45 protein-coding genes and 3 pseudogenes (1 of these 48 running past the window's edge) are annotated in these 57,671 nt (G+C 46.1%); 28 read left to right on the top strand and 20 right to left on the bottom strand.

Features of this window, described 5'->3' with window-relative positions:
• Nucleotides 1-722, bottom strand: the 5' portion of a protein-coding gene (locus BIT28_RS17400) for a helix-turn-helix domain-containing protein (protein ID WP_075766030.1). 112 nt of this gene lie to the left of the window's left edge; the window shows 722 of its 834 coding nt (coding positions 1-722); its start codon is at nucleotides 720-722; its stop codon lies beyond the left edge, outside the window.
• 179 nt (nucleotides 723-901) lie between these two features.
• Between BIT28_RS17400 and BIT28_RS17395 the strand changes: the two genes are divergently transcribed.
• The 5 genes and pseudogenes from BIT28_RS17395 to BIT28_RS17375 all read left to right on the top strand — a co-directional run bounded on the left by BIT28_RS17395 (nucleotide 902) and on the right by BIT28_RS17375 (nucleotide 3,492).
• A complete protein-coding gene (locus BIT28_RS17395; RefSeq protein ID WP_083651921.1) occupies nucleotides 902-1,351 on the top strand; it encodes a GNAT family N-acetyltransferase in 450 nt (149 codons plus the stop codon).
• Between the two features lie 11 nt (nucleotides 1,352-1,362).
• Nucleotides 1,363-1,890, top strand: a complete 528-nt coding sequence (locus BIT28_RS17390; protein WP_075766028.1) for a P-loop nucleotide/nucleoside kinase family protein — start codon at nucleotides 1,363-1,365, stop codon at nucleotides 1,888-1,890.
• Between the two features lie 62 nt (nucleotides 1,891-1,952).
• Entirely contained in the window at nucleotides 1,953-2,552 is a 600-nt protein-coding gene (locus BIT28_RS17385) for a rhomboid family intramembrane serine protease (protein ID WP_075766026.1), read from the top strand.
• Between the two features lie 152 nt (nucleotides 2,553-2,704).
• The gene (locus BIT28_RS17380) at nucleotides 2,705-3,046 is read left to right on the top strand and encodes a MerR family transcriptional regulator (protein ID WP_075766024.1); all 342 of its coding nucleotides are present in this window, start codon (nucleotides 2,705-2,707) and stop codon (nucleotides 3,044-3,046) included.
• A gap of 58 nt (nucleotides 3,047-3,104) precedes the next feature.
• Nucleotides 3,105-3,492 (top strand): annotated as a pseudogene (locus BIT28_RS17375) (carboxymuconolactone decarboxylase family protein).
• A 74-nt stretch (nucleotides 3,493-3,566) separates the two neighbouring features.
• Here BIT28_RS17375 and BIT28_RS17370 read toward each other — a convergent pair.
• Nucleotides 3,567-4,469 (bottom strand): DMT family transporter, encoded by a 903-nt coding sequence (locus BIT28_RS17370; protein WP_075766022.1) that lies wholly within the window; start codon nucleotides 4,467-4,469, stop codon nucleotides 3,567-3,569.
• A 186-nt stretch (nucleotides 4,470-4,655) separates the two neighbouring features.
• Between BIT28_RS17370 and BIT28_RS17365 the strand changes: the two genes are divergently transcribed.
• Nucleotides 4,656-5,549: an AraC family transcriptional regulator gene (locus tag BIT28_RS17365; protein WP_075766020.1), complete on the top strand. Its 894-nt coding sequence runs from the start codon at nucleotides 4,656-4,658 to the stop codon at nucleotides 5,547-5,549.
• Nucleotides 5,550-5,589: 40 nt separating this feature from the next.
• On the opposite strand, the gene soxR is transcribed toward BIT28_RS17365, so the two are convergent.
• Entirely contained in the window at nucleotides 5,590-6,024 is a 435-nt protein-coding gene (gene soxR / locus BIT28_RS17360) for a redox-sensitive transcriptional activator SoxR (RefSeq protein WP_075766018.1), read from the bottom strand.
• Nucleotides 6,025-6,111: 87 nt separating this feature from the next.
• Between soxR and BIT28_RS17355 the strand changes: the two genes are divergently transcribed.
• Nucleotides 6,112-7,311 (top strand): MFS transporter, encoded by a 1,200-nt coding sequence (locus tag BIT28_RS17355; RefSeq protein WP_075766016.1) that lies wholly within the window; start codon nucleotides 6,112-6,114, stop codon nucleotides 7,309-7,311.
• A 54-nt stretch (nucleotides 7,312-7,365) separates the two neighbouring features.
• Nucleotides 7,366-10,053 (top strand): DEAD/DEAH box helicase, encoded by a 2,688-nt coding sequence (locus BIT28_RS17350; protein ID WP_075766014.1) that lies wholly within the window; start codon nucleotides 7,366-7,368, stop codon nucleotides 10,051-10,053.
• Between the two features lie 83 nt (nucleotides 10,054-10,136).
• On the opposite strand, the gene BIT28_RS17345 is transcribed toward BIT28_RS17350, so the two are convergent.
• Entirely contained in the window at nucleotides 10,137-12,230 is a 2,094-nt protein-coding gene (locus BIT28_RS17345) for a methyl-accepting chemotaxis protein (RefSeq protein WP_075766012.1), read from the bottom strand.
• Nucleotides 12,231-12,552: 322 nt separating this feature from the next.
• Here BIT28_RS17345 and yqfB point away from each other — a divergent pair, with 322 nt between their 5' ends.
• Nucleotides 12,553-12,870 carry a N(4)-acetylcytidine aminohydrolase gene (gene yqfB / locus BIT28_RS17340; RefSeq protein ID WP_075766230.1) on the top strand — a complete coding sequence of 106 codons (318 nt, stop codon included), beginning with the start codon at nucleotides 12,553-12,555 and terminating at the stop codon, nucleotides 12,868-12,870.
• A 34-nt stretch (nucleotides 12,871-12,904) separates the two neighbouring features.
• On the opposite strand, the gene BIT28_RS17335 is transcribed toward yqfB, so the two are convergent.
• Nucleotides 12,905-15,361 carry a Lon protease family protein gene (locus tag BIT28_RS17335; RefSeq protein WP_075766010.1) on the bottom strand — a complete coding sequence of 819 codons (2,457 nt, stop codon included), beginning with the start codon at nucleotides 15,359-15,361 and terminating at the stop codon, nucleotides 12,905-12,907.
• Nucleotides 15,362-15,531: 170 nt separating this feature from the next.
• Here BIT28_RS17335 and BIT28_RS17330 point away from each other — a divergent pair, with 170 nt between their 5' ends.
• The 3 genes from BIT28_RS17330 to BIT28_RS17320 all read left to right on the top strand — a co-directional run bounded on the left by BIT28_RS17330 (nucleotide 15,532) and on the right by BIT28_RS17320 (nucleotide 18,802).
• Nucleotides 15,532-16,284 (top strand): PHP domain-containing protein, encoded by a 753-nt coding sequence (locus BIT28_RS17330; protein ID WP_075766008.1) that lies wholly within the window; start codon nucleotides 15,532-15,534, stop codon nucleotides 16,282-16,284.
• 139 nt (nucleotides 16,285-16,423) lie between these two features.
• Nucleotides 16,424-16,882 (top strand): ferritin-like domain-containing protein, encoded by a 459-nt coding sequence (locus tag BIT28_RS17325; protein WP_245823740.1) that lies wholly within the window; start codon nucleotides 16,424-16,426, stop codon nucleotides 16,880-16,882.
• Nucleotides 16,883-17,014: 132 nt separating this feature from the next.
• Entirely contained in the window at nucleotides 17,015-18,802 is a 1,788-nt protein-coding gene (locus BIT28_RS17320; RefSeq protein ID WP_075766004.1) for an ABC transporter transmembrane domain-containing protein, read from the top strand.
• A 79-nt stretch (nucleotides 18,803-18,881) separates the two neighbouring features.
• On the opposite strand, the gene BIT28_RS17315 is transcribed toward BIT28_RS17320, so the two are convergent.
• Nucleotides 18,882-20,324 carry a cytochrome P450 gene (locus tag BIT28_RS17315; RefSeq protein WP_075766002.1) on the bottom strand — a complete coding sequence of 481 codons (1,443 nt, stop codon included), beginning with the start codon at nucleotides 20,322-20,324 and terminating at the stop codon, nucleotides 18,882-18,884.
• Nucleotides 20,325-20,576: 252 nt separating this feature from the next.
• On the opposite strand from BIT28_RS17315, the gene BIT28_RS17310 reads away from it, so the two are divergent.
• Nucleotides 20,577-21,872 carry a lipopolysaccharide biosynthesis protein gene (locus tag BIT28_RS17310; protein ID WP_075766000.1) on the top strand — a complete coding sequence of 432 codons (1,296 nt, stop codon included), beginning with the start codon at nucleotides 20,577-20,579 and terminating at the stop codon, nucleotides 21,870-21,872.
• 121 nt (nucleotides 21,873-21,993) lie between these two features.
• On the opposite strand, the gene BIT28_RS17305 is transcribed toward BIT28_RS17310, so the two are convergent.
• From BIT28_RS17305 to BIT28_RS17295, 3 genes are all read right to left on the bottom strand, one after another.
• Entirely contained in the window at nucleotides 21,994-22,653 is a 660-nt protein-coding gene (locus BIT28_RS17305; RefSeq protein WP_075765998.1) for a peroxiredoxin, read from the bottom strand.
• 212 nt (nucleotides 22,654-22,865) lie between these two features.
• Nucleotides 22,866-24,497, bottom strand: a complete 1,632-nt coding sequence (locus tag BIT28_RS17300) for a methyl-accepting chemotaxis protein (RefSeq protein WP_075765996.1) — start codon at nucleotides 24,495-24,497, stop codon at nucleotides 22,866-22,868.
• A gap of 280 nt (nucleotides 24,498-24,777) precedes the next feature.
• Nucleotides 24,778-26,409, bottom strand: a complete 1,632-nt coding sequence (locus BIT28_RS17295) for a methyl-accepting chemotaxis protein (protein ID WP_075765994.1) — start codon at nucleotides 26,407-26,409, stop codon at nucleotides 24,778-24,780.
• 499 nt (nucleotides 26,410-26,908) lie between these two features.
• Here BIT28_RS17295 and BIT28_RS17290 point away from each other — a divergent pair, with 499 nt between their 5' ends.
• The 3 genes from BIT28_RS17290 to efpL all read left to right on the top strand — a co-directional run bounded on the left by BIT28_RS17290 (nucleotide 26,909) and on the right by efpL (nucleotide 31,186).
• A complete protein-coding gene (locus BIT28_RS17290) occupies nucleotides 26,909-28,708 on the top strand; it encodes an RICIN domain-containing protein (protein ID WP_075765992.1) in 1,800 nt (599 codons plus the stop codon).
• A gap of 184 nt (nucleotides 28,709-28,892) precedes the next feature.
• A complete protein-coding gene (locus BIT28_RS17285; protein ID WP_075765990.1) occupies nucleotides 28,893-30,488 on the top strand; it encodes an N-acyl-D-amino-acid deacylase family protein in 1,596 nt (531 codons plus the stop codon).
• 122 nt (nucleotides 30,489-30,610) lie between these two features.
• Complete coding sequence (gene efpL / locus BIT28_RS17280; protein WP_075765988.1) at nucleotides 30,611-31,186, top strand: elongation factor P-like protein EfpL; 576 nt, start codon at nucleotides 30,611-30,613, stop codon at nucleotides 31,184-31,186.
• Nucleotides 31,187-31,303: 117 nt separating this feature from the next.
• Here efpL and BIT28_RS17275 read toward each other — a convergent pair whose 3' ends face one another.
• Complete coding sequence (locus tag BIT28_RS17275) at nucleotides 31,304-32,983, bottom strand: RluA family pseudouridine synthase (RefSeq protein WP_075766228.1); 1,680 nt, start codon at nucleotides 32,981-32,983, stop codon at nucleotides 31,304-31,306.
• Between the two features lie 487 nt (nucleotides 32,984-33,470).
• Between BIT28_RS17275 and BIT28_RS17270 the strand changes: the two genes are divergently transcribed.
• Entirely contained in the window at nucleotides 33,471-34,358 is an 888-nt protein-coding gene (locus tag BIT28_RS17270) for a DUF2167 domain-containing protein (RefSeq protein WP_175577556.1), read from the top strand.
• A 132-nt stretch (nucleotides 34,359-34,490) separates the two neighbouring features.
• Here BIT28_RS17270 and BIT28_RS29345 read toward each other — a convergent pair.
• Nucleotides 34,491-34,694 (bottom strand): annotated as a pseudogene (locus BIT28_RS29345) (DUF3404 domain-containing protein); the annotation flags it as partial.
• Between the two features lie 134 nt (nucleotides 34,695-34,828).
• On the opposite strand from BIT28_RS29345, the gene BIT28_RS17265 reads away from it, so the two are divergent.
• On the top strand, nucleotides 34,829-35,215 hold the full coding sequence (locus BIT28_RS17265; protein WP_075765984.1) for a YybH family protein: 387 nt from the start codon (nucleotides 34,829-34,831) through the stop codon (nucleotides 35,213-35,215).
• A 133-nt stretch (nucleotides 35,216-35,348) separates the two neighbouring features.
• Here the strand turns inward: BIT28_RS17265 and BIT28_RS17260 are convergent, their stop codons facing one another.
• Nucleotides 35,349-35,969 carry a DUF4442 domain-containing protein gene (locus tag BIT28_RS17260; protein WP_083651919.1) on the bottom strand — a complete coding sequence of 207 codons (621 nt, stop codon included), beginning with the start codon at nucleotides 35,967-35,969 and terminating at the stop codon, nucleotides 35,349-35,351.
• Nucleotides 35,970-36,286: 317 nt separating this feature from the next.
• The gene (locus tag BIT28_RS17255) at nucleotides 36,287-36,658 is read right to left on the bottom strand and encodes a hypothetical protein (protein ID WP_075765982.1); all 372 of its coding nucleotides are present in this window, start codon (nucleotides 36,656-36,658) and stop codon (nucleotides 36,287-36,289) included.
• Between the two features lie 451 nt (nucleotides 36,659-37,109).
• On the opposite strand from BIT28_RS17255, the gene BIT28_RS17250 reads away from it, so the two are divergent.
• From BIT28_RS17250 to BIT28_RS17235, 4 genes are all read left to right on the top strand, one after another.
• Nucleotides 37,110-37,934, top strand: a complete 825-nt coding sequence (locus tag BIT28_RS17250; protein ID WP_075765980.1) for an N-acetylmuramoyl-L-alanine amidase — start codon at nucleotides 37,110-37,112, stop codon at nucleotides 37,932-37,934.
• Nucleotides 37,935-37,993: 59 nt separating this feature from the next.
• A complete protein-coding gene (locus BIT28_RS17245; RefSeq protein WP_075765978.1) occupies nucleotides 37,994-38,815 on the top strand; it encodes a hypothetical protein in 822 nt (273 codons plus the stop codon).
• A gap of 3 nt (nucleotides 38,816-38,818) precedes the next feature.
• Entirely contained in the window at nucleotides 38,819-39,646 is an 828-nt protein-coding gene (locus tag BIT28_RS17240; RefSeq protein WP_075765976.1) for a hypothetical protein, read from the top strand.
• A 410-nt stretch (nucleotides 39,647-40,056) separates the two neighbouring features.
• Nucleotides 40,057-41,343 carry a NupC/NupG family nucleoside CNT transporter gene (locus tag BIT28_RS17235; RefSeq protein ID WP_075765974.1) on the top strand — a complete coding sequence of 429 codons (1,287 nt, stop codon included), beginning with the start codon at nucleotides 40,057-40,059 and terminating at the stop codon, nucleotides 41,341-41,343.
• Nucleotides 41,344-41,520: 177 nt separating this feature from the next.
• Here the strand turns inward: BIT28_RS17235 and BIT28_RS17230 are convergent, their stop codons facing one another.
• Both BIT28_RS17230 and BIT28_RS17225 read right to left on the bottom strand, forming a co-directional pair.
• Nucleotides 41,521-43,935 carry a spermidine synthase family protein gene (locus BIT28_RS17230; protein ID WP_075765972.1) on the bottom strand — a complete coding sequence of 805 codons (2,415 nt, stop codon included), beginning with the start codon at nucleotides 43,933-43,935 and terminating at the stop codon, nucleotides 41,521-41,523.
• A 2-nt stretch (nucleotides 43,936-43,937) separates the two neighbouring features.
• Nucleotides 43,938-44,669: a protein-L-isoaspartate(D-aspartate) O-methyltransferase gene (locus BIT28_RS17225; RefSeq protein WP_075765970.1), complete on the bottom strand. Its 732-nt coding sequence runs from the start codon at nucleotides 44,667-44,669 to the stop codon at nucleotides 43,938-43,940.
• Nucleotides 44,670-45,054: 385 nt separating this feature from the next.
• Between BIT28_RS17225 and modA the strand changes: the two genes are divergently transcribed.
• The 4 genes from modA to BIT28_RS30015 all read left to right on the top strand — a co-directional run bounded on the left by modA (nucleotide 45,055) and on the right by BIT28_RS30015 (nucleotide 48,779).
• The gene (gene modA, locus BIT28_RS17220) at nucleotides 45,055-45,825 is read left to right on the top strand and encodes a molybdate ABC transporter substrate-binding protein (RefSeq protein ID WP_075765968.1); all 771 of its coding nucleotides are present in this window, start codon (nucleotides 45,055-45,057) and stop codon (nucleotides 45,823-45,825) included.
• Nucleotides 45,826-45,827: 2 nt separating this feature from the next.
• Entirely contained in the window at nucleotides 45,828-46,520 is a 693-nt protein-coding gene (gene modB, locus BIT28_RS17215) for a molybdate ABC transporter permease subunit (protein ID WP_075765966.1), read from the top strand.
• On the top strand, nucleotides 46,514-47,593 hold the full coding sequence (gene modC, locus BIT28_RS17210; protein WP_075765964.1) for a molybdenum ABC transporter ATP-binding protein ModC: 1,080 nt from the start codon (nucleotides 46,514-46,516) through the stop codon (nucleotides 47,591-47,593). The genes modB and modC overlap by 7 nt, the downstream gene beginning before the upstream one ends.
• Before the next feature lie 526 nt (nucleotides 47,594-48,119).
• A complete protein-coding gene (locus BIT28_RS30015) occupies nucleotides 48,120-48,779 on the top strand; it encodes a CAP domain-containing protein (protein ID WP_075765962.1) in 660 nt (219 codons plus the stop codon).
• 58 nt (nucleotides 48,780-48,837) lie between these two features.
• Here the strand turns inward: BIT28_RS30015 and BIT28_RS17200 are convergent, their stop codons facing one another.
• From BIT28_RS17200 to malT, 5 genes are all read right to left on the bottom strand, one after another.
• On the bottom strand, nucleotides 48,838-50,106 hold the full coding sequence (locus tag BIT28_RS17200) for an LssY C-terminal domain-containing protein (protein WP_075765960.1): 1,269 nt from the start codon (nucleotides 50,104-50,106) through the stop codon (nucleotides 48,838-48,840).
• On the bottom strand, nucleotides 50,100-50,840 hold the full coding sequence (locus BIT28_RS17195; RefSeq protein ID WP_075765958.1) for a glycosyltransferase: 741 nt from the start codon (nucleotides 50,838-50,840) through the stop codon (nucleotides 50,100-50,102). The genes BIT28_RS17200 and BIT28_RS17195 overlap by 7 nt, the downstream gene beginning before the upstream one ends.
• Nucleotides 50,841-51,161: 321 nt before the next feature.
• A complete protein-coding gene (locus tag BIT28_RS17190) occupies nucleotides 51,162-51,437 on the bottom strand; it encodes a D-fructose-6-phosphate amidotransferase (protein ID WP_075765956.1) in 276 nt (91 codons plus the stop codon).
• Between the two features lie 155 nt (nucleotides 51,438-51,592).
• On the bottom strand, nucleotides 51,593-52,270 hold the full coding sequence (locus BIT28_RS17185) for a DUF4336 domain-containing protein (protein WP_075765954.1): 678 nt from the start codon (nucleotides 52,268-52,270) through the stop codon (nucleotides 51,593-51,595).
• A 34-nt stretch (nucleotides 52,271-52,304) separates the two neighbouring features.
• On the bottom strand, nucleotides 52,305-55,013 hold the full coding sequence (gene malT / locus BIT28_RS17180; RefSeq protein ID WP_075765952.1) for an HTH-type transcriptional regulator MalT: 2,709 nt from the start codon (nucleotides 55,011-55,013) through the stop codon (nucleotides 52,305-52,307).
• A gap of 481 nt (nucleotides 55,014-55,494) precedes the next feature.
• Between malT and BIT28_RS17175 the strand changes: the two are divergent.
• Nucleotides 55,495-56,663 (top strand): annotated as a pseudogene (locus BIT28_RS17175) (glycogen/starch/alpha-glucan phosphorylase); the annotation flags it as partial.
• A 1-nt stretch (nucleotide 56,664) separates the two neighbouring features.
• Nucleotides 56,665-57,671 (top strand): glycogen/starch/alpha-glucan family phosphorylase (gene glgP, locus BIT28_RS17170; protein ID WP_139310488.1); only part of this gene is annotated, 1,007 nt, incomplete at both ends.

The following is a 57,671-nucleotide window of genomic DNA, read 5'->3' as shown; positions in this document are numbered from 1 at the left end:
CAGTCTAGCTCGGTAGCAACTTCTTGTACCGATAGGGTGGTGTGGGACAATCGGTAGGAGGCTTGTTTTATTCTTGCCTGACAGATCCATTCGCCGACCGTGGAGCCTGTTTCTTTTTTTACAGTAGCAGCGACATGTGCGGGAACGCGGTGGACAGCGGCTGCTACCTCTTTGAGGGAAATCGCTTGATGGCTGTGCTGGTGAATGTATCTCAATGCTTCCGAGGTCAATTTACTGACTGGGCTTTGGTTGTCAATCGAGCCCATTTTTCGGTAGATGTCACCAAAGAGTATGGAGAGGTAGGAGCGTATCAAAGGTGTTGACTCTGTACCTGATTGCTGACTTTCAGTACTTAATGCTTCAAGAAGCTGGGTCAGGAAAGGAAGTCGCTCTGTATCCAGGGCTACAATAGGCAGAGAGCCATTGATAACCTGCCGGTAAGGTTGCATTAACAGGCTGTCTTCATCAATTCCCAGGCATCCGACACAAAAAGAGATTAAGTACATAGCGGCGTGTTTGGCTTTTAGAGGATGATGCGGCATGCCGGGAGGGATGATGACAATGGCAGGTGCAACGATCTCGATCTTTGAGCCGTACACCATCTCAATCGTTCCTGCGGTAAGCAAGGCCAATCGGTGCTCTTGGTGGTGGGTGGTGTGGCCATCTTCAGCGAAGGAAAGGTCGACAAAGCGATCGATGTTTATCCTGTGGTCATGTTTCATCAGCATGCCTTTTTATTGAGGATCTAAATATTTGCCGATTTTAACCCAAATTACCACCTATGACACCGACGGTTAATTGGCTACGATAAGTGTGTTGTTCAGCTGGCCGACAAGCAATATATTGAGAAGAGCATTGATCGTCTGCCTGATAACGGGGAAAACCAGAAGGAGTCATTACATTGAACAAGAAGAAATGGGAAATATGTCAGGCCAAGCTTTCTGATGCCGATAGTCTGGCTCGTTGCATGTACGATGCTTACAGCCAATTCAAAGAGAAGTTAGGGGGCCAGGATCTTCCCCCGATGCTGGTTGACTATGAAGAAGAGATCCGCTCATACCCTGTGTGGGTAGCATGTGCTGGCGAGCACTTGGTTGGCGGCCTTATTCTGGTATTCAGTGAAACTTACACGACAATAGCCAATGTGGCCGTCCATCCTGACTTTCAGGGACATGGGTTAGGCAGGGGCTTGATTGAGTTTGCCCAGAAACAGGCAGAGCTGCGTGGACATAACGAAATACGCTTGGTAACTCATTCAGGGATGAGTGAAAATATTACCTTATACTCGCATCTTGGCTGGAAGGAATATGAACGCAGTGAGAATAAGGTGTTCATGACAAAACTATTGTGAGCAAACCACCAATGAATAAACCGATTTTGTATATTTTTTCAGGGCTGCCAGCTTCTGGCAAAACAACCTTGGCGCGACTTCTATCGCAGCAATTAAGAGCTTTTTACCTTCGAATCGATACGGTTGAGCAGGGATTAAGAGATCTGTGTGATTATAAGGTGGAAGGTGAGGGATACAGGCTGAGCTACCGGGTAGCCAAGGATAACTTGGAGCTGGGGCATTGTGTCATTGCTGATTCATGTAATCCTATTTCGCTAACACGAGCAGAGTGGCAAGAAGTCGCCACGTCAGCCAATGCTGAATATATAAACATAGAAGTGTATTGCTCGGATGAAAATGAACATAAGCACCGGGTAGAGAACCGAGAGTGCAGCATCGAAACCCTGCAGCTTCCAAGTTGGCAGCAGGTACAGAATAGGCACTATGAGCCGTGGCAGGATAGAGTGATTCGCATCGATACTTTTGGTAAAACACCATCAGAGTCATTGCAGAAGCTCGTCGAAATATTGACGGGAAATACATCATTTGCAATCTCTTGACAAAATTATAGAAACGAAAAGGTAGAATTATCTTTATTTTCAATATGAGTTAAAGAGTGATTATGAAGGTTAATCGCTTTCCATTTGTCACCGTAATTATATCTCTACTTACATTATGTTATTCCTTAGCGGTAAATCATGAAATAAGCGGTTCACTGTTTGGAGCGATTAAAATAGTCCAGCTAGAGCCGTATGGTGGCGTTACTTTTGGTCATCTTTGGAATTTGGAGCTTTGGCGCATATTTGTGGCTCCATTGATTCATGTAAAGCAGCTTCATATGTTGTTTAATGTACTGTCCTTTGCAGTGCTAGGTTGTATTCTTGAAAAGTATATTGCTTCTGCTCGTTTTTTCGTTCTCTGGTTTATATCCGGAACCGTTGGCACTTTGATAAGTACGCTTACCGTTGAACCGCCTTGGAACCTTGGAACAGGTGCCTCGCAGGCCATTTTCGGTGTGGCAGCATTGGGGGTGTTGCTTTTGTGGCGAGAAATTAACACATCACTTTCTCTCAAGTTCGCCCTTGTTATTGCCATGGTTCCTGCCTTGTTGTTAGATCTTATCTATGCTCATCATCCTAAGTTAGGGCATGTCACAGGTTTTCTAATGGGCTGGGCGATAAGCCTCTATTATCTGAAGGCGTACAAGCACAAAGTGATATGAAGATAATAAGAATAATCTCATATACGTTTACAAACTTCCCCAACCATTACTGCTAACTCATTTGTCATCAACGAGCGAATATGTTCGAACTAGAAATGTTGCTAACTTTCTGAATAATAGTTAGTTTGCTTGTGAATAAACTAGGGGTGGATATGAATATTAAGGACTTTTCCGAGGTGACTTCGTTGTCGCCTCATACACTCAGATATTATGAAAAAATAGGTTTACTACTGAATATTCAAAGAAACCCTAGTGGACACCGGGTCTACACTTCAAGGGATCTGGAATGGGCTCAGTTTATCGTCAGGCTCAAAGATACAGGAATGCCACTGGACAACATCTTGGAATATGCACAGTTAAGGAACTTAGCCGAACGACAGACATTACTGGAAGCGCATAGATGCAATTTAAGACGCCGAATTGATGATGAACTTCTACACTTGAAAGCCTTAGATAAAAAGATTGATTATTATAAGAACCAAAAATCACCTTGACTTAGAGTTCACTCTAACTTGTAACCTCGCTTCATTCATCAGTAATAGGAGTGAGAAAATGAACAAGACAAGATACGAAATTGGTTTTGAAAAGCTCAGCGAAATTGATGGTAAGGCAGGGCATAGCGTTATCGAAAGCTTGCAGGACGTTTGCCCTGATTTAGCTCGATTCACTATTGAGTATCCATTCGGTGATATATATTTCGCGAACAGGCTTGGATTTAAAATCAAGAGAGATTGCAACCGTTGCGGCGCTTACTGCTCTGGGTAACTGTCAGCCTCAACTGAAGGTACACATTAATGCAGCTTTAAATGTTGGTTGTACTGAGGATGAAATTAAAGAGGTTGTATTGCAGATGTCAGTCTATGCTGGTTTTCCGGCAGCCCTTAACGGTATGTTTGCGGTTAAAGAAGTGCTGATGGAGCGGAATATGGATTTGGCTTGATCTTATAATCTTCTTCGCTGCATTGAAAAGGCGCTAATCGAGATTAAGCGCCTTTTTCATTCGCCGATACATCGTTAGGCAATACTTGATTGGTACCAACGTTTTACTGGTTGTGGAATGCCAAATACACGTAGGTTACCGGTTAATACTAACAGAACGCCCAGTGCCGATAGGCATGTCCACTCGTAGCCTTCAAACAGGGTAGATAACGAGAGTGCCACCAGCGGAAAGAGAACAGTACAATACGCAGCTTTTGCAGCACCGATCCTACCGACGAGAGCAAGGTAAGTATTGAATCCTATCACCGATCCTACAATGGCAAGGTAAACTAAGGCTGAAAGATACATTGGCGTCATGGTTACGCCAAGTGGCAGGCCCATAACCAGAGCAATAACAACTAGGTAGATCGCGCCATAGCCCATTGACCATGCCGTGGTCGGCAAGAGTGGCATTCCTTTTCTCTGAGCATGGGCAGATACCATATTACCCATAGAGAAGAAATAGGTACCCAACAGGCTGAGCATTAATCCTAGTAGTATGGTCCAATCCATCTCTGCATTCATAAATTGGGAGGCGAAAAGCAGCACAACGCCAGTAAACCCTATCAGTGCCCCTTGTATAAAAGTGGCTGACGGACGGCGCTTTTCAATAATCCAAAGATTAAGCGCATTCAAGATCGGCGCTAGTGAGAAGACAACAGCATTGAGTCCACTAGGGAGATATTGCGTCGCTGCATAAAAACAAAGAAAGTTGTTGGAGAAAAGGCACAAAGCCAGTAAAGCGGCTAATTTGTGGTTTTCAGCAGAAAGACGAGGTGTTTTTTTTTGAAAAGCTAATATGGCAAATAGTGCGATAGCGGCAAGACCAAACCGCCAGGCAACAGACACGACAACGGGTGTATCGCCCAGTTGATAGGCAATAGCGAGCCATGTCGAACCCCAAATAAATACGGTGGCTGAGTATAAGATACCATTCATTATGTTGTTACTCCTTCGCCCAGAATGCTGAGGGCATTTAATTCATACCATTAACGTTATTTCGTTTGCACGAAGGAGGCGTTCATATCTTTGCTGTTTTTACAGATTCTTGCGCATTTTATTTCATCAGGTGTTCATGATTTTCAAAAATCAGTATATTGATGGAAGTCGGGACAGGAGAGTGAGATGGATAAAGGGATGACTTCGGGGGCTAAGAGACAGCGCGTTTATAACGTGCTGTCCAACAATACCGCGTTACTTCATAAGGATTTATGGCTAGATAGTGGCATGGGTACGGCTGTCTGGAGTAATAGCCATGGTAGTGCCAGTTATGACAAACCAGGTCACCATACTTTAAGCTTTTATCTCGAAGGCGGCCAAAATACCCAGCGCGTCATGCGTTCAGGTAATCTATCCGGTGGTGCGGGCAAGCTTTGTCTGATGCCCCAAGACCATCGCTCAGACTGGACTTTCTCTGCGCCGTTTAACTTTTTCCACTTCTATTTCGAGCAGGCTCATCTGCAAAATTTTGCTGAGCAAGTCTTTGATAAAGAAGGTCGTCATGTCGAACTATCAGAACGTACCTTTGTTGACGATCCATTCGTCAATCAGTTGATCCGAGAAACCATAGTAAAACTGAACTGGGAAAGTTCGACCGATAAGTTGATGGTTTCCCACACTCAGCAAATTCTATTGCTTCACCTTCTTCGTCAGTACTGTCATAACTCGCCGAGACAGGCATTAAGTACGGGTGGGTTGTCATCTGTGAATCAGCGGCGGGTGATTGATTTTATTGAGGCCAACTTATCGAGTCAATTCACCTTGAGAGATTTGGCAGCACTAGCGCATTTAAGTGATTTTCACTTTGCGCGGATGTTTAAAACAAGTTTTGGTTGCACGCCGCACCAATATGTTCTTTCCCGACGGGTTGACTTAGCAAAGCAACTTCTCTCTAGCCCTACAAAATCGTTGGTCGATGTGGCACTATTATGCGGTTTTTCCTCTCAGCAACACCTTTCTCAGCAGTTCAAGAAACGAGTCGGGATTACACCTGCAGCATTTCGCCGCGAACATCAGTAGTAAGATTGGTTGTGATGTACTCTTCCTAATAGGGCCTGTACTAGGACTCTGGGTGGCTCAATTTGGCTCCTGCCTGCTTGATCCCGCGTGAGTCGTCGGGGTTATACAGGGCACAGCTATCTAGTGACAAACAGCCGCATTGTATACAGCTTCCCAACTGAGTTTGCAGAGCTCTCAGGCTTTGGATCTTATCTTCAAGCTTCTGGTGCCAGTCCTGGGCAAGTTCTTCCCATTCCTTCTTCTTGGGAGCCTTGTGTTTTGGGAGGTGTCCGAGCTCGTCAGAGATTTCCTGTAGCGTTAGCCCAACATTCTGTGCCGCCTTAATCACGGCAATTCTCCGCAATATCTGTCTGTCATACCTGCGTTGGTTCGCTTGGTTTCTGGAGCTGTAAATGAGCCCTTTCTCTTCGTAAAAATGAAGGGTTGCCACGGTTACCCCGGCTCGTTTTGCCACTTCGCCCACGCTCATGTCCATACGTTCTCTCCTGAAAAAGAGCTTGACCTCAAGTTAACCTGAGGTTCTAGAGTAGCAGTGAATTAACGAAATCACACGGAAAGAACGATGAAGAATAAAACGATTCCATATTTGTCCGGGCGCTTTTTTGATGGTATCAGCTCAGGTTTGTTCATGATGGCGTTGCCCTGGATCATGTTGCAAGAGCCTGATATGGGAACGTTCGTGGCGATTACGGCACTTGTTTGTACGGGGCTATCTTTTCTTAGTACGCCTTTCTTTTCGACGCTAACAGACAGGCATTCCCGGAAAACAATTTTGATATTGGTACAAGTGGCGCAGTCAGCAACGGCACTGTTGGTTTGTATTGCGTTCTGGGTGGGAGCGGGCTCGCATTGGATCTTGGCGGCTTCACAGTTGGTGTTTTGGGTTTCAAGTAATATCGCCTGGAATGCCAACAATGCATTCACCCAGGAAAATTATAATCAGCAGGAATATGCAAAAATTTCCGGTTATCAGGAAATTGTCATGCAAGGGACCACGTTGGGGGCCGGTGCGCTGGGCATTTTTCTGCTTGAGATGTGGGGGATCGAAGAGTTTTCCGCATTTGCAGCTATTGCGTCTGGTATTGCCGCTTACAGTTATGTTGTGACGCCTTATCAGCGCAAGGTTAGACACTCGAAAAACATACCGTTTTTAAGTCAGATTAAAGAGACCAAAAGCATCTTTGCCCAGCAACCAAGGTTCTATGGCTTCCTGCTTATTTCTTGCCTGTCTTACCCGGTGCTAACTTTTCTGGGGAAACTTGTTCCTATCTGGTTTGCCGATCTCAACATCTCCGGTAACTGGGTTGCGTTCTATAACATTGCTTTTGGTCTTGGATCCTTGATGACGGGTGTGCTGGTCTCTCGAGTATTAGCCATGCTGTCGTACCGAGCCATTATGCAGTACTCGATGCTGATTCTGGCATTTACATTGCTGGTAATGAGCGGGGTGATGCAGCCATTGTATATTGTGTTGCTGACGCTTGGTTTTGGGTTCTTTAATGCGCTCAATCGTATTGCCAGAACGAACTGGATGCACCATACCATTCCGAGGTCACAACGTGGCCGTGTGGATGGTGGGATGGCAATGTTTGCAACCCTAGTCCAGAGCCTGAGCTATGTATTGATTGCCTTTCTTGCCCATGTCGATGCCATCGAATACGGCTTTGTCATTGTGGGTTTTGTTGTCTTGTTCGCGAGTATCTGGATGTTGCTACTGGGGCAGAAAATAGAAGCTGATCATGAGCTTGCACCGCAATACTGACATGAAAAAGGGATTATGCTGTAATACTTCCTCACCAGCTACCGGGAAGCAATTGTGTCATCTATTAAGCCTTACATAGAGTACTTTCGTCGCTGCTATCGTGCCGACAGCAGCGACTTGTCCATAGCCAATATCACCCGTGTACGAAAAGATAGAAAGCTCTATATCAAAGATGAAGACCTGCTGTTAACCGGTACGTTGCCACGGCTGCCAATAGCCGGGAGCGAAGCTGAGGTCTTGCACCAGCAAGCTGATAATTATCGCCGGGAGAGAAGGCTGATCTATGGTTGCTTTCTGATAAAAGGACAGCTTGCAGTCAAAACCGGTTTTTCAAACCAACGCAGCATTGCCGCTCCCTTATTGTATCTGCCCGCGACGTTATCCCATGATGAAAATGAGCATCTCTGTGCCAGTATCGATACTTCAGATATGCGGGTTAATCTCGATGTACTTCGGCTATTGCTCAAACCACACCTCGACACGACAGTCGTAGATTCATTCCCTGTGCCTGCATTTCCTATAACGGTTGAGCAGATTGGCCTCATAACCAGTTGGCTACGCGAAAATACAGACATTCAAGACCTGGATGAACTGGCAAGGTGGCCACAGCTGGTGGACGGGCAGGAATTTTTGCGTCGAAAGTCAGTTAAATCAGTCTCCATAGCTTGTGCCGGCATGCTCATTTTGGCGGATCGCTCTCGTGGTGTACGAGGTGTGTTGCACGAGCTCAATCAGCTTATTGCGCAGCCCCATTACGCACGGCCTTTGACGGGTATATTCGAAGGGGTTGCAGCCCCAACTGGGCAACTGAGCACTGCTGTCGATCTGCTTAGCTATAAGTTAAGCAATGCCCAAATACAGACTTTGGAGAATGCTGCATCACAGCCCTTGAGCGTGATTTCGGGACCGCCAGGCACCGGAAAAAGTTTTACCATTGCTGCTATTGCCATAGACCGGATGTTAAACGGGGAGTCTGTTCTGGTTGTTACGAAAACAGAGCAGGCGATAGATGTGATAGGCAAAAAGCTAAGGCATGACTTTGGTCTGGAAAGCGGTTTTGTTCATGCTAACGCATTGAGCTTCGTTAAAACGATGCGCCAGTATCTCGATACCATATTGTTCCAGGGTGTTGAGTGCCAAGACTCAGCGAAAGTGATGAAGAAACAGGTCAAGAAGGCGAGAAAAGGTGTTGAGAAACATCAGGCTGCGTTTGAACGGGCATTATGGGCCGCTCGTTATGCGGGAGGTGAGAGTAGTGGCTCCTGGCTGCAAAAAGGCATGGCAAATATCTACCATTCGTTAAAAGACGAGCAGGTGTTATGGCAAAGCCATCAGGCATTGGCGGAGCATCGCCAGGCTTTTCATCAAATAGCGATGGATTACATCAATGTTTACCGAAATGAAAAGCTCAGTGGCTTGTTAGACTCTCGCCGGCAGGTATTGCAGGATTTTAATCGTGCATTAAAGTCAATGAACTCGAAAACTCAGGCAGAACGCTTTGCAAAGCTGGATGTGACGACGGTACTTGAGGCGTTTCCGATATGGCTGGTTACCGTCGATGAGTTGAGCCAGTCATTGCCACTGATAGAGTCCATGTTTGATCTGGTGATTTTTGACGAATCGACCCAATGTGACATTGCCAGTGCACTTCCTGCGCTGCATCGGGCGAAACGGGCGGTGGTAGTCGGTGATGACAAACAGCTACGGCATGTGTCGTTTCTGTCGAAAACGAAACAGGCTGAATTATGGAAGCAGAGCGGTTTTGCAGAGAGTACGCCGGTGAAATACAGCTACCGTAATCAATCGCTGCTGGATGTTGTCTCTGATTCACTAGGCTCGCAGGCCTGTGTCGCCTTTTTGAATGAACAGTATCGCAGTAAATCTTCCTTGATTGCGTTCAGTAATGCCCAGTTTTATAACGGGCGCTTGAAGGTGATGCAATCAAGGCCGAGTGTGTCTGCTCAGCCTGCATTGCACTTCAGGCGAGTGGATGGCAAGCGAACGGCAACCGGGCGAAATACCGCTGAGAAAAATGTAGTGATTGAACTCCTCTCAAAGCATGTTGAGAGATACAGGCATGCACCACTAAAACCGACGATTGGCGTTATTTCACCGTATCGTGATCAGGCTGAATTTATTGAAAATGCAGTCTGCAAACAATTTACACAGGATGAACTTGCAGCCTTCGACGTGCGTGTTGCGACACCGTATGGTTTTCAGGGGGAGGAAAGAGACATTATGGTGCTCTCTATGGCGGTTGATGCGAATTCGACCCGGGCTGCAGCTTATCTGAACCAGGAAGCTGCCTTCAATGTTGCCGTCACCCGGGCGAAGGAAAAGCAGATTGTGGTTTATTCGCTGGATCCTGAAGATCTTAGTCATAATAATTTATTCCGCCGTTATCTGGATTTCGCTCATCAGGAAGAGGTCGCGGGATCTGTGATCGAGAAAGCATGTACATTTACCGAGTTACTCAAAGAGCGGCTTGAGGCTTTAGGTATGTCGGTCTGGATTGGGTTTGAAATCGCAGGGCAGGATGTAGATATCGTTTGCGAGTACAGCGGCAAGATCCTTGGCATTGATCTTATCGGTTATCGCGGTGAGTTTGAATCCTCATTTGATCTTGATACTTACCAAATGCTTTCCCGAGCAGGATTGGAAGTGCTGCCGGTATCTTATGCCATGTGGCAGAAAGACAGCGAGCAGGTAGTCGAGGCTATTCGTCATCGGGTAGTGCTGTGAATCGGTAACCGTGGTGAAATGAAAAAGCGGCCAGTTATAAATAGCTGGCCGCCTGGATAGGATAAACGAAAGGGTGTTATCGCTTAGGTTTTGAATTTGCCCAGCTCTTTGTGAAGATCTGTTGCACTTTCGTCGAGCGCTTCACTGGTGAGCAGAGAGGAAGTCATACTATCCATGACCTCTGTTGCCGTATCGTTGATAACAACCACATTGCGATTGATCTCTTCTGCAACAGCACTTTGCTCTTCAGCGGCTGAGGCAATCTGATTGTTCATGTCATTGATCACTTCGATGGCTTCATTGATTTCAGCAAGGGCATGCTGAGCTGCCTGTGTTTCCTCTTTGGTATCCACAGCCTGTTGCTGGCTTTGTTGCATAGATACCATGATAGACTGGGTATCTTGTTCAAGGCGACCCAACATAGTGCGAATTTCTTCTGTCGACGTTTGTGTTCTAGTCGCCAGGTTACGTACTTCATCGGCAACAACGGCAAAGCCTCTGCCTGCCTCTCCTGCTCGGGCAGCTTCAATCGCGGCGTTGAGTGCCAGCAAGTTTGTTTGATCGGCAATACCACCGATCTCAGTGAGCAACCCTTGAATTGCTGAACTTGACTGGGCAAGGTTTTGAATCTGCTCCTGGGCATCGTTGATGCGACCTGCCAATTCACTGACAGCCGTTGCTGTGTTGTCCATTTGCCCCATGCCGCTGAGGCTGTTGGACTGCACCTGACTTGCCGCAGCGGCTGCCTGCACAGCAGAACCGGCGACTTCCTGCGCCGATGCCGTCATCTGATTAATTGCCGCTGCCAGAGAGTTCACTTCGTTGACTTGAGCATTCAGTTTTTCTTTGGAATCTTCAGCTTTGGCTTTGCCTTCCTGTGCGTTGCAGCCAACCTGATCCGCCGTTTGTTTTACCGAGCAGAGTGTTTCTTGCAGGCGAATGAGAAAGGTGTTAAACCAATGGGCCAACTGAGCGGTTTCATCTTGCCCCTTCACATCCAGCCGGTAGGTCAGATCGCCATCGCCGTGAGCGACATCTTTGAATCGCTCAACAAGGTTTGACAGCACTTTTCCAAGCGAGTTGGCAATGAAGGCGATAGTCGCGATACCTAGAGCGGCAGCTATCAAGCCTGCCAAAACACCTTTCTGAATAGCATGGTCATTTTGGCTCCCAATCCAGCTTTCAAATGTTGAAATGCTTTGAACTAGTTTGCTACCCGGTACGGAAACCATCACGATCCACGGTGCCCCTGAGGTATCGACAGAGGTAATGGCATATTCTTCGGCACCAATGGTGATGCGGTCTATACCTTCCTGACGTGCAAGAGTCTGAATATTTGACCATTGTGATGCCAGCTCGCTGGCGACTTTTTTGCCAACCTGAGATGGCGTACCACTGTTAGCCAATACCGCGCCTTTCCAGGATGTGATGATGATGTTGCCTTCACCCTGGAATAAATCACGAGCAAGGTTTTCACTTTGCCCCTGAAGTTCAGCCAGTGAAAGGTCAAAGCCCAGCGAGCCGATGATTTGACCGCCGACTTTGATTGGCTGGCTAATTGTCGTGATAAGCTCTTCTTTGCCACGAACCGGGTACATGTAAGGCTCCATTACAAAGGTTTGGCCTGTTTCGTAAGGCATGAGGTGCCAGTCGTCAGTACGTTCGCCGTTACTGTTGAGTTTTGTATTGCTGAAGCTTTCCATCGCAACAGGATCAAAACTGTTGTTGCTGTTAGGTGAGAAGAAAGGTGCCAGGTAGCCTTTGCTGTTGATTGCTGCCGATGCTGCCAGTTCAGAGCTTGCAGGCCAGGTTTTTTTCTCCCACACCATGTAGCCGGCAAAAACAGCACGATCCTGGGCTTCCAGGGCTGCAATAAACTGTTTGACTATGGTGTTGGCACCCGAGCCGTTCTCTCCGCTTAACTCGATAATTGAGCGTATTTGGTTGAGGTTGGCCAGCACTGGAAATAGCTTGTTGGCGATGGTTTTTCCCTGCTCAGAAGCTGTAGCCTTCAAATTGAGGTTGGTTGCATCACTCAGTTGGACAGTAACCTTTTCACTTACCTGCTGGTTAACATTAGTAAATGCTCTTGTTGTCATTCCCATTGCAATAAGTAGTGTAAATGCCATAGCAATACCAGCGCTGATGGCAATACGTGTTCGAATTGTTTTAAACACGAAATATCCTTTTATATTATATGGTTATTGTGATTCAGCTGTTCTTGTTGAGGCTTTGTGGCTTCATCGTGTTTTAGGAAATGAATAGTTATCGATGAAAAGGTATTAAAAAAGCTGAAACAGCATTATATACAAAACAAATTAACAGGATGTGTGGAAGCATTAATACCTTATGGGCATTAATTAATGACTTGTTAATATCCTCAGGCAGTTGATTTGAATGGTTGTGTGACTGCTGAGGTATTCCTGAGTGGATGTACTTTTATCTGGGGGCCTCTCGGGTACAATGGCCGCCCTTAAAACGATGATACGACAAATAATTATGACAATACCAACAACAATGACGTTCTTTGAACGTTTTGAAACCGATATCTTAGCTGGCAAAAAGACAATCACAATCCGAGACGAGTCGGAAAATAACTATGTGCCGGGAACGGTTGTCCGTGTGTCTACCCTGGAAGAGGGGAGAGAGTTTTGCAGCCTTGAAATCCTGTCGGTAGAGCCAATCTTATTTGATGAACTATCCGATTTTCATGCAGTACAAGAAAATATGTCCCTGCCGGTCCTAAAGGACGTTATCCAGGAGATCTATCCGGGCATTGAGCAGTTGTATGTTATCATCTATAAGCTGTCACAGTAATAGTGCCAGCCTAGGCTTACACAGATAACTATAGCTACCCTCTTTTGGGGGGCTTTGAGCTACCAGAGTTATTAAGCGCTTTATTCATCTGTTTAATACGGGTGATGATTGCGGCATTGATACTATTGGCGGGGTACTGACTCTTAGTATTTATTTTTCCCATCGCAACCTCGGTGAGGAGATTCATCACTTGATCAACATGATCTGCAACCCAGATATGGAAGTTGCCGTTTTGAACGGACTGGCGAACGTTTTCGTTAACCATTAAGTGAGCAAGGTTTGTTCTAGGAATGATGACGCCTTGCTCGCCAGTTAGTCCTTTAAGACTGCAAATATCAAAGAAGCCTTCGATCTTCTCGTTGACCCCACCGATGGCTTCGATATTTCCATGTTGATCAATGGCGCCAGTAACGGCTATGTTTTGTTTTATCGGGACCTGTGCAATTGCTGACAGCAAGGCACAGAGCTCTGCTGCAGAGGCACTATCGCCATCTATCATGCCGTAAGATTGCTCGAAAGTGAGGGTGGCCGAGAAGGAAAGGGGTTGCTTTTGCTCGTATTGCTCGCGCAGATAGGCCGTTAGGATCATGACACCTTTTGAGTGGCTTGGACCGCTCATATCGACTTCGCGCTCAATGTTGACGACATTACTTTGTCCGAGATGAACCACTGCAGTAATACGGCAGGGGCGGCCGAACATATTCTCGTCAATACTGATAACTGAAAGCCCGTTGACCTGGCCGATTTTACTTCCCTGAGTATCGATTTGGTTAATACCACGCTGGATATTATCGGTGATGCACTCTTTCAGGTAGCCGCTTCTAAACTGTTTTGCATCAATGGCTTGCTGAATCGCATTGCTGGTGATAACGGCCTGCTCATGTTGCCTGGCCAAGAAATCTGCTTCGAGTATGATAGCGCTGATATTGCCCCGGTGGAGAGTGAGCTTTTCGCCGTCTTCCGCTTGCCGAGCGGCAAACTCAATGAGCCTTGCCACTGCACTCCGATCAAGCGGGCGTGCTTTTGCGTCTGACTGTAACTGCCCGATAAGCTGTGAAAAAAGCAAGCATGACTCCTCCGTGCGATTGATTTCTTCTGAGCAGTCAGCCTGAACCTTAAAAAGCTGGCTGAATTCGGGGTCGTATTGTTTGAGCATGTAGTACATCATTCGATCGCCAATGAGGATAATTTTGACATCAAGAGGAATGCTATCGGGTTCAAGGCTGGCAATACTATTGACGCTAAGAAACTGTTCAAGAGGCTGGAGTTTGATCTGGTTTGACAGCAAGGTACGTTTAAATACGTCCCATACGAAAGGTTTGTTGAGTAATTGAATAACATCAACAACTAAAAATCCGCCGTTGGCTCGGTGAAAGGCGCCCGGTTTAATTAAGGTGAAGTTGGTGATAAAAGTGCCCAGCTCGCCTTTGTGCTCAATTCGGCCAACTAAGTTCGCGTAAGTTGGATTGTCCTCATAAATTACTGGTGACGCGTCAGTATCACTGTTATCAACGATGATGTTGACTTCATAAACGGTGTAAGGGCTAAAGCTGAGTTTTTGACCTGTGTACTCGTTGATCTCTGTTTCAAGGCTGCCATTGAAGAGAGGAATGTTGTCGAGAACGTGCCTTTTCAGGTTCTCTATATACTGGCTAACGGAGTCGATGGCTAACAACTCTTCCGGCAACTGGCCGATAAGATAGTCGACGGTTATTAACATATAATCACGTTCTAGTTTGCTTTTCTTCTCCTTCATTTCCTGATCCCAGTGAGGAACCTGTTTTAGGAGGTTAACCAACAAGAGGCGTAGCTCCTCAATTGACTTGTCTATAACTACTTTCTCTTCATCTGGTAGCTTGTCGAATTCCTCTTTACTGAGCACTTTGTCTTCTTTGATTGGGTGAATAAGGTAGCCGTTTTTTGAGCGCTTCAAGATGCAGCTTTGTGCCTTGGCCTTTTCCTCTATCGACTGAAAGGCTGCTATCTCTTTTTCGTTAAGCTCGTTTTGCAACCGATCTGCATGTTGGACGTAGTCTTCATTTTGCAATAATGTCGGAACCGTTTTTTTTAATGCCTCGATGAGTGTATGTATTTCAGATTTCAGCTTTTTGCCCATTCCCGCGGGTAACTGAAGTGCTACAGGCTTGTTTCCGTCTCTGAAATTATTGACATAACACCAGTCAAACAGCGGTTTGTCTGGATCTCGATGCTGAAGAAGGAGTTGCTGCGCAATGACATGTTTGCCAAGTCCGGTAGAGCCCATCAAGAAGATATTAAAACCAGCCGATTGGACTCCTACTCCTAGCCTGATTGCATCTATCGCGCGATCCAGCCCGAGAAGGGGGCTACTATGGTTAATGTCATCAGTTGTATCAAAATCAAACTGATTTGGATCGCATGGGTGAAAAAGCTCGGCTGCGGTAAGTTTTGTTGCTTGGGTCGGGATCGCCTCCTTGCTGCGCGGGTTAGCCTTTGATGAAATACCTTTCATAGCATTGGGTCACCTGTCATTGTTGTTGTATCGCTAAGTATAATAACCAATGATAGGTGTTACTGACTTTACGCTTTAATCTTGGCGAAACTCCGCTGACAGGCGCGTTATGACAGCTAGGTGCTTATCAACATCGAGCCATTTCACCTATCTTTAATGGGGAGGTTGTTATGATCGAGTTTGACAAAATGTCTGACTTTTTTTCAGACTTTTATAATTTCAAGCCAAGGGATGAATTCATCTATCTCGATTTTCATTTGCGCACAACAGTATTGGAGCGCTTTACAACCCTGCCGTTTGTTCTTGATTTGCTCAAGGGAAAGAAACACCTTATTGCGATAACCGATCACAATGATATCAGAGGAGCCATTGCGGCTTGCGACCTCGGTATTAACAATGTACCGGCCATCGAAGTTGGATGCGGTGACGGGTTTGATCTTCTTGTTTATTTTAAAGAGTTGGCCGAATTGGAGGCCTTTTATAGGCAGGAGGTCGAAAGCAATATGCACCTTTATATAATGACAAGAACAAACAAAGACATTTTCTACTATCTTGATGTACTGGCTGACAGACACTGCTATCTCTCAATCCCGCATATCAATGGGTTTGCCCAGAACAACTACCTGAAAAATAAGCCTGATATCAAACAGGTGCTCAAGCAAGTGAATGCTATCGAGACCTATAATCATGCATTGCCAAAAAACAGAAATATCAACGCCCAGATAATAAGGCGTTCGTATCAGTTAGATGCGACTTTTGGTAGTGATGTTCATATTAACTATGAACTTCAGTCGTTTTACCGGTTATTGGAAAGCGAGGAAAAGCGACATCGTAAGCTGATGGGCAACTTGTATGAGCGCTCTCTGTTTCAGCATGTAGTGCCGAACATAAAACGTCAGGCACATAAGTGCCTGATACATTAGCTTAAGCCAAGCAGGATGGTGAACCTGGCGGCATCGTACATGGTGTCGTTTTCTCGACTAAAATTGTACTGATTACTTTCACTCTAGGCGGTAGCTACGAATCGCACGCTGTTGCCTTCTCGTAGATAGGTAAGGATTCATGATGAATGACAGTGAAAAACAACAAGTAATAGATTTGTTGAATAATATCATGGAAGTAGAGTTGGCCGGTGTGGTTCGCTACACTCATTATTCTTTAATGGTATTTGGTTATAACCGGATTCCGATTGTCTCCTGGCTGAAAAGTAATGCCAGTGAAGGCCTTGTCCACGCCCATAAAGCTGGCGAAATGGTAACCTTGCTCGGTGGACATCCATCGTTGAAGGTTGGCCCTTTGCTGGAAACCCGAAAGCACGATATTGGCGATATTCTCCGGGAGAGCCTGGAGCACGAGAAAGCGGCTTTGGCTCTTTATTATAAGCTGTTGCATTTGGCGGAAGAAAAGTCGGTGTTATTGGAAGAATACGCAAGGGAAATGATAGCCCAGGAAGAACTTCACCTTGATGAAGTGGATAAAATGCTCAGAAAGCCGGGTGATGTAAAGCCATTTGATAGTTAACCCCTCAGTTTGTCGCCAGCAGCACGGAAGCTGCTTTGCTCCACGCCTATTATATTGATGAAACAGTTCTTTTCTAATCTATCTGTTCCGACGTATTATCCTTACCCCTGACACCCATTATCTCGGTAAGTTATGCCCCACGACAAGAGCGATAGCACTCAACAAATAAAAGCACTGAATCCACTGCTGCCAATACTCAGGTTCGTGAAGCCTTATAAAACCATGGTAGCCGCTGCGCTGCTGGCCTTGTTGGTCACTGCCGTTATCAGCCTGTCGATAGGGCAGGGGGTAAAGATGATTATTGATAATGGTTTTATGGCGGGTTCTGAAGAACAACTCAGTCACGCAATAGGTGTGATGGTGGTAATGATCAGCATTTTGGCCGTTGGTACTTTTACCCGCTTTTATCTGATGTCCTGGCTGGGAGAGCGAGTTTGCGCCGATATTCGCAAGGCTGTTTTTGATCGCTTGCTTCATTTACATCCAAGTTATTTTGAAGAGAACCGCAGCGGCGAGATTATGTCTCGCTTGACGACTGACACCACGTTGTTGCAGTCGATTATCGGTTCGTCTTTTTCGATGGCGCTGCGTAGTTTACTGATGCTGGTGGGCGGCTTGCTGATGTTGGTACTCACCAACCTGAAACTGACTATGATGGTAGTAGGTTGTGTACCTGTGGTGCTTTTGCCTATGCTCTATTACGGTCGCAAGGTTCGCCGCCTGGCAAGAGAAAGTCAGGACAGCATTGCTGATGTCGGTACCTACGCCGGGGAGATCATTCAGAATATCAAAGTGGTTCAGAGCTACACCCGGGAAAGCCAGGAAAAGAAAGCGTTTGGTGCCGAGGTTGAAAATGCCTTTTTAGTTGCGCGGCAACGAGTACAGCAACGTGCAGTGCTTATTGCTGCGGTGATATTTCTGGTGTTTGGCGCTATCAGTATCATGCTGTGGGTGGGCGGTATGGATGTACTGGCCGGAAGGATTAGCGAGGGCGAACTGGCTGCTTTTGTCTTTTATGCCGTGATGGTTGCCATGTCTGTAGCAACAATCTCTGAAGTTTATGGTGAATTACAACGGGCCTCGGGATCGGCCGAGCGATTATTTGAGTTGCTGGCAGTTGAAAGTGCCATAAAGGCACCACAACAAGTGGTGAAAGTCGACTCGTCGGCAGAGACTGTGATTGCCTTTGATGCGGTAAACTTCAGCTATCCGTCGCGCCTGAACAGTGCGGCTTTATCCAAAATAAACCTGTCGATTAGAAAAGGGCAGGTGGTTGCATTGGTTGGTCCTTCGGGAGCCGGAAAAACGACGTTGTTTGAGCTACTGCAACGCTTTTATGACCCGTCTTCAGGTGAGATCCGGCTTAAAGGGGCGTCGATCCACAAGCTTGAACCCCAGACACTCCGTCAGCAGATGGGCATGGTGCCGCAGCAGCCAATCATGTTTAGCGCGGATGTATGGCACAACATCCGCTATGGCCGTCCTGATGCCTCGGATGAAGAGGTCATGCTGGCTGCCAAGCGTGCCCACGCTCATGACTTTATTCTTGATTTGCCTGAGGGATACAAAAGCTATCTCGGTGAGCAGGGAGTGCGTCTATCAGGTGGACAGAAACAACGTATAGCCCTCGCCCGGGCTATTTTGAAAGACCCGGATATTTTGCTGCTGGACGAAGCGACAAGTGCCTTGGATGCGGAGAGTGAGTTTCATGTTCAGGCTGCCTTGAATGAGCTGATGGAGAATAGGACAACGCTGATTATTGCCCATCGTCTTTCGACCGTCATTCATGCTGATGTTATCGTGCTCCTGGATCAAGGGCGTATCGTTGCCCAAGGGACTCATGGGCAATTACTTGAAGAATCTACGTTGTATCAGCGCTTATGTGAGCTTCAGTTCGATACCTCTGACATCGAGAAATGACATCGAGAAAAACCGGCAGATGTAGACTTCGAGGTCGGGCTGCCGTATCGGTGTATGTATTAACGAGTTGTGCTCAGCGTTACTGCTTTGGCTGTAAACAAACCTGAAGGTTTGTCGGTCGCATAGTAAGGGCAAATTCCTCTTCTACAGTGGGCGAGTTACTTGGTTTAGTGATAGTAAAGTGCCTACATAGCATGGCTACGACCATTTTGGCCTCCATGAAGGCCAATGATTCGCCGGGGCAGTGGCGCGCTCCACCGCCAAAGGGAAAATGGCTGGTGGCTCTGTGCGGGCAGGCTTCATGGCTGAGTGAGTCTGCAAGCCAGCGTTCTGGTTGGAACTGTTTGGCATCAGGAAACAGGGATTCATTCAGGCCACCGAGCCGCGTCAGCAAGAACATGCTGGTTCCTGCGGGTAACTGGGTGCCGTCGAGCAGGGTTTGCTCACTGGCTGTTTCCGCTGAAATCATAGGGGCGGTAGATTTCAGGCGTAAGGTTTCCCGTGCAACGGCTTCTAGGTATTTAAGATCTTCCAGCCCTTCCACGCACAGTGTACCGTCACTAGTCTCAATCACCTTTTCTACTTCTTCTGCGATTTTGTGCTGAACACCTGGCATCTGGCGGATAAAATACAACATCCAGGCAATAAGGTTGGACGTTGTGTCCTCACCAGCCAGAAGCAAAGTCAGAATGTTGGCAAACAGCTCTTCATTGTTAAGGCGGTTATCTTCATCATCAGAAGCCGCGACCATTGCTTGTAATATTGTCTCTGGCGAGTCTGCTAATTCGGGCCTTTGGTGCAGTTCTTCACGTGTTTGCTCTACTATTTCCAGAGCATATTTTTCGACCTCGATCAGCGCTTTGTCCAGCTGACGGTCTTTCTTGAGCTTGATATATTGCCAGTAAGGAAAAGGCATCCTGGTGCGGCTGTTAAGCTGCGGAAAGATTACTTCAAGATGTGTTTGTAATCCGTCTGTATCTTTTTCTAGCAGGCGAGTGTCATGTCCAAAAACTAAGGTTGTTGTGATATCAACGGTAAACCGACGGAGATCATCATGGATATCGAGAGCAGTCGTCTGATTACTGTTACGTAGTAGTCTGTGCCTGAGTCGTTCGGTAGTCTGTTCAAGTAACGGGAAGAATGAAGCCAGGCTTTTCTTGCTAAAGGCAGGCATGATGAGTCTGCGTTGCCGCTTCCAGTTTTCACCATTGGCAGAGAGCACACCGTGGATGCCTAATTCTTTGAAAACGCGTTCTAGATTTGCGGTGCGATTAAATGCCTTTGGCCGCCGACGCAAGATGTCTTTGACGATCACAGGATCGGAGATGACGACGAAGATCATGCCTGCAATATCGACTTTGTAAGTATCGTTATAGTCTGCCGCCCATTTTTCCAACTGCTGGTGGAGAGTGGTATTTTTTATTTGCAGGAAGTTACCGAGTACCGGCCAGCCTTTGGGCTGAGGAAGATCACCCAGTGTTCTTATTTCTTGCTGGTTGTTGCGTACTACTGATTCCGTCATGCCTGTTATCTCCGTTGTTATTAGCTATTTTGCACGAGCGCAAAGTAGGTAATTTGAATTGCACACAGATCGTACCAGTTGATAAGTATAGTCATGTTGCTGATATTTTCTTCAAAGAGGTGGGAAAACTGGCTCCTTTTATTCACGCATCCAAATGAGAATGCTTATTTTTCAGTTTTGTTGCCACTGCTGAGGGATCTGGCTGCATTATTGGAGTAACATGCACACATCGTTGTCAAAGTTATCAGTGTTATGGAAAATCTATCAGCGCAGAGCCCACAGCAGGAAGATGCCTTATCTCGACTTAAACAAGCATTTATTACCGGTATCTGGGCAACGCTTGCCAGCATTTCTGTAGGTTTTTTGTTTAAAGTTTGGTTGGCACAGTGGGTACCGAAAGGGGATTTGGCACTATTCAACAGTGTGGTCGACATTATTTCATTGTCATTGATCCTGATGACAGGGTTTCGCTCGTCGATGGTGGTGAGCTACAGTCAGACTCAGAATGATCGCGATATTATCAATATTTTCCGATTTAGCCTGATTGTCATGGTGCTGATCACCTGGGGGCTGGTGATTCCATATATAAAGCATGAGTTGCATATTGATGTGGGGTATATGGAGCTGGTCGGGGTCATTTTCAGCATGGGACTGAAGGTGTATTTTACCAACCTGGTCGCCATGTATCGCCTCTACAGTATTTCGAATAAGGTGACCTGGCTTGAGCCTGTGGGCAACGTTATTTTGTTCTTGCTCTGTTATTACGTACTCAGACTGGAAGCCCTGTCATCTCTGTTTTACAGCATGAGCCTCTCTTCACTGGGAATGGCGGCATTTATGTTTATTCGCCGCCGAAAAGAGATAGCTACACGCCCATTGGCGACGGTACACCTTGATCCGGCGCTTATTAGTTACGTGAAAAAGAGCTTCACTGCCTCGCTGGAAGCCGGGGCAAGTATCTTGATGATATATATCACCGTATTGTTGACAATAAGCTATTTCAGCATTGACGAGTTAGGTGACTTTCAGGTGATTGTCCGTCCGGTCTTTACCTATATGACGATGCTGTTTGTGTTCCCGATTTACCGTTTTGTATTGCCGGAGCTAGCAGTTTGTGTCCGCAAGGGGCAACATGAGCAAATCAAAGCCATTCGGCGTTGGGTCTTCAAAGTTGCTAGCTTGGTCTCTGCAGTGTTTTTTGTCAGTATGCTTTTGTGGGGAGAGAAAATCGTGTTATCGGTATTCCCGGCAGAATACAAAAGTGCTGTGCCGGTGTTGTTTCATTTCTCTCTCTTTTTTATTTTCATGATGCTCAATGCCTATCAGCTTGCCTATATCAAGGCGCATGGTAACTTCACTCAAAGCCTGTTTATTCGACTGAGTGGAATCATTACCCTGGTAGCTGCGTTTTACTTGCTGTCGGTATTTACTACCAATGTGGTGGCGATAATCGTCGCTCTCGGCTTAGGTTACTTGATGATGTTTCTTCTCTCTTCGGTCGCCGAGTACCGGATAGTGCGAAGGTATCGTGACATGGTGCCAGTATAATCAAAGTTACTCTTTCAGAATCAAGAGAAGCCTCATAGATGATTATGAGGCTTCATTGTTTTGGCCTGTATCTGCACGTGTTTCTTGCTTTTTTGCTATAGAAACTACCTGGATAGGGAAACTATTTAGGCTGTGGAACTATGCGGATATAGGGTTTCGGTGCATCCCATCCATCCGGGAATTTTTGCTTTGCTTCCTCATCAGAGACTGCAGGGACGATGATAACATCTTCCCCTTGTTTCCAGTTTACCGGTGTGGCGACCTTATGTTTGGCGGTTAGCTGAATGGAGTCCAGTACCCTCAGCACTTCATCAAAATTGCGTCCTGTACTCATCGGGTAGGTGAGGATTAATTTGACCAGCTTGTCAGGGCCGATGACAAAAACGGAACGAATTGTGGCGTTGTCGGCGGCTGTTCTTTCTTTGGCATTTCCGCTGGCATTGGGGTGGATCATATCGTAGAGCTTGGCAACGCTGAGTTCGGGATCACCAATTAATGGATAGTTCAGCGCGTGTCCCTGGGTTTCTTCAATATCTTTTGCCCAGGCAGTATGGTCACTGACAGAGTCGATACTCAGCCCAATTAGTTTGCAGTTGCGCCTGTCAAACTCAGATTTTAATCCGGCCAGATACCCCAGCTCTGTGGTACAAACGGGAGTAAAATCTTTTGGATGGGAAAACAGTATAACCCAATTGCTTCCAATCCAATCATGAAAATTGATGGAACCTTCGGTGGTGTCGGCAGTGAAATCCGGGGCTTCATCTCCAATACGTAATGGCATGTTATGCCTCCGTTTACATCTTGTTTGGCTTGCTGTTTAAATGTAGCTCTCAGGTACCAGACTGCAACCAGAATGTCGACTCGAAATAAGCAAAAACAGTTACTCAGGTCTTGAATATCAGCAGGTAGTCGGGGGGAGGGAGTACCAAGTTCATTAGTTGCTTAATCAAGGGCTTAATGAACTTGGCAAAGAGTGTATTTGGTAAGTAATTGTTAGGTCAGTTTGAACTGGGCGACATTGTCTTGCAGGCTAACAGCCAGTTGGCTTAGTTCCACGCAGGCCTGGGCAGTTTGTCCTGCTCCAGAAGCGACCTCTGCCGAAGAGTGTCGCATGCTATCGACATTGCGTCCTAGCTCTTCCGTCACCGAGTTTTGCTGACTGCAGGCGCTGGCAATCTGCATTGCCATAGACGCGATCTGGCTGACTTCCTGCTCGATTTGAGTGATATCATTGCCTGTTTGTTGTGATTGACCGACACAGTCGTTAATCAGGTGGCAACTTTGTTTGGTGGCTTCACCTGCTCCTTTGGCTCGGGCTTGTAACTGTTCGATAATCGTGATGATTTCAGTGGTCGAGGCTTGTGTTTTTCCTGCCAGTGAGCGGACTTCGTCGGCAACGACGGCAAAACCACGGCCTTGTTCGCCGGCACGGGCCGCTTCTATGGCTGCATTTAGCGCAAGGAGATTAGTCTGCTCGGCAATTCCGTTGATCACATCCACTACCATGCTGATACTGGCTGAATCATTTTCTAGCTGTTCAACCATATTGCCGGCATTTTCTATCTCTGCGGCGACTTGCTGGATACTCTGAATGTTCTGTCGAACATGCTTACCGCCTCGGCTGGCGTTTTCTGTGGCCGTGGAAGCAGAATGAGAAGCTTCGTCAGTATTGCTGGCGACCTCGTTGACGGTTGAGTGCATTTGGTTCATAGAGGCGGCAACCATGCTGATTTCGTCTTGTTGCTGCTTCATGCCTTGTGATGTTTGCTCAGAAACGGCACTGACTTCTTCAATTGCTGCGCTGAGCTGGGTTACCGCACTTGAAATATCGTGGATCAAATCGCGAAGCCGGTCTTGCATCAGTGTACAGGCAGAGGCCAGTTTACCCAGCTCGTCGTTACCCATCGCATTGATATCAATTTGATAAGTAAGATCACCAGCGGCAATGCGCTCGGCCATAACTATCGTTGTTTTGAGAGGTTGGCAGATTTGACGAGTAAGGAAGACGGTCATCGCAATCATGAAGACCAAAATTAGTAGAATCCCGGCAATTGTCAGGGTGTTGGTCTGTGATACACGATCGAGGGTTTTTAGCCTGTCTTGTGCAGTGTAGGAAAGGTTAAGCTCAAACAAGCTTTGCAGGCTTTTATCTAACTCGATGAAATCATTAAGACTGTTTTGGGCAAGATCATTAGCCTTTTCTGTCTCTTTGGCTTTAATGGCAGCTATGAATATATCTTTTTGTGATTTGTAACTTTTCCAGGCATTCGCAACGGCGTTAAAGTGTCGGACGTCCTCTTCACTCCAAAGGGTTTCTTCATATTGGGCGAGCTGGTTGTCCATCTCTGCTAGCCGTTGATTATAGCTGAAGAGTGAGGTGTTGATGTCAGGATGATGAATATTTGAAATGAAGTAGTATTGATCGCGTCGTATGGCTGTTGCGTTGGCTTGCATGTCTTTGACTAGAACAATGCTTGGAAGCGATGTGTCGGTCAGAATGAGTATATTATCTTTTAGTTTTCCTATTTCCGATGTCAGAAACCACCCTAGGGCCGCAATTGCGATAGATATAATGGTAAATACTGCGCCAATCTTTCTACCGACTGACAGATTCTTAAAGCTCATGTGTTCGAATTCCTGTTCTACTACGTATGACAATAAATCTTGTTATGAAATTGTGCGCTATGTTATGTGTTGATTATGCGTGTTCAATTTATAAGGATGATAATTGAGAAGTCAATCACAACAATAACTTATATAAATCATAGGGGTAGGTTTATCAGTAGCTTGTCGGGAAGGGGGGATACCAACCCTATTCATTGCTAAGTCATGCTCTACAACGATAGGCTTGGTATCATTTCTGCTGGGAGGTTTGGCTATATGCTTGATTACATATAAAGTGGTGTCAGGCTAGTTTAAAACGAGCGACATTATCTTGCAGGCTGACTGCCAGTTGACTCAATTCTACGCAGGCCTGGGCTGTTTGTCCGGCACCTGAAGCCACCTCTGTCGACGATAAGCTGATGTTTTCGACATTGCGTCCGAGCTCTTCAGTGACAGAGTTCTGCTCGCTACAGGCGCTGGCAATTTGCATACTCATTGTTGCGATCTGGCCAACTTCCTGTTCGATTTGAGCGATATCATTGCCCGTATCTTGTGATTGCCCAACACATTCGTGGATAAGAGTGCAGCTCTGCTTGGTTGCTTCGCCTGCTTCTTTGGCTCTATTTTGCAACTGTTCAATGATTGTGATGATTTCACTGGTTGATGCCTGCGTCTTGCCTGCCAGTGAGCGCACTTCGTCGGCAACGACAGCAAATCCGCGGCCCTGCTCGCCAGCACGGGCAGCTTCAATAGCCGCATTCAGGGCAAGCAGATTGGTTTGCTCGGCAATCCCGCTGATCACATCGACAACCATGCTGATACTGGCTGAATCTTTTTCAAGTTGCTCAACCATCTTGCCCGCATCTTCGATAACGCCAGCAACCTGCTGAATACTTTGCATATTCTGCCGTACCGTTTTGCCGCCGCGGCTGGCATTTTCGGTAGCTGTAGTCGCGGAGTGAGAGGCGTCTTCGGTATTGCTGGCCACTTCGTTGACGGTAGATTGCATTTGGTTCATGGCAGCGGCAATCATGTTGATTTCGTCTTGCTGCTGTTTCATCCCTTGCGATGTTTGCTCTGATACCGCACTGACTTCTTCTATCGCAGCGCTAAGCTGGGTGACGGCGCTAGAAATCTCATGAATTAAATCACGAAGTCTGTTTTGCATCGAGACACAGGCCGATGCCAGCTTGCCCAGTTCGTCGTTGCCCATAGCATTGAGATCAAGCTGATAGGTGAGATCACCTGCAGCAATGCATTCGGCCATTTCGATTGTTGTCTTTAGTGGCTGGCAGATTTGGCGAGTCAGGAAGAACGTCATGGCAACCATAAAGCTCAGGATGATGGCAATACCGCTTATTGTCAGAAGGTTTGTCTGTGATACGCGATCTAACACCTTCAATCTATCTTGAGCTGTATAGGACTGATTAAGCTCAAATAATGCCTGAAGACTTTTGTCTACTTTGAGAAAGCTGTCAAAACTGTCCAGTACTAGCTGGTTTGCACGTGACGTTTCCTTGGCTCTAATGGCCGAAATAAAGGCGGCTTGCTGTGATTTGTAACCCTGCCATGCATCGCTAACGGCATTAAAATGCTTGATGTCATCATCACTCCACAGCGTTTCTTCGTATTGTGCGAGCTTGTGATCCATTTCGCTTATCATTTTTTCATAGTCACCGATCCAGGTATTCATGCTGGGGTGGTTAATATTTGGAATAAGAGAAAATTGATCTTTGCGGATAGTAGCAGCATCCGTCTGCATGTCTTTAACTAATACAATGCTAGGTAATGACGTATCAGTCAGTACCAATACACTGTCTTTGAGTTTTCCGACTTCAGAAGTAAGAAAGCCTCCCAACGCAGCGACTGCGATAGAGATGACCATAAATACTGCGCCAATCTTTCTACCGACTGACAGGTGTTTAAAGCTCATAAGGTGAAATTCCCGATCTATTGCATGGGACTATGCTTAAGTCTCATTATGAAAGTGCGTGGTATGTTATTGGTTGAATATGGGGGTTCAATTCATGGACTTCAGAATTGAGATATTCCTTCCAACTATAATTTGGCTGGAGTAGGGAAATATTGTGAAGTGCCGCTTGCTACATCTGGATTATTATTTCTCGCAATCCAAATGTGACAACATCGACACATTTTCTTATTGTTTATTACTGGAGAAATAGGTTTGAAATTGCAGTTTGTGAAAGAATATTCATGGTCTAAATACAGGCCAGAATTAAAGGTAATTTCTTTTACTTTACTGATTTTATAAATAACGCTCATCCCAGCTCAGCCTGTTTAAAAAAGGGTTATTTTCCGACTCAATAACACAATAATCAGTTTCTACTATGGTTGAGTATTTGATTTATTTTTAGAATGCGTAAGAAACATCATTTCAATCAATAAGTAATAACTCCTTAAAAGGAAATGAGATGCGCAAGGTTCTATATCCAGTTGCAGCTATGACTTTCATGACATTTAGTGCAGTCAGTCATTCATCAACCATTGATCAGACAGATACACTATCCGATATTATTCAGTCGACAACACCCTATTTTCAGCAAGAGTGCCATTTATACGGAAACGAAAGTTCATTACCGGAAAGCTGTAATTACTATGTCCTAAACCTGGCTGATATCAACCAAGAGCAGAGAAAGGTATTCACCTATGAGCTGTTGGGTTTAGGGGTAGAAAGCGACGTTGTATTGGTCACCAAGCCGAACGATATCAAGAAAAGGGAAATCTACCTTCTTGATAACATGGATGAAGATTATATTGTTTCTCGCCTGGTAAATGACCTCAGTAAGCTGAGCAGAAGCCGGCGATCAACTGCACAGGATAGCGGCAGCGTGATGGAGTTTATTATTCATCGCCGGTTCAATGTCGAACGTCAGAACAAGGGCAATGTGACTTTAAAATATAAAGTCCGCTATTACAGCAAGTCGCCATTTTATGCCCGCTCTGGTGACAAGGATAAATATGTAGAAATTGTCCTTGCCGAAGGTTCTGGCGTAGACATGGGTATGGAAGGAAGTTGGTCGGATATTTATCGTCGCTGGCGCCATAACTACACCTCTACAAGTTACGTTTACAATGAATATCTTGATGCGGTTAATGTTGATATTAAAGTGAATGACAGAGCAAAACTGCAGGCCGGTGAAATTTACCTCAATGACTTTTACCCGAGGATGCAGGATCAAGTTGAGTCTAAAATCGAAAAAGAAACTACTACGAGCATCAAAGTAGGGTTAGGTTTTTCACCTAAGATCCCGATTAAAGACATTGAATACAGCTTTAGCGATAAATACAGCATCACCAACAAAAAAGAATTCGGCCTGGTGACCAAAACGAATCGTGATGGTTATAACATTGAGTATGTTAATAACAAATACGGTTCTGCGATTAAGGCTGTCAATGGATTTTGTAATTTGGGCACCGCTGATGGTTGGTGTTGGGATTATGATGATTATGGCGACAACCCATGGGATTTCGACAAACTAAGGGCTAATAACCCACTCGCAGTGAGTGGGCTGCGTCCTGATTTTATTGCAAAGATTGCTGCCAAAGACACGGTATCAGGCGCTTCCAATATTACCGTCAAAACGACGGTGAACAGCCTGGCACTGTTTGGCCATAACCGTTGGATTCTCGGGCGTCGCTACGCATCGGGCAGTCAGTTATGGACAGCGAATACCAGCGCTGACCGTGATTGGAAAGAATCGACTGATTATGAAAAGTTATCCTATACCGATCAGTTTTCTTTGCTGGTGGATTGGGAGAGCCCGTGGTTCCTTGGTGCTGATTCTGTAACGATAAAATCTACTTACCTTAGTCAGGACAGTGCCCAGTGCCTGACAGTGAAAGATGGTGGAGCATTAGCCTTCGAGAGCTGTGTTGATGGTTCAAAATCCCAGTCGTTTATTTACGATCAGGAGAAACGCTACCGTAGCATTGCCAATATCGATCAGTGCCTGGATACCGAGGGAGGAACATTGTTCCTAAGTTCGGATTGTTCAGCTGACTTTGCGAAAAATACGCAAGTTTGGTACTGGCAGGAGCCTAATGGTTTTGCCAACGATGTGCTTTATACCGTTAACTATGACCGGACGATTAATGCTATTGATGCGTCATCAAAGGCACCGAAGGTTGTAACGCTGGCAGACAATGAAGAGAAGCCACAAGGTGTGCTCTATACCAGTCGGTTTACGGATTTTAGTAAGATAAGACCATAAGAAACACATCGTTCGTAGCATAATCCATGGTTGATTAACACTAAACCACCCCGGCCCGGGGTGGTTTTTAGTTTTGACCAGAGGCGTTTAAGGGATATCAACCTGTTGCTTATGTTCTTGTGAGGTATAAAATGAGCTGGCTTAGCTAAAGGGTTGTAACAGCTGAATTATCTTGGAGTATGCGATGCGCCAGTTGATAAAAAATGCGGTAGTGATTGATGGCAGTGGCGGAAACACTTTTTCTGGGGATGTGCTGATTGATGGTGAGTTTATTGCCTCGGTAGCACCATATATCGATGAAAGGGCTGATGTGGTGATTGAGGCTAATGGCGCATACCTTGCACCGGGATTCATTGATGTCCATAGCCATGCAGATTTGGCCACTTTTTTGCCGCAGGGCTTTAAGCCTAAAGTTCTGCAGGGGATAACAACCGAACTGGTTGGGCTTTGCGGATTGGGTGTTGCTCCTTTGCCCAAACATCTGCAGCCAGAACTCCGGGACCGGCTTATCATTGGGAACCCACCAGTTGACTGGAACTGGGATGATTATGCTAGTTACTGCCACTCACTGAGTCAGCATGGGCTCGAGGTGAATTTGTCAGCGTTTCTTCCTCATGGCTTGTTGCGTTATCAAATTTGTGGCAATAGTCATTTCCCCATGAGTTCACAGCAGCGCTGCCAGCTGGCAAAGTTAACCGATGAAACGCTGGCTGCTGGGGCCAGAGGGATCAGCCTTGGGCTGATTTACCATCCGGCATTATTTAGTGATAGGGAAGAATTACTCACCGTTGCACAGGTTGCTGCTCAACATCGCAAGCCGCTTGCTGTTCATGTGCGTAGTGAGAGTGACGAGATTCTGGAAGCTGTGCAAGAGATGGTTGCCATCTCACAGCAAGCGGGCTGCCAGTTACATATTTCCCACCTAAAATTGATAGGGCGACGTAATGCCGACAAACTAGACTCGTTACTGGCGTTGATTGATCGTCACAATCTGACCTTTGACCAATACCCATATCATTACGGCAGTACGACGTTGTTTTCGATTTTGCCTCCTGCACTTATTCGTACCTATGCGCCGGATGAGTTAATGAATGCATTGAATACTCAACCAATCAGACGACAGGTTAAGGATTGGTTTTCAGAGCGACTGTTACCTCAGGCGGGTGAACCATGGGATAATCTGCCTGCTTTGGTAGGGTGGGAGAACATTCTGATATGTGAGGTAGAAACGCCGTCAGCGAGGAAATGGTTGGGGCTGTCGGTATCAGAGTGTGCCCGACAAACTGATCGGCATCCGGTTGATTTTGTGCTGGATCTTCTTGTCAGTGAGCGTGGTAATGTACGAATGATTGACTACTTCATGGATGAAGCGCTGGTGGAGCGTATATTTACCCATCCGAGGGGAATGGTCGGTACTGATACCATTTTCGGCGGTCAGATCCATCCAAGGGTAAGCGGGACTTTCCCTCGAATTATTAATCAATTTGTTAAGCATAAGCAGCTTCTCCCCTTAGAGCAGGCTATTCATAAGATGACAGCGCTGAGTGCAGAGACATTCGGGTTGCGTAAGCGTGGTAAAATTGCATCTGGCTACTATGCTGATATCAGTCTGTTTGGTGCTGATTTCAGCGATCATTCGACAATAGAGCAACCGGATGCTTTTGCCCGCGGGCTGAGAGATCTATGGGTCAATGGCTGCCGGAAAGTGGCTGGTGGAGAGTATCTGGAAACACGTTCTGGCCAGCTGTTACATCACTGGACGGGTAATAGGCATCTGTAGCGCGACGTGAGTTGCAAGAATGGATTAAGCGGTTAAAAAACCAGCATTTGTTTCCAATAATACTTGCCTAACATCCAGTTCGTGATAATTTCTCCTCACTGTTTATTTATGGGATGACTACCATGCCAAAGGCAAGTGAAATTAAAAAGTTTGCAGCTATCGAACATAACGGCAAAGTGTACCTTGTTAAAGAGATCAGCAAGTTGACACCAAGCGGCCGCGCAGGTGCAAGCCTTTACAGAATGCGTCTGTATGATGTTGCTACAGGCGTGAAAGCTGATGAAAGCTTCAAAGCAGATGAGATGATCAATCTGGCTGACTTCAGCCGCCATCAGGCATCTTTCTCTTACATTGATGGTGATGAGTATGTCTTCATGGATGATGAAGACTATACACCGTACAACTTCAATAAAGAGGCGATTGCCGAAGAGCTTCTGTTTATTACCGAAGAAACCAAGGGTATTCAGGTTTTGACTGTTGATGGTTCTCCAGTCGCGATTGAACTGCCTGCAACTGTTGACTTGGTGATTGTTGAAACCGATCCTTCGATCAAAGGTGCATCGGCAAGTGCTCGTACTAAGCCTGCTGTACTGTCAACTGGCCTTACTGTTCAGGTGCCTGAGTACATTGCCAGCGGTGAAAAGATCAAGGTCAACACTGCCGAGCATAAATTCATGAGCCGTGCTGATTCTAAGTAATCGACAGACTCTTTGAGCTGGTTATTAAAAGCCCAACTGGTGAATGCTCACTGGTTGGGCTTTTCTGTGGCTGCTGCTCAGTTTTAGTGGCAGGTTTTGACTTGCTAATGGTGCAATTTAAAACTCAGCTTCAACCTGGAATTGCATGAACTCATTGGTAATGGGATGAGTCAGTTCCAGTCTTTCTGCGTGCAGGTGAAGACGGTTGGCTTTTTTGCCGTAAAGGTCATCACCAATCATCGGCATATGTAGGCCTTCAATATGGGCACAGTGAACGCGAAGTTGATGGGTACGCCCTGTTTTAGGGTACAAATAGACCTTAGTTCGTGCGCTCTTTCGCTCAATAACTTCCCATTTGGTTTCTGCTGGCTTGCCGTGCTGGTAGCAAACTAACTGGCGAGGGCGGTCATCAATATCACCACGCAAAGGCAGCTTAATAATGCCTTCGTCTTGTTCAATCAAGCCGTCGACCAAGGCGACATAGCGCTTTTGCACGGTACGCTGGATGAACTGCTTCTGCAGGCTTTTATTTGCCCGGTGGCTTAATGCAATAACCATCAACCCGGAGGTAGACATGTCGAGGCGATGAACAATAAGCGGCCCAGTTGCATCAGGGAACTGTTGTTTCATTCTGTGGTAGACAGAATCTTCAATGGTTTTTCCCGGTACCGATAGGAATTCAGCTGGTTTGTTGACCACAGCCATATCATTATCCTGGTAGATAACCTCGACGGTTTTTCCTTCGCAAGGGTTAACCAGTAGCGGGTTTTCATCCATTTCAATACCGTCCAGCATATGCTCCAAAATCGGTTGGCATTTACCTTTGCAGGCCGGGTAGAAGTTTTTATGTTGTCTGATCTCAGATTTTGGTGATGAGCCCCACCAGAACTCAGCCATTGCCAGCGGCTTCATTCCCCATTTGAAAGCGTACTGCAACAACTTGGGGGCAGCGCACTCACCGGCACCAGCAGGTGGAACCTTGCGAGAGGTATCGACAAACAGTTCATTGAGATCTTTCTCGATGCCGTCTACGTTAAGGAAACGGTATTGGGCAAACAGCTTCTTTTGCAGCTCAGATGAGAGGGACTTACGCTTGGCCTTGAGCTCGTTTACTTCATCAGTAAGATCATTGAGCTGTTGCTGCAAAGCGCCTAGGCGTGATTCCCAATGTAGCTTAAGATCTCGCAGTTGCAGCTTTTCAATCACACTTTCTTGGCTAAGTCGCTTTTTCAGCTCTTGAAGCTCATCTGATGAAAGGGCGGTTCCGTTGGCCCGTAGTGCCTTTCGTGTTTTGCGCCCTTCGACCATACGGCTTCGGTGAGCTTCCAGTTGTTTGCGGCTTTCGGCTTGTTCTTGTTTTAGGCTTTGGCGAGTTATCTCAATCTCGGGATTACTCGCTAGCTTTTTGATAACAGCGGTGAGTTTGTTGATTTCTAACTGCTCACTAAGAAAGAAGCTATCTTCGGCCAGCATATCGAATACAGGTGGAACAAAGTGTGACAGTAGGTTTTGATCAGCCATTTTTCCAGAAAATGCAGACAGGTAGCCAATCTCTCCTTGCTCATTTTGAACCAGCAGGACACCAAACATCTTACCAATAGGTGCGGTTTTGTCCTCGGAAAGGCCAAAATTATGCTGCCACTCGGTTTGCGTTTCCAGGTGGTGCTGTAACTCTTTCGCCGCCAGTAAACACAGAGGATGAGGCTCATAGTAGAACGGAAACGTAAAACGCTCCGGTAAGCTATATGTGTCAATCGATTCTTTAAACGGCGTAAAACAATGTTCCGGGGAGTGCATATGCTGATCTATTGTGATGATGTTGAACCCTAGGAGCATGCAGCTCACAGGGGAGTAAGGCGGCGATTCTAACCTTTCGGCGTTGAGATATCACTATAGGATGGTGAATTCTTATTGTTTTGCTCTATTGCGCTAACTTCTACCTGGGACTAATTAGCGTGATTTAAGCCTGCTATTGAGTGGCTGTTCATTGCCTTGCGTCGAAGGTATTTCTTCTGCTTGTATTGTGCGAACTATTGATGATGCATTACTGGAGTGCATGTATTTGCCCTGAGAATTTCCTATTAAGTATGATTTGTTTGGCGAATATCAAATTCAATATCCAACTGGTTGGTATTATACCGAGTTCATTTAATCAAGAATGTACTGACCTGTTGCATTGAACGGCTTCTACTTTTACAGGTTGGTCTTACAGTCAAAATTATAGACATTTACGCTTGTTACCTGCGGAGATGTATTAGTTTTATGCAGTATTAATGGAGTAATTATGAAACTTAGGGCTTTATTTCTGTCCGTTTTTTTGATCTTGCCAAGCCTGGCCTTTGCAGAAACGGCAAGCAACGAATCTGATGAAGATGCATATTATGAGTGGGCGTCGAAAGTCTGGGATTCGCTTGACCGCCAGAAAGGTAAAATAGAACTACCCAGCGCTATTGCAACCCTAAACATCCCGGAAGACTTTTATTATTTATCGTCCAGTGACTCAGAAACTGTTTTAGTTGATGTCTGGGGGAACCCACCGGGACAGAATACGCTGGGTATGATTTTTCCTGCCGGTTCGACACCATTTGATAATGACTCATGGGCGGTGACGATTCGTTATGAGGAAGATGGTTATGTATCTGATAGTGATGCAAATGATATCGACTATACCGAGCTGTTAGATAAGATGAAGGCTGATGTCGTGGCGGAAAGCCAGGTTCGCGTCGACCAAGGTTATGAGCCTATCGAGCTTATTGGCTGGGCTGCTCCGCCTCATTATGATTCTCAAACCCATAAATTATATTGGGCGAAAGAGATTAAATTTGGTGAAGATTACATTAATACACTTAATTACAATATCAGAGTGTTGGGTCGAAAAGGTGTCTTGGTCTTAAACTTTATTGCGGCAATGGATCAAAAAGAACTGATTGAATCAAAGTTAGATTCAGTGTTGGCAATGGCAGAGTTTGATCAGGGGTCAAGATATATCGACTTTGATTCCAGTACCGATCAAATGGCTGCGTATGGTTTGGGTGCATTGGTGGCAGGTAAAGTAGCGACTAAAACGGGGCTCTTAGCTGCTGCGATGGTATTTCTTAAGAAGTTTGGCTTGGTTATTGTAGTCGGGATTGGGGCCTTCTTTAAAAAGCTCTTTAAGCGAAAAGAGTCATAAGGTTATATCAAGCTTATTGTCAGAACGATCTTGTCAGGCTGTATGGTTATGCAGCCTGATTTGTCATTACACCTAAAACCTAAGCCATTGTTGGCTAGACTGACAGGTTTGTCACTTTCTAATCTGCTTAATTTACAGATTGGCTATCAGACTTCTAGTTCCATAAGATAGCCACAGTATTTTCTTGAAGAAGTGGAACAGTATTGGCCAGAGCTGCTGGATTTCTTGCCAGTGAAATTCCTTGAAGTCGGGATACTGACTATTGCTAAGCAGTAACGGCTTTGGGTAACGGTTAAGCACAGTTTGACTAACGACATGCTCGGAGGAAAGCAGACTCGCCTGTTTGTAACCTTAGTGTCAACATTGCTGCTATTAATTTTGCTATCGAGGTTTCACCAGCGTGTAAAGAATTCTTATGGTTCTGCGCCCATTACGTATACTTAGGTGAAACGTGAACAAAGGAGAAGAACATGGCCCAGGTCAATCCTACTTTTGAAGATATTGTTAATGCTAACAAACAATATTCTCATAATTTCAGTCTGGGTGATGCTGCTGGTGTGGCCAACCTGTATACAGAGAATGGACAGTTCTTACTGCCAAACAGCGACTTCGTAACAGGAAGAGAAGCATTGCAGTCAACACTTCAAACTCTTATGGATTCTGGTATTAAATCAGTACAGTTAGAAACACTCGAAGTCGAGGATTATGGTGATACAGCCACTGAGGTGGGTAAGTATATACTTGAAGGTGACGGTGGAACTATGCTGGATAATGGCAAGTATGTTGTTATCTGGAAAAAAGAGGCCGGACAGTGGAAATTGCACCGAGATATTATAAATAGCAGTGTGGTCGATTAATTGGGCTTTATTACCTGCTGGCGTTAGAAATCTCCTAGCGCCTGTTTTATAGCCTTTATTACGGTGCGATGGGTCAACAGCACTTTGTAGTAGCGGGCTGAACTTGCTATGTCGAGGTTTGATAATTTTTTTACTATTGCCGTTTTTTCCTGACATATAGTTCTTTATAAACCTTGGCTATTAACTTGTCGTCTTCACCCAAAATTTCAAGCTTAAATTCCGGATGATATTTTTCACCATGTTCTGTGTGTTGAATTATGTCGTCTAACTCTTCTTGCGAAATAGCTATCACGCAGCGAATTGGCTTTTTGCTGGCCTTAACAAACTCAATATGCGCACTTTTATCCCACACAATGTAGTCTCGCCCTAACAGGTTGGTCAGCATCAGTGCTAAGTGAGGATCAACCATAGAATAGATACTTCCGCCAAAATGGGTGCCGAATGCATTTCTGTTGTACCAACGCATTTTCAGCCTGACTTCAACCTGCCGCCAGTCTTCTTTGATATAGGTGACTTTTATCCCGGCCCCTAGATAGGGCGGGTATAGGTTGATTAATCGCTTAAAAAACGTTGGGGACGATAGCTTAGATTTTTGTTCTTTTCTTGTTGCCTTCTGACCAATAGAGCTAGGCCTCTTACCTGTGCCTGTTGCGGAAACTGAAGTGGGAAAATAATCACTTAAAAAATCATTAGTCCATGATTTGGTTTGTGAGTAGCGATTTTTAGAGCACAGACTTTTTATGATACGTAACATTCGATGACCTTTTATTTATAAAATCAGAATGAAAACAGTTCTCTTCTCTATGTTTATACTCAAGTTACCTCAAGATGCTCGTTTCGGCGAGAATTACTTGGCCACGAGGTCGGGCCGTGCCGGCGAAGTTCCGATTAGAAGGTCTTGTATGCGGGCAAAGAGCCAAAAACCGGCTGTTTTCAGTGCGGGGAGGAAGTGAATGCTTGGAATTCTTACGCTGTACCGGGTCCGCGGCCCTCAGACAAATTGTGCCAAGTATTGGCTAATACCTGGCACTGTTTGATCTTATGTTTAACACATTTTATGCAAGGGACTGACTACATCTCTTTCATCGCTGAAATGACTGAAGGGTCATTGATCAGATTAAATAACAAGCTCTTTGCTGACGACCTTTGGGAGTCTGATAAGACCTTCTTAGGGTTCTCTCTGGATTGTGTCAGTATATTTTTGATGAATCTGTTGTTAGTACCGGATAGTTCGTACACAAATCTGAGAGTATCTAGCAATTCGCCTTGAGGTAAGCTATAAACAGCCATCTCACAACTTAGGTTATCCATCGAAAGTAAGTTGTTTACTACCTCTGTACGCTCAGCATTGAACTTCTCTTTGGCTTCATAGGCATCAATTAAAGTCTGCACTCTATCGGCGATTGCTACTGGCACTTCCATTGTTTTAGTTTCATGAGTCATTTCTGATTCACCTGTTTTAGCTGGGATTTAATCACTGGCTCAAGTTTACACGCTAGCTTATGTTTCGGCACCTGCTTTAATGTGAATGTGAGGTAGTACACCGCTTAAGTTGTCATTGAAATGCCTGGGTGCTTCTAGCTTTGGTTAGCCACGCCCATTTTGGGTATTCTATTTTGCTGTTTCTAAGCCTGCGTAGAGGTTGTAATGCGTTTCGAACCGCGCGGTTACGCAGTTTAGTTGATTTACTATGTTGGTAGTTTAGAAAATGGCAATTGAAGACATATAGTGGCATGTGAAAGTAATCTCATATGTTTATTGTGATCAAATTAAACATATGAAACATTCAGTGTCTAAATTTGTTAAAAGTGGCCTAGTGTAGAAATGGTATAGAGAAGAGTTCCTTATATAAAGTTATGTCCCGGACAAATTATGTTTCAGGAGGAGACACTTTATGAAGATTAAAGCTCATAAACTTATTCATAATGACGGCTCGCAAGTTCCCTTTATAAGGAGTCCTAACCAGGGCCGAGGTACGATTACTCCGCGATTTTTGGTGATGCATTATACTGCCGGCGCGAGCGCTGAGAGTTCGGTGAACTGGTTAACAAATCGAGATGCCAATGCGTCAGCACACTTAGTTATCGGCCGTGATGGCTCGATTGTGCAATTAGTCGATTTCAATCGAAAAGCTTGGCATGCAGGTAAAAGTCACTGGCGGGGAATAAGTGGACTTAATAGCCATTCCATCGGTATCGAATTGGATAATCCCGGTCTTCTTCAGGGGGCCCCAGGCAACTGGCGTACAACATGGGGGCGGTTGGTTCCAGATAGCGAAGTGCTCGTAGAGAAGCGCGAATCTGATAATGCGACGCTCGGTTGGCATACTTACACAGAGCAACAACTTGAGGTGGCAAGGGAAGTTTCTTTGGCACTTGTGCGGCATTACAATTTAGATGAAATTATCGGCCATGAAGATATAGCGCCAAACAGAAAAAGAGATCCCGGCACTGCTTTTCCTATGCTTTCATTCCAACACTTAATTGAAGGGCGTGATAGTGACGATGGGGAGGATATTTTTAAAACAACAGTTGCTCTTAATATTCGAAAAGGGCCAGGAACAGAGTTTGATAAATATACTGATGTATCTCCATTACCTCAGGGAACGCGGTTGTCTGTACTGAAAAAACATGGCGTATGGAGAAAAGTGGATGTCATTGATGTCATCAACAATGAGATGGATATTGTTGGTTGGGTACATAGCCGATATATAGCGTAATAATAACGCTTGGTTCAAAGCAGGCGGCATAACACCATTAATTTAGAGGGAGAGAAAAAATGGCTAAGGATACAATGGTAGAAATAAGTACAGATGATTCTCGGGCCAAGAACCCGATTTCGAATAATCAAGCGAACATTCCTGCTACGAAGCAATTTGTCGTCAATGCAACTGGAAACTTATTTATTGCGACAACGCTAAGCTCTCCCGATACGCCTGAAAATATCTCAGAGGAGGCCAAGGAAGCCTTTGCTCAGGTCAGCGTTTTTTTTGCTGCATTAACCAAGGCGATGTCAGATTCAGGTAAATCACTTTATGATTATGATGCTTTGAATGATTTGATCATGGGCTCGGGGCTTTTTGTTAATGTGACGAAAAGTACGATCAATTTTGAAAGCAGTAGCTGGGGGGTTACATTTTCGAATCAACTTATCCAGGCACTTCTCGGGCTGAGCGGAAACCTGGCTGCATTATCTCACTCCTTGCGTTCACTGATTGCATCGGTAGGGAGTGAAGGGCTTAAAGTTGCAAAGAATAGAGTGACATCTAATAAGAAAGTTGGAACGATTATTTTTGTCTGTGAGTATCTAATGGGTGCGGTCTCAATTACTCCACTTGTTTTTTCTATTGATGCGAGTTTATCTGAAGGTGATCTTAAGCTTGGACCTTGTTTCGATGCCAACAACCAAAAGAAAATTTTTCACATTGAAAAGGAAGTGCATTTATTCGTGCCACCCAATTTTATTCGTCAGGCGAGTGAACTTAACGAGGCCATGTCTGATCCCGAGTTCAACAATTTAGTTGAATCGATGAAGCGCAGTATAGAGGGAACAGACGGCTCTTCAGGTACATCCTCCCCAGCAGATAATTCAAAGGGTTAAGCCATGGGTATGTTGAGTTGGCTGTTTCGTCCGAAGCATAGTGAGTCCAAGAGCTCTCACTATGCTCCGTTAAGTAAATACTATGCCTTTAATGAGACGGGTAATGTAATGGTATGCACTACCAATGAAGGAGCAGAGGTAGTCAGTGATGCCTTGAAGCATATGTTTTCTGATATGAGCATTTTCTTTGCGGCGATGACGAAAGCCATAGCTACCCACAAGGACGCACAAGGAAAAGCCAACTCAATTTACAGTTCTGATGCCATTCTAAAGATTCTCGATAAATCTGAATTCTTTGTGGAAGCGAAACGTGAGTCAATCAAAGCGTCGTCGAGTGCGGTTGGTGACACAATGAGCAAGGAACTTACTGAAAGTATCTTAGGACGAGAGTTTGGCGAGAGTAGACTTCACTTTTCCCGAGGTTTGTTTCGTACGATGTCCTGCCGATTAGAGGACGCTAAGAAAGCAGAGCTTGATGGGGATGCTGGCAGTATATTCTTTGTCTGTGAAAACATACTGGGCCTACCAATGGTTAGCGCTGTTGTAGTGACACTTAAATCACCTAATGGCAAAGGCAGAACAACAAATGGGAACCCGGTTGATGAAGATAAAGGGATGGCAGAAATTCTCGATACGGCAGAGGATGAGCCCGCCAAAGGTATCATTCGAGAATGGGAGTTTGACAAACGAACCTATATTTTCATATCACCCAGATCAATATCAGGCGCTAACTTCCCAGAACCCGGGGATGACGTAGAATACGAAACACTCGTAGCCTCTCTGAAAGAGCATTTAATGCTAAAGACCGATAAGCTAGAAAATAACTGTTAAATTAGTAAGTAAGATAGACCCACTATATTTTTTACTATTGTAAATAATCCATTTCTATTGATTAGCCATATTAGCTTCGACTAGATATGGTATTCACCTCTACCGGCTGATATTGCCGTTAACTTATTGTTCTGTATTGCTTAAAGTCAGTCGGTAATGCCTTTGCTACTTCCGTTTATAGACAGTAGAAAGTTGCCTTCTATTTGTCTAGTTATGCAAACAATCCTGTCTGTTAATTTGTTGTCAACTAGTTAGGCCAGCATAACCTATCTGAAAACCAATCTCATGAGAATCATCTGTCCTCATTGGTTATAAAATATATTAATGCCTTTAATTTGGCCGAGAAACAGTTTTATCGACGTTGATGAGGCTGTTATTAATATTTCCTAGCAATAAGGATACCTTACACAATGAGCATTTTAATGAGTCTAATTGGTATGGTCGTTCTTTTAGCCATCGCTGTACTTCTTTCTGACAACAGAAAGGCAATAAACCTTAGAACTGTCGGAGGTGCTTTTGCTATCCAATTTGCACTTGGAGCATTCGTTCTTTATGTACCCTGGGGGAAAGACCTGTTAGGTGGTTTCTCTGATGGTGTTGCGAATGTTATCAATTACGGTAATGACGGTACGTCTTTCCTGTTCGGTGGTCTGGTTTCTGACAAGATGTTTGAGTTATTCGGTGGTGGTGGTTTTATCTTCGCCTTCCGGGTCCTTCCAACACTCATCTTCTTCTCTGCGCTGATCTCCGTGCTTTACTATATCGGCGCGATGCAGTGGGTCATCAAGATCCTTGGTGGTGCACTGGAGAAGGCGCTGGGTACGTCCCGCGCGGAATCTATGTCTGCAGCCGCTAACATCTTTGTCGGTCAGACAGAGGCCCCCTTGGTTGTTCGGCCGTTCGTGGCGAGAATGACACAGTCTGAGCTGTTTGCGGTAATGTGTGGTGGTTTGGCTTCAGTTGCTGGTGGGGTATTGGCGGGCTATGCGTCGATGGGGGTGCCACTGGAATACCTTGTAGCAGCATCTTTCATGGCGGCACCTGGTGGTCTGCTGTTTGCTAAAATCATCAAGCCTGAAACTGACCACTTCAAAGATGATATCCCTGACCAAGAAATTGCAGGTGAAGACGAGAAACCCGCTAATGTTATCGATGCCGCTGCTGGCGGTGCTTCAGCGGGTCTTAGCCTTGCGTTGAACGTTGGTGCAATGCTTATTGCATTTATTGGGCTTATTGCACTTATTAACGGTATTTTTGGTGGTATTGGCGGCTGGTTCGGTTACGAGCAGCTAAGCCTGGAATTAATTCTTGGCTGGATACTGGCACCTCTGGCTTTCCTAATTGGTGTTCCTTGGGAAGAAGCTACATTGGCTGGTTCCTTTATTGGTCAGAAGACCATAGTGAACGAATTTGTCGCCTATGTTAACTTCGTTCCGTATCTAGGCGAGGAGGCTAAGGTTGTTCCTGCTACCGGTGAAGTCATGACCGAAAAGACAACGGCAATTATTTCATTTGCACTTTGTGGTTTTGCCAATCTGTCATCTATTGCGATTCTTCTTGGTGGTTTGGGCGGGATTGCACCTAGCCGTCGTCATGATATCGCACGTATGGGCCTTAAGGCTGTGGCTGCGGGTACGCTTTCAAACTTGATGGCGGCAACGATCGCCGGATTTTGCATCAGCCTTGCTGCAGTTTAATACTGCCTAGATTGAAATAGTATCTGCGACACCTGCGACAAGAAAAACAGTGAGTTGTGACCATCATTTCTCTTTACTCCGGCCAAGAAGTGAAAAGCGATGATTTATTAACAACTCACTGCTTCCATTATCAATCTCGCACAGCTGTCCAGGGTTATAACGGCCCTCGGGGGGTAACTAAGGGAACGAATCTGCTTGATCAGCCTCTGAGTCTCTCGAACAAAATACCGCTAATAAGTAAAATACTGTCGCGCAAAGCATAATGGACTGAAATCCAAAATTAAGAGCAAGCCCGGCAGCGACAATCGATGTGAGAACCGAAGCGCATCCATTCATCGCCCAGGCATAGGCTCGCTGTAGTGGGGTTGTAAGGAGGCAACGCATTCCCAGTGTGAAAGGTATGCCCATGATTACTCCCGGAGGAAAAAGTATAAGCTGGGCAAATAGATAGCGAAGAAGCATAGGCAACCCCAGAAGGTGATCGATTATCAGATCCATAAAATAAAGAATGCCAATAAGCGTTAAGCAAAGAGCCGACAGGGAATAGGTAACAGTATTTCTTCCCATTTTCTGAGACCACCATCCGCCGATCCCAGATGAGAGCAGAATACCTGCCAGGACAAAAGTAAAGCTAAGCACCGGACTGGAAAATATCTGGATATAGGCTTTGATAAAATAGATTTCTACGAACATAAATCCCGCTCCGATGGAAAAGAAATAGAGCTTCTGGGATAAAGGGATTTTCCTTTGTTTCCCTTTGGCGAAGAGCTGGGGGAGCAACAATAGCAGGGCAGAGACGGCCAGCGCCTCGATGAAAACAACAGCAATGACGACCTCGCCGGAAAGTAGCATTGAATAGGGTCGGCTTCCCATGCTCTGGTACAAATCTCCTAATCTGTCCCATTTTATAAAGCGGCCTGGAAATGGCCTGTTGTCATCTTGTGGAGCGGCATCCAGAAGGTAATCATCGAAAAATTGTTTATCTCTCTTTTCTCGGTAATGCTGGAGAAGATTGTCGATGGCAAGGTAATGATGGGGAAGTTCGAAACTATTGAAGCGATTGGCAAGAGATGACTGCATATCCCGGATATAGACAATGTCGAAATTCAGCCTTTCAGCAAAGTCCATCGGGGTCTTTATATTTTCAATAGGATTCTTGCTAACGACCAGTGTGAATATTCCCCAGTTTCTTAAAAGAACAAGGTGATGCAGTGGATCCTTTTTGTCACTCTCGCGTAGGACCTGAAGTGCCGTAGAGAACAGACGGATCGAGTCGGAAGGAGGAAGAAGCAGCTTGCGCGAAACGATGATGACTCCCTTTTCAGAAAGATGGTTCAGGTACTCTTCGAAGGCTTCCGTGGTGAATAGGTACTCTTGGCTAAGGGCGGCAGATCCAGCCAGAGATGTTCCCCAGCTCTCAATATGGATGATGTCGTATTTTCTTTGTGAGTGTCTGAAAAATATTCGAGGATTTTCGGACGTTGTACGCAGATTATAATGTTCTGCTATAGCTCGGGATATACTCGGGCTTTCATGAATGATGGTTATATCCGGGATCCCAGCAGCAAGTGCTGTCGGTATGCTGGTTCCTCCGCCCCGTATAACAAGCAGGGCGCTTTGGGGAAGGGGGACAAAGTCATAACCTACCGATGGCAAGGTGAATCTTGCAAACTCGAACGTCTTCGAATTGCCATTAGCGCCATAGAGAACCAGTTGCTCGTCTCCGTCCCGAAAAATGGCGCTTTGTACAGGAAGGTTGCCGCTATATTTGAGGCTGAGGCCTGGTGCGTAACGAATATAGGGGCTGGTGACGGTGTCTATTTTGCCCGTTATGCTGCTCGTCGACTCTGTGACTGTTGACTGGGGAAATTGCAAAAGCTGACTCAGAGATTTATACGGTGATGGGGTGACAGTCAGTTGAGCGCCCCATGGAGTGAAGAGCAGAGGTATAATCAGCAGCATAATACAGGTGCTGACGAGAGATAAAGATAGGTTCCGGGGGGGATAACGGGAGCCGTCAATTTTCTTGTTTTTTATTAAAGCGGCTGCGGTTACATAACATAGTGGAACTATTGCTACGGTTACGGCAAGTTTTCCTTCTCCGATAAAAGGCAGTAACAGGGAGGGAAGAATTGTGCCCAGAGCAGAGCCTGCCATAGTAGAAAAGTAAATGAAGCCCGTGTTTTCAGGCTGCTCGACATAGGCTGAAAGCACAATAACACCGGCGAAGAAAAACGGAATCGCGAGAAGTGTGTAGCTGAGAAAAAGATAAAATGCCTGGATTGATTCCAGCGGAAGCCTGAAATAATCAAGGGGAAGCTGTATAAGGAGCATAAAGGAAACAAGCGTAGAGCAGCTATAGAGGAGCACTAAAAACGGTGTTACTTTTCCTGTCGCAAATTGCCTTGTCCAGTTATTTTTCCTTGAATCGAAGATACTTAATGCAGTGCCGCTGGCGGCAAAACCAAATAGCGCAATGCTGATCACCATAAAGGAGAGATGATTCCACTGGCTAATCGAGAAGATTCTGGCCAGTAGTACCTCAAAGGCGAGCGAAGAAAGGGATACAAGGAAAACAGCCGAGAGACTCATTGCTATTTCCCGAAGGGCTTCATTGCGTGTCCGGTCATGGGAACAAAGAGAACACCGGCAATTTGCCAAACCCTATAGTCATTCTTCTCTTTGGTGACGAGCACGAGGTTTTGATAGCTGAAAGGGTTTCCCAAGGGGAGCACTAGCCGTCCTCCGTCCTTGAGTTGCGCCAGTAGAGGCGGAGGAATATGGTCTATGGCGGCGGTGAGCATAATAGCATCATAGGGGGCTCCCTTATTCCAGCCGAAGTAGCCGTCACCACATTGGGTTTCAACATTCGTATAGCCAAGAGAGTCAAGGAGCTTACTGGCTTTAGTGCAGAGGTTCTTCTTGATCTCGATGCTAATCACCTCTTTCGCCACCTCGGAAAGCACCGCGGCCTGATATCCCGAGCCGGTCCCGATCTCGAGAACTTTTTCATTGCCTTTGAGTTCGAGAACCTCCGTCATCAGGGCAACAATATATGGCTGTGAAATTGTCTGTCCCTCACCGATCGGCAGAGGGGAATCTGTATAGGCTTTAAACGACAGAATCTTCGGAACAAAAAAGTGCCTGGGGAGCTTGCTCATTGCCGTAAGCACTCTGTTGTCGACGATTCCGCGCTTGATTAGCTGGTCTTGAACCATTGTCTCCCGGGCACGGGCATACTTGTCGGAATCACTCGCGGCTAATACTGCAAAGGGCTGGAGTCCTAATACGATGAAGGCAAAAAACTGAAACAAAGAGCGACCCATAGCGTACTCCCTACAGGATTTTGATCTGGCGAAATTACTATACCCAAGCCACCTCGCCCTTTGGGAGTGAGTCAGTTGGTTCGGCATTCCGATGCCCATTTCTGTGTCAAATAACGTTGAAAGGGGCTACCATTCCTACCGCAATTTCCTTGAACTGAACACGCTGGTCTCACTCTGAACCCTCATCTTGAGGTAGCTTGGGTATATAGAGTATAGGAAGAGTACAGCCGCAATTAATCACCCTCACTACCTATGTGGGTTGAAGCGATATTGATCTGGCTGGATACCGCGTCAATGAATAAATGAGACCTCAAGTGGTTTTCATTTACCGTTATGTACTTTACTATATAACGGTAAGTAAGCATGCTGATATTAGAGGTAAAGTATGAACAAGCGTTTGTTAACATATCTGTTTTCTGTAAGTTGCGCGCTGGGGGCATCGAGTTCGGCGCTGGCGTCAGAGAAGGTGACAGTCTTTGCCGCTTCGTCGTTGACCAATGCCATGAATGAAGTGGCGGCGGTATACAAAGAAAAAACGGGTACTCAGTCGACGCTTTCGTTTGCCTCGTCTGCAGCTCTTGCCAGGCAGATTGCCCAAGGAGCACCTGCAGATATCTATCTGTCTGCTAATGAAAAGTGGATGGATTATGTTGAGCAGCAGCAGGCTATTGAGCCGCAGTCGCGTAAAAGTTTGTTAAACAATAGCCTGGTGTTCGTGGCTCCGGAATCATACCCAACCGATAGCATTACTATCAGTGCTTCGTGGGACTTGGCACAGGCGCTAGACGGCACGCGTTTAGCGACTGGTGACCCGAAACATGTACCAGCGGGTATTTATGCCAAAGAGGCGTTGGAAAATATAGGTTTGTGGCAGAAGGCCTCACCTTTGCTTGCTCGTGCGAGTAATGTCCGCTCGGCGCTGCTGCTGGTAGAGAAACAAGAAGCCATGCTTGGGATTGTTTATAAAACAGATGCCCTGATTTCGAACAAGGTGAAAGTGGTAGCCGAGCTGCCAAACAACAGTCACACGGCAATTACCTATCCTGTAGCAGTTGTGAAAGACAAGGCGAATGGTCAAGTCGAAGATTATTACCAGTTTTTGCAGTCAGATCAGGCCCGCGAGATTTTCGAAAAATACGGCTTTGGAGTTAACTAAGCGTGCTGACAGATTATGAGCTACAGGCACTGCTGCTTAGTTTAAAAATATCGGGTGTGGCAGTAATGGTTAGCCTGCCTCTGGGGATCTTGTGTGCCTGGTTGCTGGCGCGATGTCGGTTCTATGGCAAGGCCATCTTGGACGGCATTGTGCATCTGCCATTGGTTTTACCGCCGGTTGTTATCGGTTACCTACTGCTGACCCTTATGGGACGAAATGGTGTGATCGGCAAGGCACTCTATGAATGGTTTGGACTGACGTTTAGCTTTAGCTGGCGCGGGGCCGTCATCGCCGTTGCTGTGGTTTCTTTTCCGCTAATGGTCCGTTCAATTCGTCTGGCACTGGAAAGTGTTGACCCCAAATTGGAGCAGGCAGCCCGGACGCTTGGTGCAAATCCTCTTAAAGTCTTCCTGACGATTACCTTGCCCCTCACACTTCCGGGTATTTTGACGGGAACCATACTGGCATTTGCCCGTGCGTTGGGTGAGTTTGGGGCCACGATAACCTTTGTCTCGAATATTCCCGGTGAGACACAGACAATCCCATTGGCGATGTTCTCCTTCATTGAAACTCCGGGGGCTGAAAGTGAAGCCGCCCGCCTTTGTATTATTGCCATTGCGATTGCCCTGGCTTCATTACTGGTTTCTGAGTGGATGGCGAGAATGGCACGTAACCGATTGGAGACCCAATGCTAGCAATTAATGTTCAGAAAATACTTGGTAACCTAGAGTTAGATATCAAGCTTGAGTTGCCAATGCAGGGGATCACCGCGATTTTTGGTCGTTCGGGAACGGGAAAGACATCACTGATTAATGTACTGAGTGGCTTAAGTGAGCCTGACAAAGGCTCGATAAAACTTGGAGATCGAATACTGTGTGATAGTGAAGAGGGTATTTATCTTCCTCCTGAGAAAAGAAAAATTGGTTATGTGTTCCAGGATGCGCGTCTGTTTCCCCATTATACGGTAGCCGGAAACCTCACTTATGGTTGTCGGGATAAAGATCAGGCCCACTTTGATGCTGTTGTTTCGTTACTGGGGATCGAAAGCTTGTTGCAGCGTTATCCGTCATCTTTATCTGGCGGGGAAAAGCAACGTGTTGCCATTGGCAGAGCGCTACTGACTAAGCCTGATATGTTGCTGATGGACGAGCCTCTGGCGTCACTGGATCTGCCACGCAAACAGGAGCTGATGCCTTATTTGGAGAAACTGGCCAAGCAGGTAAAAACGCCCATTCTTTATGTTACCCATAGCCTCGATGAAATATTGCGGCTTGCAGATTATATGGTGATGATTAATCAGGGCAAAGTGGTTGTTGCCGGGAATGTAAATAGTGTCTGGGGTTCACCGGAAATGCGTCCATGGTTACCGGCCAAGGAGCAAAGTTCTTTGATTAGCGCACGGGTAAACCACACCCATCCGGACTATGCTTTGACTCAGGTAATGTTAAATCATGATGCATGCCTATGGGTAAGCAAACTGAACAGGCAGCGCGGGGAGTGGGTAAGAGTGCGGATTCACTCCAATGATGTTTCGATAACGAAGTCAAAGCCGGAACAGACAAGTATCCGTAACATATTGACAGCAAGGGTGGATAAGCTGCTTTCTGCTGACGAAGAGGAAAAAGTCGCTGTAAGACTCCGAATCGGAGAAGCTCAGATATGGGCGAACCTTACACTATGGGCTGCAGATGAGTTAAATATTAAAGTTGGTGATGAGGTATTTGCTCAAATAAAAGGTGTGAGTGTTACCCAAGATGATTGGGTATAAATTTATTATAAAAAGAATACTTACTTTGTGATAATAGTATTAGGGAGTAAGTTAGTAATGGACCACAAAATAATGCTGACAATAAAGTTAATGTTGGTAATTGTTTGTGGTCTTTTTTGTCCTATATTTATGCGATTTAATTTTTACGACTTTTATTTTTGCAGTGTAAGTTCAGTCGATGATTAAATTGGTAGTCTATTATGTACAACTTTGTATTAAAGGTTGGGCAAAGATGGTTTACATTTTTAGATGAGCTTATCCCACTGAATATAATGATTAATTTATGATTGTGTACAGCGTTCCTGTATTGTTTGTATTGTTAAATGTGTGTCAGGATGTGTGAAATATAACCGTTGCATATTGAACTGTTCAGCTGTGAGTCAGTATATTGTTCACCACAATAAGGCTGGTCAGGAATTGGCTGAGAGACAAATCTTAGTTTCTTAATATACTTTTTTGTTGTTTGGATACGATATAAGTCTATTTGGAAATCATAAATTCAATTAAACATATACTGGATGTACCCATGCGAACACTATCACTATTAATTCTTTCTACGCTACTCGTTACAGGCTGTGGTTCTGGCGGTGGTTCTGATGACGGTACTGCTAGTAGCGGTGATGCAAACACTGGAAGCGGAACAGTCATTTCAGGTGACGGCAGCAGTGGTTCCAATAATGGTGGTAGTACTGATAATGGCGATAACTCTGGCAGCAACGGCGGCAGCAATGATGGTGATAACGGAAGTAATGGTGAACCGCAGAGTGGCGATTTTGCCGACCAGATGCTAGCAGCAGTGAATGCAGCCCGTGCTCAGGCTCGTGACTGTGGTGGCCAGATGATGCCGGCAGTACCTGCATTAACATGGGATTATAGCCTAGAACAGGCGGCATTTGTTCATTCAAGCAACATGGCAAACTACAACTTTTTCAGCCATACCGGTTTAAATGGCGACCAGCCAAGTGATCGTGTTTCCGATCAGGGTTATAGCTGGAGCACAGTGGGCGAAAACATTGCCGCGGGTCAGAAAGATCTCGCGTCGGTTATGGATAGCTGGCTAAACAGCCCTGGCCACTGTAAGAACATCATGAGTGCGAACTTTACCCAAATGGGTGCATCGTCAGTCACTAACTCAAGTGCACAATACGGTATCTACTGGACTCAGGTATTTGCTCGTCCACGTTAATTTTTCTTCTTCGAGTTAACAAAGACATCGCCGCTGTTTGATACAGCGGTGAAGCCATTTATGATGTGGTCTTGTCTTTCGACAGTATTACAACCAGGCCGTCACTGAAATAATGGCGGCTTTTTGAATAGGCGACAGGTTTGCCAAACGGTTGGTAATCAACGTTCCAGCCTGAGTCTTTTGCTTTTTCTGCCAACTCATCCCTTTCTACATCGATATCAGGATCGATCCCGTGCAAGATGGTTATTATCCCTTTATAGTGAGCCAGTTTTAACGCATTGTCATAACTGACAGCACCAACCCATATGGGCTTTCCTGACTGTACCTCATTACCTGCGTACCACCAGCGAATGTGCTTCCTGTTAACCAGATCTCCGGCAAGCTGATAGGCAGACCATTGAGGCTGTTGATTCCAGTAAAGATCGGAGATAGGCGGTAGCTCTTTGGACAGTAGCTTTAAGTAACGACTCAGTGTCAGGTCATCTCGCGAGAATGTTTTATTCTCAATCCAGCCTAATTCACCCATGAGCTGTTGCGGTGTATTTCCCACAACAACAATATTGATTGGTTGCGCCTGATATACAGGAGCCAAACCCGGATAAACGGTATAATCCAGTTCATGCAGTGATTGTTGGGTGTTGCTTATTTCTTTTGCTTCAAATGCATAGGCATCACTGACGAAAAAGTGGTAATAATTTGCTCCAGCCATTATGGCGAGCCAGCACAGACAGATATTTAGCCATTTCTTCCAGCTCTTGGTTCGGTAGATCAATAGGCTGATCACTGAAGCAGTAAAAACGGCCACGACTAATAAGCTATGCTCTTTCAGGAACAGGGTAAGAGTGGCGAGATCTGGCATTAACTCGATTCCTTGCGCCAGCAAATAACCGGCAAACACAAATTGTCCGACACCGATAAAAAGACCGATTAATGAATATGCCGTGAAGGTTCTCCAGGGAAGCGCGTAGCTGCCAGCCAGGAAGGGCATTATCCAAGCTACCGGCCCCAGCAAGCGGGCGATAGCGACCACCAAAGGGCCGCGTTTTCTCAGTACCAGCCGGGCTCTGGCAATGGGTCTCCGGGTTTTAGGAACACGCTGGCAGAGCCTGCGGCGACCGTTTACGCCATAGCGGCGGCCGATGAAATAGCTGAGCTGATCGCCAATAAGGCCACCAAGGAGTACGGATATGACACCGTAAATTGCGCCGCTACTCAGCAGGTAGCCTGCTGCAAGCAAGAAGGGCTCTCCGGGAAAAAAGAGGTTGGGCCCAATCAGTGCATCGAGAAAGCTACCGCCGAAGAACCACCACCAGCTGGCATTTAGCATTTGTTATCTGCGTCCTTGTAATGGCCAAACTCATAGTTCATTTCGTTGTTGCGCATTTCTCCGAAAAAAAAGCGGCGCACATTGGCTTTCAGGTAGGTTAGCCCCATTTTGAAAAATCCATCCTGTTCGAGTCGGCGAGGATCAAACCAGAAGCTGACAGGAAGCATTCGGTAGCGCCAGGTTTCGGAAGCCCTGCGTACGTAGTCACAGTCTTCGCAAAGAACGATTTCTTCATCAAAGCCGTTAATTTCCTCGTGGGCCCGTTTGGTTGAAAACAGGCAGGCACCTACAGCTGTCGGGAAGAAAAAGGATGTAGCGTACAGTCCGGCATTGAATAGCCCGTAGCCAAGGCGGTAGCCAAGTGACAGCTCTTCGGCACTCATATAGACACCGGCCACTTCGAGCTTGCGTTTTTCAAGCTGGTGGAGGGCATTGGTCAGGAATGTCGGCTCCAGACGGACATCTGCATCAAGAAATAAGAGACGCTCATGGGAAGCAAGCTTGGTACCGGTATTACGGCCTAGGCTGGTTCCTCGTCCTTCCATTTTATGAACGGTCAGGGCCGGTAATGCTTTATCGAATCCTTGCGCAACCTCACAGGTGTTGTCATCGCTGTTGGAGTCCACCACGATAACTTCGAAATTCTGGTGGCTTTGCTTGCTTAGATCTTCAAGTAAACGGCCGATACGTTTCTCTTCGTTTAGGGTAATCACAACAATACTAATCGGGCTCATAATTTCCTCTTAAATTCGTAACTGGCTTAATTGTTGAGAGAATTATGCTTTGAAGGGACTGAATGGGACGTGAGGGCCCAGTTCATCTTCCATTCATGTAATTGAGAGAGTTCTCAGTGTGATTGTTGCTGATAGAAGGCTTCGATTTGCTCGCAGAGCCACTCAGGCTCGTCAAGCGGGAGATCGTGCCCGGCACTCGGGTGAAGGAATCCCAATGTGGATGCTTGCATATGCGAATTCACGGAGCCAAAACGAACGGTATACAGGGGGGAGGGCGGGCATACGCAAGTCAGCCACTCTAAGAGAGTGGCTGACTTTGCTTTAATGGCTGGCTTTTTTGGCTGCCTCTAGCTGATATTCCTCAACCTCTGACACCCACTTTGGACGGTTGATGTACTTGCCGAGCAAGTAGGAGGGAATTAGGAAAATAAACAGAGGTATTGATTCATGGATGTAGGTATTGGCCAGCGCTTCTTCATGGGAGAAGTAATTAAGCACAGCCAAAACACCAAAAATACCACCTAACATAACTAGAATAGCCGAGACTACCAAGGCCAAGCCAAGCAGATCCCTGAAATAAAGTTTTGATGCTTTCATGTTTGTTCCCTCGCATTTTTCACGCTTTGAATATACTCCTTGGTATGCATAATATTGTGAGATATGTCATACAAATATAATTGCTCTGTGCATGAATGCGGCAAAATTGATTTAGAGCAAAATGTGACGGGGGTACAAGATGGAGTGCAACGGATTCAAAGCGCCCATTTGAAGGCGTCGTAGAATCGGGCTTTACCGTTTTCAGTAATAAGCTGGCCATGTGAAAGAATGATCCGATCAAAAGGCCAGGTCAGAATTTCCTGTAATGATTGCCTTAAGCGTGTTTTATCCTTGAATGTCAGGCGCCAGTACAAAGGTATTGCAGGTGCCTTGTAGCAACCATTTAACAGAGCAAGGCCAATAGTGAGTATATTTGGCGAGGGACTCAGCCAGGCAAGGGTGTCGCCGACAATCAGGGTTTTGGCGTTAGGATCGCAGAAGATAACTTCTTCCATTTTGTCACTGCCGCGAAGCAGGGTCTGGTAGAGCTGATGGCGCCAAAGAACAGGTGTTTGTGCACTCAGAGCATCATCAAATGCGAGGTCGGTACGTTTGTTTTGCAGGCCGGGCGGCGCGAAAAAGTACGCTTCCGGGTAGGCCAGCCACCATTCGGAAAGAAACAGGTGGTGATTCATATTCGGAGTTACAATGGCATGGACTTGCCCCAGCTTGGTAAGTTCAAGTTGCAATTGCGTAGTTAGTTGGACAGGAGAGTGGATTAGCAGCTTGTTATTATCAAGCCGGATTACGGTCATACGAGCACCGACAGGAATGCCGTTCACCTTGAACGGCATATCCTGATACCAAATTCGGTTGCTGCTCCATTCAATCATAGGTCATCCTTAACCTGTGATGAGCTTAGCCTGGCTAGAAGCCCATAAGTTTGAGTAAGTTTTCTGCCGTCTCGATAGCCTGCTGACGGTTGGCGATATTCAGCTTTTGATACAGATTGCGAATATGAGTTTTAATTGTCGTTGAGGCAACATCAAGCTCCGAGGCGATCTGTTCGTTACTGTAACCTGTATAGATAAGACCCAATACCTGCCACTCTCGCTGTGTTAGCGGGCTGGTCCGAATTAGTTCAGGCACATCTGGCAGATTAAGCAACTTTTCAACAAAGCTTTCATCGAAATGCACTGAGCGGTTACGCTCTTTGCTGGTCATCTCTCGTAGCAACTGACGAGCACGATGCAGCTCTAGCTCGCTAAGTGCCTTACCATCGACAAGTTCCTGCAGCAAATCGCAAATATCGGCGCCATCACATAGGAAAATACCAACCATTCCAGTGCTGTTGGTTAACACTAGGGCGTCTTTGAGTTGCGCCAGTGCTTTTTCTCTTTCATTCATCCGCTTACTGAGTACAGCTTGTACCACAAGGTTGCGATTTTTGTCTGTGATCAGATTATGCTTATCGCAACTTTCTAGCAACATATCCAAGATAAGCTGTGCACGTTCCATTTCACCCACGTTCAGACAGGCACGGGCAATATTACGCCATTGTAGTTGCTGGAAATGGTTACATGCCGCTTCCGGTTCCTCGGCTTTTTTAAGCCAGCTTTGAATGCTATCCAGATCGCCTTTGAGCTGCCAGTAGAACAAGTTTGCCAAATCCGTATTGGCTCGCCAGTCAATATGGTAGTCAGAGCGGTCCATCATGCTGTTACACAGCTCAAGGTAGCGGGCCGCTTTGTCCTGCTCGCCCCGGGTGATGGCAATTCTGGCCAGCATTGAATAGGCGTGGAGGGACTTGGTCTCGTCAAAAGGTGCGAGTACTTCCAGGCTTTTCAGCGCGGCTTCTTCTGCTTCGTCCAGGCGGTTCCAGCACCAGAGGATCTGGGCACGGAGACGTAACAGGAACTCGTGCAACGGAACTTGCTGCAAATGTTGTTCTTTTACAAGCTTGAATGCTTGATCCAGTTGCTCGAAGGCGGACTGAACATAACCTTGTGCCAGTAGGATTTCACTTTGCTGAAGCAGGGCCCAGAGCGCCTGATGGTATACATGGTACTGTCGAGCCATTTTCTCGGTTTGCTGCATCATAGGCAGTGCACGGCTTAGGTTACCCAGGCAGTGATGTACTTCGCCGACAACAGAGGTGGCAACAATTCGACTACGGTAAGTTGTAGAGGGAAGCTGGCCAAGTGCAAGCTCGGAGAGAGTTAGCGCGTCTTCTGGTTTGCTTTGGTTTATGGCCACCTGTGCACGCAGGGCGTTAAACTCACCCTGTAGTGCGTCATTCAAAACGATGTTGTGTTTGTGCATCTCGGCTTCTGATTCGAGAATCAGCTCACCGACATCGTTATAGCGGTGCTGGCTTTGGATTAGCCATAGGCGTAAAAGGGCCAGACGCGGGGTACTAAACAGTGTGTCTTTGTCGAGGTGATCAATGCTGTCTTCTAGCAGTTTAAGCTCGCCATGGTGGAACATTTCCCAACCAAACTCAGACAGGATCTCAACACTTAGGTCTTTGTCTTCGCTTTTTTGGGCATGAAGCAGAGCCTGCTGCGGCGAGTTTTGCTTCAGCCACGCCCGGGCTGCAAGTGAATGAAGCTCTGAACGTTGCTGCGGGATTTGCGAATAACGCTGGTGGCGTAAAAACTCGGCAAACAGATTATGGAAGCGATACCAGTTATTGTCGCCTTCCAGTGTATTGAGGAACAGGCCGAACCGGTTAAGCGACTCCAACATCGCCAGAGCATCGCTTCGCCCGGTAAGGTCGGTCACCAATTCGGCATTGAACATATCCAGAACTGAACATTGCAGTAAGAACTGCTGGGTTTCGCGATCCAACTGGTCAAAAACCTCTTCGGCCAGGTAGTCCCAGAGGTGGCCCCGGTTGAAGTTTGCAACCGATACAGCTGACTCAACGAGGTTGTTTGGTCTTTGTTGTGCGTGTAGTGCGATTAGCTGCAAGGCTGACGGCCAGCCTTCTACTTGTTCGCGCAAGGTTTTGAGTACACTTGATTCAACATTGTCAGTAACCCGTTTGTTGAAGAAGCGCTCTGTTTCTTCCTCGTCGAATGCGAGTAAATCGTTATCGACTTCAATTAACAGATCCCGTACTCGAAGGTTGGCTGTACCTAATGGTGGCAAGGTACGGCTGGTAACGACGAGCGTGATGTTGTCAGGCATATTTTTCAGGAAGAAACGCATACCGTCGTGAATATCATCGTTGTTGATGACATGGTAATCATCAAGTACCAGATAAGTTTGCTCGTGATAATCGCTCAGTTCACCGAATAGCTCGCTAAAGAGTGTAGACATACAGGCAAATTGTCTACGCTCGGCCATTGCCTGTGTTTTTAGGCAAGCATTATTTGTTGATTTATTAATAGATTGCAGAAGGTAGTTAGCGAAGCGGAATGTGTCGTTGTCGTTTTCATCGATATTGAACCAGCCGGTATGTGGGTGCTCGCTCAACCACTGTGCTGCCATAGTGGTTTTGCCGTAACCCGCTGGTGATCGAAATAGAACAAGACGGTAAAAAGGAGCCTGATCTAGCGTTTCCAGCAAACGGGGGCGGAGTATTGCATTATGAAGGCGTGCCGGTCGTGTCAGTTTAGATGGTATCCACATAGTCTTGCTATCTTATGTAAGGTTTCAGGTCCATTAAAGCTCTTAGGTATTAGTCTACTGCTCTAGGCAGATTATTGGTGAGCTTTATTCCATGGTGTAATCAAAATCATGCAATAAAATAATTTCATGACATTTGATCTGGGCCATAACTTTACCCACCTTAATACTAAAATCAGTAATTCTATGTCTTCTCATCCCCGGAATTATGAGTTAGCTCACATATATTGAAGCTTTAATTAAAATTTAAGCCCAATGTTGCACATGTGGTTTAGTCTAAACTTGTGAATCAAGTTGCATTATGTGATTCGTAGGGAGCAGTCTACACCTCGAAATTTGCAGAATGTCACACTAGGGAGGGGGATTGGCTAACTACGCCCCTCATACTCATCCCTAATCCTCCCTTGGTTAGGAGGATGTTTTGCCTGACAAACGAAGGCAACATAGTCACCAGTTGGAAATAATCCTAGAGCGAGATTGAACCATGTCTAAAAATGGTCATACACAACAATTTGACAAGGCAGCATTTAAAGCAGCCGTAGAGAAACACCTGACGACGACTTATGCGAATACTTCAGAGACAGCTACTCCACGTAGCTGGTATCTGGCAATGGGCCGAGCACTGGCGGAAATCAGTACCGGCAACCTGCTAGAAACAGAAAAGCAACTAGCAGAAGAGAAAGCACGTAGCGTTAACTACCTTTCTTTGGAATTCCTTATCGGCCGCCTGACAGGCAACAACCTGATCAGCATGGGCTTGTATGAAGACGTTGCTGCGGCAATGGAAGAGATGGGTCATAACCTGACTGATCTACTAGAAGAAGAGCGTGACCCGGCGCTGGGTAACGGTGGCCTTGGCCGTCTGGCTGCCTGTTTCATGGATTCACTGGCTGCACAAGAGTACCCGGCGGTAGGTTACGGCCTGCACTACGAGTACGGTCTGTTCCGCCAGTCTTTTGTTGAAGGACGTCAGGTAGAAGCACCTGATGCATGGCGTGGTCTTGAAGGCTATCCGTGGGAAGTGATTCGTCCAGAGCTTTCTCAGACAGTGAGCCTATACGGTCATGTTGAATCCTACACTGACGAAAATGGCAACGCTTGTCGCCGTTGGGTACCGGGTATGACCGTTGAAGGTGTGGCTTGGGACCTGCCTATCGTTGGTTACGATAACAAGAGCGTTTACCCGCTGCGCCTGTGGGAGTGCCGTTCTAATGCACCGTTCAACCTGGCGCGTTTCAATGACGGTGACTACGTGGGTGCTCAGTACTCTGCACTAGAAGCCGGTAATGTGACCAAGGTTCTTTACCCGAATGACAACCATGACCAAGGTAAAGCACTGCGTCTGATGCAGCAGTACTTCCACTGTGCCTGTTCGATTGCCGATATTCTACGTCGTCACATCGGTGCTGGTAACAAGATTGAAGATCTGTCTAAGCTTGAGACTATCCAGCTTAACGATACGCACCCGACTATCGCTATTCCAGAACTGATGCGTATTCTGATTGACGAATACAAACTGGGTTGGGATGCCGCGTGGGCCATTTCTTCGAAGACATTCGCCTACACCAACCACACCTTGCTGCCTGAAGCACTGGAAACGTGGAGCGAAGCACTGATTGCACAAATGCTTCCTCGTCACATGGAAATTATTTTNCCATTTCTTCGAAGACATTCGCCTACACCAACCACACCTTGCTGCCTGAAGCACTGGAAACGTGGAGCGAAGCACTGATTGCACAAATGCTTCCTCGTCACATGGAAATTATTTTCGAAATCAACCACCGCTTCATGAAGCTGGTTGAGCAAACCTGGCCGGGCAACAATGAAGTGAAGCGCAAGCTGTCTATCATTGAGGAAGGTCCTCAGCGCATGGTACGCATGGCGAACCTTTGTGTGGTTAGTACTTATGCCGTTAACGGTGTAGCCGCACTACACTCAGAGCTGGTCAAGCGTGACCTGTTCCCTGAGTTCAACGAACTATTCCCTGGTCGTCTTCAGAACGTGACTAACGGTGTCACACCACGTCGTTGGATCAAGTACTGTAACCCAGGCCTTTCTGCGCTGATCAGTGAGAAAGTGGGTAACGACTGGCCGAACAAGCTTGAGAAAATTGCCGGTCTTGAGAAGTTTGCTGAAGATGAAGCGTTCCAGAAGCGCTACATGGCAGTGAAAAAAGAGAACAAACAACGTCTGGCTGACTGGGTTGAAGAGAACATGGGTATCGAGCTGGATACTAATGCTATCTTCGATATTCAAATCAAGCGTCTGCACGAGTACAAGCGTCAGCACCTGAACCTGCTTCATATTCTGTCGCTATACCATCGTCTGCTGAACGATCCGACATTCGACATGCAACCTCGCGTATTCTTCTTTGGTGCCAAGGCGGCGCCGGGTTATGCGCTGGCAAAAGATATTATCTTTGCTATCAACAAGGTTGCCGAGAAGGTGAACAACGACCCTCGTCTTGGCGGCAAGCTGAAGGTGGTCTTCATTCCTGATTACCGCGTGAGCCTGGCAGAGATCCTGTTCCCTGCAGCAGACGTATCAGAGCAGATTTCGACTGCCGGTAAAGAAGCATCAGGTACAGGTAACATGAAGTTCGCGATGAACGGTGCCCTGACCATCGGTACGATGGACGGCGCGAATGTCGAGATGCGCGAA

The sequence above is a fragment of the Photobacterium proteolyticum genome, assembly GCF_001939735.1.
Taxonomy (GTDB): Bacteria; Pseudomonadota; Gammaproteobacteria; order Enterobacterales; family Vibrionaceae; genus Photobacterium; species Photobacterium proteolyticum.
Note: the sequence above shows the minus strand (reverse complement) of the source record. Positions and strands in the feature narration are given on the sequence as shown.

Excerpts from the sequence above, each read along its gene's own strand:
- BIT28_RS17355 (WP_075766016.1), top strand. The coding sequence starts at position 6,112 with ATGAAGAATAAAACGATTCCATATTTGTCCGGGCGCTTTTTTGATGGT.
- BIT28_RS17325 (WP_245823740.1), top strand. The coding sequence starts at position 16,424 with ATGATGAATGACAGTGAAAAACAACAAGTAATAGATTTGTTGAATAAT.
- BIT28_RS17320 (WP_075766004.1), top strand. The coding sequence starts at position 17,015 with ATGCCCCACGACAAGAGCGATAGCACTCAACAAATAAAAGCACTGAAT.
- BIT28_RS17275 (WP_075766228.1), bottom strand. The coding sequence starts at position 32,983 with ATGCACTCCCCGGAACATTGTTTTACGCCGTTTAAAGAATCGATTGAC.
- BIT28_RS17240 (WP_075765976.1), top strand. The coding sequence starts at position 38,819 with ATGGGTATGTTGAGTTGGCTGTTTCGTCCGAAGCATAGTGAGTCCAAG.
- BIT28_RS17245 (WP_075765978.1), top strand. The coding sequence starts at position 37,994 with ATGGCTAAGGATACAATGGTAGAAATAAGTACAGATGATTCTCGGGCC.
- BIT28_RS17310 (WP_075766000.1), top strand. The coding sequence starts at position 20,577 with ATGGAAAATCTATCAGCGCAGAGCCCACAGCAGGAAGATGCCTTATCT.
- BIT28_RS17390 (WP_075766028.1), top strand. The coding sequence starts at position 1,363 with ATGAATAAACCGATTTTGTATATTTTTTCAGGGCTGCCAGCTTCTGGC.
- BIT28_RS17370 (WP_075766022.1), bottom strand. The coding sequence starts at position 4,469 with ATGAATGGTATCTTATACTCAGCCACCGTATTTATTTGGGGTTCGACA.
- BIT28_RS17200 (WP_075765960.1), bottom strand. The coding sequence starts at position 50,106 with ATGCTAAATGCCAGCTGGTGGTGGTTCTTCGGCGGTAGCTTTCTCGAT.
- BIT28_RS17230 (WP_075765972.1), bottom strand. The coding sequence starts at position 43,935 with ATGAGTCTCTCGGCTGTTTTCCTTGTATCCCTTTCTTCGCTCGCCTTT.
- BIT28_RS17365 (WP_075766020.1), top strand. The coding sequence starts at position 4,656 with ATGGATAAAGGGATGACTTCGGGGGCTAAGAGACAGCGCGTTTATAAC.
- BIT28_RS17335 (WP_075766010.1), bottom strand. The coding sequence starts at position 15,361 with ATGAAAGGTATTTCATCAAAGGCTAACCCGCGCAGCAAGGAGGCGATC.
- BIT28_RS17290 (WP_075765992.1), top strand. The coding sequence starts at position 26,909 with ATGCGCAAGGTTCTATATCCAGTTGCAGCTATGACTTTCATGACATTT.
- BIT28_RS17235 (WP_075765974.1), top strand. The coding sequence starts at position 40,057 with ATGAGCATTTTAATGAGTCTAATTGGTATGGTCGTTCTTTTAGCCATC.
- BIT28_RS17380 (WP_075766024.1), top strand. The coding sequence starts at position 2,705 with ATGAATATTAAGGACTTTTCCGAGGTGACTTCGTTGTCGCCTCATACA.
- BIT28_RS17385 (WP_075766026.1), top strand. The coding sequence starts at position 1,953 with ATGAAGGTTAATCGCTTTCCATTTGTCACCGTAATTATATCTCTACTT.
- BIT28_RS17300 (WP_075765996.1), bottom strand. The coding sequence starts at position 24,497 with ATGAGCTTTAAGAATCTGTCAGTCGGTAGAAAGATTGGCGCAGTATTT.
- BIT28_RS17255 (WP_075765982.1), bottom strand. The coding sequence starts at position 36,658 with ATGACTCATGAAACTAAAACAATGGAAGTGCCAGTAGCAATCGCCGAT.
- yqfB (WP_075766230.1), top strand. The coding sequence starts at position 12,553 with ATGACAATACCAACAACAATGACGTTCTTTGAACGTTTTGAAACCGAT.
- malT (WP_075765952.1), bottom strand. The coding sequence starts at position 55,013 with ATGTGGATACCATCTAAACTGACACGACCGGCACGCCTTCATAATGCA.
- BIT28_RS17195 (WP_075765958.1), bottom strand. The coding sequence starts at position 50,840 with ATGAGCCCGATTAGTATTGTTGTGATTACCCTAAACGAAGAGAAACGT.
- BIT28_RS17305 (WP_075765998.1), bottom strand. The coding sequence starts at position 22,653 with ATGCCATTACGTATTGGAGATGAAGCCCCGGATTTCACTGCCGACACC.
- BIT28_RS17315 (WP_075766002.1), bottom strand. The coding sequence starts at position 20,324 with ATGACGGAATCAGTAGTACGCAACAACCAGCAAGAAATAAGAACACTG.
- BIT28_RS17295 (WP_075765994.1), bottom strand. The coding sequence starts at position 26,409 with ATGAGCTTTAAACACCTGTCAGTCGGTAGAAAGATTGGCGCAGTATTT.
- soxR (WP_075766018.1), bottom strand. The coding sequence starts at position 6,024 with ATGGACATGAGCGTGGGCGAAGTGGCAAAACGAGCCGGGGTAACCGTG.
- BIT28_RS17190 (WP_075765956.1), bottom strand. The coding sequence starts at position 51,437 with ATGAAAGCATCAAAACTTTATTTCAGGGATCTGCTTGGCTTGGCCTTG.
- BIT28_RS17285 (WP_075765990.1), top strand. The coding sequence starts at position 28,893 with ATGCGCCAGTTGATAAAAAATGCGGTAGTGATTGATGGCAGTGGCGGA.
- BIT28_RS17250 (WP_075765980.1), top strand. The coding sequence starts at position 37,110 with ATGAAGATTAAAGCTCATAAACTTATTCATAATGACGGCTCGCAAGTT.
- modA (WP_075765968.1), top strand. The coding sequence starts at position 45,055 with ATGAACAAGCGTTTGTTAACATATCTGTTTTCTGTAAGTTGCGCGCTG.
- efpL (WP_075765988.1), top strand. The coding sequence starts at position 30,611 with ATGCCAAAGGCAAGTGAAATTAAAAAGTTTGCAGCTATCGAACATAAC.
- BIT28_RS17270 (WP_175577556.1), top strand. The coding sequence starts at position 33,471 with ATGAAACTTAGGGCTTTATTTCTGTCCGTTTTTTTGATCTTGCCAAGC.
- BIT28_RS17260 (WP_083651919.1), bottom strand. The coding sequence starts at position 35,969 with ATGTTACGTATCATAAAAAGTCTGTGCTCTAAAAATCGCTACTCACAA.
- BIT28_RS17330 (WP_075766008.1), top strand. The coding sequence starts at position 15,532 with ATGATCGAGTTTGACAAAATGTCTGACTTTTTTTCAGACTTTTATAAT.
- BIT28_RS17225 (WP_075765970.1), bottom strand. The coding sequence starts at position 44,669 with ATGGGTCGCTCTTTGTTTCAGTTTTTTGCCTTCATCGTATTAGGACTC.
- modC (WP_075765964.1), top strand. The coding sequence starts at position 46,514 with ATGCTAGCAATTAATGTTCAGAAAATACTTGGTAACCTAGAGTTAGAT.
- BIT28_RS17265 (WP_075765984.1), top strand. The coding sequence starts at position 34,829 with ATGGCCCAGGTCAATCCTACTTTTGAAGATATTGTTAATGCTAACAAA.
- BIT28_RS17185 (WP_075765954.1), bottom strand. The coding sequence starts at position 52,270 with ATGATTGAATGGAGCAGCAACCGAATTTGGTATCAGGATATGCCGTTC.
- BIT28_RS30015 (WP_075765962.1), top strand. The coding sequence starts at position 48,120 with ATGCGAACACTATCACTATTAATTCTTTCTACGCTACTCGTTACAGGC.